This window comes from Nonomuraea sp. MG754425, assembly GCF_021699195.1.
In the GTDB taxonomy this organism is placed as follows: Bacteria; Actinomycetota; Actinomycetes; order Streptosporangiales; family Streptosporangiaceae; genus Nonomuraea.
The window spans coordinates 1-47673 of the sequence record NZ_SSXE01000057.1; the positions used below are offsets into that span (position 1 = coordinate 1).

Consider the following 47673-nt stretch of genomic DNA (forward strand, 5'->3'; position numbering starts at 1 on the left):
GGCGGCGTGGAAGGGCGAGCCACCCGGGCAGGCCGGCGACGACGCGGGACCGCCACTTGGGCAGGCTGGTGACGACGCGGGACCGCCGCTCGGACAGGCCGGTGACGATGCGGGGCCGCCGCCCGAGATTCACCCGCCGCGCATCGCCGAGATCGGCGCCCTGGGTGAGACGGCCGTGCACGATGTCACGGTGCCGCGCGACCCCAACGCGACGGCCCAGGCGCTGGCCGACGGCCTCACGGGCGTCACCGGGCGGGAACGGTCCGCGATCCGCGACTGGCTCGCCCAGGTGCTCGCCGACGCCGACCGCGAGGCCTGGACCGGCCACCTCCGCGCGGGCGTGACGCTCGACGTCGGAGGCAAGGCGCTCTACCTCAAGCTGACGCCGGAGGACTTCCGGCACGTGGAGCAGCCGAGCCTCGCGCCCGAGAAGCCGGTCGCCTTCGGCGGGGACGGCGTGGAGGGCAAGTCCTCGCAGTCGACCTCCAAGGAGGCGACCGCGGGGCTGATCCGCGAGCTGAACCAGTCGCCGGACGCGGCCGAGGAGTCGAGCGCCCTGCCGCGCACGGGCGTCGTCAACAGCTCGCGGACGACGGCCACGAACGCCGTCGAGCTCATGAGCGGCCACAAGCCGGTCTCCCCGGCGCACGACTACTTCACCGCGGACGTCTCCGTCGAGGTCTACCGCGACGGGGAGCGGGTCACCCGGACCAGCGGGGTGCCCGAGCTGTCGGTCACCGTGCCCTTCCCCAAGCAGTTCACCCGCGAGGGGCCGCTGCTGGCCGCCGACCACCCGCCGGCGCTGCCGCGCCACGAGGTGCCGTCGGGGGCCGGGCACAAGTTCCGCGACCACGGGGCCTCGGTCACCGGGGTGGACCTCACGCCGCTGGTGCTGGAGGTGCAGCGCCGGGCGCTGGCGCAGGGCGTCCCGGCCCGCGAGGTGGCCAAGATCGTCGATCACCTCACCTCCACCGTGCTCAACGAGCAGGGGCTGAAGAACCGCACCCAGGCGCTGCTGTCGGGCGGGGCCTCCTCCGAGGCGGTCCGCTACCGGGGCTCCGCGCTGCGCTCGGCGGAGGAGACCTTCCGGATCACCGGGGAGGTCACGCGGATCGAGGCCGTGGACGGCAGCGCCCGGCCGCCGGTCGAGACCATGATCAGGGACGACATGGGCCGGCGCACGGCCGAGGGCGTGTCGTACCGGCAGGGCGGAGACGTCAACGTGCACGTCGGCGGCAAGATCGGCGTGCACCTCGGCAACCGGGCGGAGGTCGTCGGACGGGCCATCGGCGGGTTCGGCTTCGGCTCCGACCACGCCACGACGACCAACCGGGCGCACGGCAACCACACCGTGCTGAACACGCGCGGCGACGTCACCACGTACGACGCCCACCTGCGGCTGCGCGTCGAGACGGAGCGGATGGGCGTCTTCACGGTGGACGTGCCGGCCGAACTGGCCGTGCCGACCCGCGACGCGGCCCCCATGGAGCGGGACGTCTTCGGCCACGACCTGCGGCCGGTCGGGGAGTTCAACCGCATCCAGTCGGAGCTGGCCGGCCTGCACCGGGAGATGGACCTCGTACGGGCGGAGTTCGCGTCGAGCGAGCCGGTCGGCGCCTTCCCGAGCCGCGACCCCGGCGCGAACCGGGGCTACGAGCCGCACGTCCTGGAGCCGGTGACCCTCGCGGCCGGCCGCGGGACGGGGCTGGGCAGCGGCGTGCGCGTGCACGCGGACGGCCGGCTCGGCGCGGAACTGCGCCAGGCCCTCGACGAGGCGCTGCCCGACCTCCCGCCGGACATCAGGCGGCAGGTGATCAGGGACATCGACCACCACTTCGGCGGCGGCGCCCTGGAGGCCGACCTGACGTACGCCCTGCACGGGATCAGGTACGAGAAGACGATCGGCGGCTACACCGTCGAGATCCTGGCCCAGGGCGCCCTGGGCCGCCGGCACGAGGTCGGCTGGACCGAGATGACCGTGAACGAGCGCCGGATCACGTCCTGGAGCGGCACGAGCCAGCGCGAGACGTCCGCCGGAGGCCGCGCCGAGGTGGCCGCCGTCGCGCGCTTCGACACCGGCGGCGCGCTCAAGGTCGACCTGCCGAACATCGCCGTCACCGGCAGCGGCTCGAAGGCGCACACCGACGCCTTCACCAGCGCCCACACGAGGTACGACCGCACGGAGACCAGCGGCGACGCCTTCACCTTCACCCGGGATCTCACCTTCGACGTCGAGATGCGCACCTCGCACCGCGGCGACGCGGCGACGAGCAGGTCGTGGCAGGTGGAGGGCAGCAGGGCGGAGATCGTCGTGCCGAACCCGCACCTGCCGCGGCAGCCGCTGCTCGCCGGTGACCTCGTGCGGGTGGGCGCCATCGAGACGACGTCCGAGCGGCCCGGTGACGTGTGGTCGCACGCGGACCGGCTGCACGCCATCGTCCGCCTGGGCGGCATGCCCGAGTTGTCGCAGACGGTGTCCAGGGCCTTCTCCGAGTGGGCGGAGACGCCCCAGGCCGCCGGGCGGCTCGACGTGCCGATGCCGATCGAGAACGCCACCGACGTGATCAGGCTGGAGACCATGATCACCTCGCATCCCGACGGCATGTTCCACACCGTGACCAGCCAAGGGGGCTGGTCGTACGAGGTGCACCTGAAGGCGGACGTCGCCGGGCTGACGTACGCCAAGTCGGAGACCGGGGTGGAGTACGAGGCATACTCCAACAGCAATTCGAGAATGGCGGACGGCGAGCGCGGTGCCCGGAGCCTGGGCGGGCACGCGCGGGCCGGGGTGCGCGCCACGATCGGCGGCGACGGCGAGGCCGGTGCTCATCAGCAGGGTGCTCATCAGCAGGGCGGGCACGAGGCGGGCGGTCCCCGGCGGGAGGGCGGCAAGTCCAGGACCGAGCACAAGATCATGGCTCGGGCCGGGGTGCACGCCGCCTCGAAGCAGATGTCCCTGGAGAGCGTCTACCACGGCGGCAGCGACGTCTCCCGGGTGACCTACGGCGACCACGGCACCTCGCACTGGTACCGCGGGGACCTCGTCGTGGAGGTCACCCCGAGCCGGACCGACGGGAAGGTGGTCGAGCGCGGCCCGACCACGTACGTCCGGGTGTCGGAGATCGTGGACCTCGTCCTTCCCGACGAGGTGGCGGGCCGGCACGGGCTGGAGGGCCCGCAGGCCGCCGAGACCGCCGCGCCGGCGGGCGACACGACCCGCGCCTACACCGCGCCGGAGGCGGCCCTGAGCACCGCGTTCGTGCACCACTTCGACGGCCGGGACGTCCTGCCGCAGATCTTCGGCAAGCTCCGCGAGGAGGGGCTGCTGTTCCCGAACCAGGAGTGGACCAACCATCCGGTGGCCGAGCACCTGCGCGGCCAGTACAGCCAGGACGCGCTCGCCACCAAACTGGGGGAGTTGCGCGGGAACGGAGTGCCCTCCTGGCTGTTCGTCACCGACGAGAACGGCCGGATCACCGAACGGGTGGGCATCCGGGTCACGGCCGACATCGGCGACGGCGTACACGTCCGCGAGCGGCCCGACACCGGTCTCATGCTGCGCAACGAGCGGCTCAGCGGCGAACTGAGCCTCCAGGAGCGGGGGACCGACCGCGGGGTGGAGGCGCTCACCCGCTACAGCGCGTCCGCCGACGGCCGGCTCGGCGGGGCGGAGGCCGGGTTCTCGACCGCCCGCGACTCCCACCGCGTGGACGCGCACGGGACGAACGTGAAGGAGATCAACCGCTACCAGACGCGCGAGACCCCGCAGGAGTTCAAGCATCCCGTCACGTACGAGATCACGGTCGAGCGCGCCAAGGTGCGGCCCGTCCTGGAGCCCGTGCGTGACGGGGCGCGCGGCGCGCTGCTCAAGGTGGGCGGGCTGACCGGGTTCGACGGGCCCATGAGGTTGTTCGACCGGCACGTCGGCACCACCACGACGACCCGCGCGGTCGCGCACGGCGAGGTCGGCGTCGTGGTGCCCGGACACCTCACCACGGAGGTCCCGCAGGGCACGCCGGTCGTGGCGCGGACGCCGGTCGTCGCGGCGGACCCGCGCTGGGCGGAGCCGGGCGGGCCCGGCGCGGTGGCCGCCACGCTCGGGAACGGCATTCCCAAGGGTGACGTCAACCAGGTCGCCTTCCCCGCCGCCTCCCTGGTGGAGGAGTGGGCGCCGCTGGCCGCCGTGCCGCCGCGGCTGCGCGAGGGCACGCCCTCCCTGGACGACCGTCCCGGCGGCTTCGGGCTCACCCGTCCCGACGGCATGACCCTGGCCGAGGCCACCAAGGAACGGACCATGCGCGCGCACCTGGACCAGTTGCTCGCGCACCAGTACGAGATCCCGGGGATCGGCAAGGTGGGGATCGACGTCCAGGGGGCGCGCGAGGTCACCAGCGCCGAGGTCAAGCAGCGCGTCTACACGCAGACCATGAACGTCACCGGGCACGGCCAGGGGCTGGGACGGGGCCGGGCCGCCAGGGGCGGCGTGTCGGGCGGGGTGTCCGAGGACCCGACGCTGGGCTACGGCGGCGTCGGCGGCGGCTCGAAGACCAGGCAGGAGGCCGGTTCCCGGAACGCCGACATCCTCGAACGCAACTTCCTGGAGAAGCAGCACGAGAACACCTACCTCGAATGTGACATCTCCGTCGTGGTCTACGGCAGGGACAAGCCGCTCGTGATGGACGTGGACGGGGGGTTGTTCCTGAGGCTCACGCCCGAGGGACTCGCCGACTTCGCCGCCGCGCACCCGGGGCTCATCACCTGACGGCCCCCGGGCCTCGCCGTGGCGGAGGCGGGCGGGGTTCGCGAGCGATCCGTCGCCGTACCGCTTGCGGACGCCGTGAGCTGGGCATCTACCGGGCATGCGCTCGTCATCCCCGCCCCGCGGACGGCCCGTTCCGGCCCGCGTGGCCGTACCGATCGCCTGTCTCCTCGCCCTGTTCGCCGCCTCGTGCGGCACCGTCCAGCAGACGGCGCTGCCCGCGCAGAGCCCCGGCAGCACCGAGTCCAGCCCGGGAACCAGCTCGGATACCAGCCCCGATCCACGTGCCGGGTCCGCTTCGCCCGGCACCCCGACCGGAACCGCCGAGGTGGACGTCGACCGGTCCGGGATGGACCCGGCGATCGTGACGGGCGTGCGGTACGCCGCGCACGACACCTTCGACCGGCTGGTCGTCGATCTCAAGGGCGGCATCCCCGGCTACAACGTGAAGTGGGTGGACGAACTCGTCCAGGACGGCTCCGGACGCCCCATCGACGTGCCCGGCCGCGCGTACCTGCAGCTCACGCTCTTCTCCGCGCACGCCCACGACGAGGAGGGCACGCCCACGTGGGGCGGCGGCCCCGTCTACACCGCGCGCCTGGGCAACGTCACCGACGTCGTCAGGACCGGCGACTTCGAGGGACGCGTCGGCATCGGCCTGGTGCTCGACCGGCAGGCCGCCTTCCAGCTCAGTGAGCAGGGCTCACCCGACCGGCTGATCCTGGACGTGGCACACTGACGTCGTGGTGAGAAAGATCGAGGGAGCGGCTCGCATCCCCGTACCCGGCGGAAAGATCATCGACGAGCACGTGGGGCGCGTCAGCAGTGGCGACGAAGCGCTCTCCATCGCTCATATGACCGCGCCGCCCGGGTGGGAGGAGCCGCCGCAGACGCCGGCGTTCACCGAGTACACCGTGGTCCTGCGCGGCACGGTGATCGTGGAGCACGCGGAGGGCACGACCCGGGTCGAGGCCGGGCAGTCGGTGGTGACGTCGCCGGGGGAGAAGGTCCGCTACCGCGTGGGGCCCGAGGGGGCCGAGTACGTCGCGGTGTGCCTGCCCGCGTTCTCGCCCGAGGCGGCGGGCCGCGACTGAGCCGTGGTCACATCGGCCAACGGTGCTCATATCATGGCCAGATGAGACCCACGCCTGACGAGATCCGGCGGGCTCCCAAGGTGTTGCTGCACGATCACCTCGACGGCGGGCTTCGCGCCGAGACGATCGTCGAGCTGGCCCGGGAGACCGACTACGGCCGGCTGCCCACCCACGATCCCGGCAACCTGCGCCAGTGGTTCGAGGAGGCGTCAGACTCGGGGTCGCTCGAACGTTACCTGGAGACCTTCGACCACACGGTCGCCGTCATGCAGACCCGCGAGTCGCTCGCCCGGGTGGCCGCCGAGTGCGCCGAAGACCTGGCCGACGACGGGGTCGTCTACGCCGAGGTGCGGTTCGCGCCCGAGCAGCACACCACCAGGGGGCTGAGCCTCGACCAGGTGGTGGAGGCGGTGCTGGAGGGCTTCGAGCAGGGCTCGCGCGGGCGCGGCATCCGGGTGGGCACGCTGCTGACGGCCATGCGGCACCAGGCGCGCTCCCGGGAGATCGCCGAACTGGCGGTGCGCTACCGCGACGGCGGCGTGGTGGGCTTCGACATCGCGGGAGCCGAGGCCGGCTACCCGCCCACCAGGCATCTCGACGCGTTCGAGTACCTCCAGCGGGAGAACGCCCACTTCACCATCCACGCCGGCGAGGCGTTCGGGCTGCCGTCGATCTGGCAGGCCATCCAGTGGTGCGGCGCCGACCGGCTGGGGCACGGCGTCCGCATCATCGACGACATCTCCGTGGCCGGCGACGGGAGCGCCAAGCTGGGCCGGCTGGCCGCCTACGTCCGCGACAAGCGCATCCCGCTGGAGATGTGCCCCACGTCCAACCTGCAGACCGGGGCCGCCAGCTCGATCGCCGAGCACCCGATCGGGTTGCTGCGGCGGCTGCACTTCCGGGTCACGGTCAACACCGACAACCGGCTGATGAGCTCGACGAGCGTGTCGGAGGAGTTCCACAAGCTGGTGGCGGCGTTCGACTACGGCTGGGACGACCTGCAGTGGTTCACCGTGAACGCGATGAAGTCGGCGTTCATCCCCTTCGACGAGCGGCTGGCGCTGATCAACGGCGTGATCAAGCCGGGCTTCCAGCAGATCAAGTGGCAGCCGTGAAGCAGGTCTACCGCTCCAAGACCGCGTTCGTGATGGCGTGGGTGTGGGTGGCGTTCGTCGCGTTCAACGTCTGGGACCTGATCGTCCGCTTCAACGGCAAGCCCTCGCTCGTCGCGCTGGCCGTGCTCGGGGCGCTGACGGCGCTCGTCTACGTCGTCGCGCTCCGGCCCGCCACCGTCTTCACCGAGGAGGGGCTCGTCGGGCGCAACCCGTTCCGCACCACGTTCCTGCCGTGGGCCTCGGTCGAGGACGTCACGGTCTCCCACGCCATCAACGTGCGCCACGGCGAGGAGCAGGTGCTGCGGCTGTGGACGCCGATGAGCAGCGCGCGCGAGCGGGCCAGGGCGCAGCGGCGCGGGACCGTCAAGCAGGAGCGCGGACGCGGACGCGGGCGCTTCCCGACCGAGCCGACCCTGGCGAAGGGCGAGCAGGCGGCGCTGGAGGCGTTCAGCGGCAAGACGCACGCCGACTGGGTGGGCGAGCAGATCCGCGACCGCGCCGAGTCGGCCAGGAACCGCGGGGAGGAGGCGACACCCGCCCGCGTGAGCTGGTCCTACGACTCCATCGGGATGCTGGTGCTCGCGCTCGCCCTGGTGGTCGCCGCCATCGTCGTCGCCTGACGGACGACCGGGTGACAGAGGTGCGGAGCGAGGGGAGCCCCGCGGGGCTTGCGGACGAGCTGGAGCGGCACCGCGCCGAGCTGACCGGCTACTGCTACCGCATGCTCGGCTCCGGCTTCGAGGCCGAGGACGCGGTCCAGGAGGCGTTCGTCCGGGCGTGGCGGACCTACGACCCCCAGCGCGGGCCGCTGCGCGCCTGGCTGTTCCACCTGGCCACGAACGCCTGCTTCGACCTGCTCAGAGGCCCGCAGCGGCGCGCCCGTGCCATGGACCTGGGCCCGGCCGCCGTCCCCGGCGCCGCGCTGGGCGAGCCGCTGCCCGAGAACCGCTGGGTGCAGCCCGTCCCCGACGCCCGCGTCCTCGACCCCGCCGACCTCGCCGTGACGCGCGAGACGGTGCGGCTGGCGTTCGTGGCCGCACTGCACCACCTGCCGCCGCGGCAGCGGGCCGTGCTCATCCTGCGCGACGTGCTCAGGTGGAGCGCCGCCGAGACCGCCGCCCTGCTGGCCACCACCGTCACCTCCGTCAACAGCGCGCTGCAACGCGCCAGGACCAGGCTCCCCGCCGTGGCGCCCCTCGACGCCGAGGTGGACCCGGAACTGCTCGCCCGGTACGTGACCGCCTTCGAACGCTACGACGTGGACGCCCTCGTCTCGCTGCTGCACGAGGACGCGACGTCGTCCATGCCGCCGTTCGCGTGGTGGTTGCGGGGGCGGGCCGACATCCGCGCGGTGCTGCTGGCCTCCGGCGCGCCGTGCGCCGGCTCCCGCCTGGTCCCGGTCCGGGCCAACGGCTGCCCGGCCTTCGGCCAGTACCTGGCGGGGGAGCCGTTCGCCCTGGTCGTGCTGGAGGTCTCCGGCGGGCTGATCGCAGGGCAGAGCACGTACCTGGATCCCGGGTTGTTTCCGCTCTTCGGGCTGCCGATGAGTTTCGAGGCCGCGCTCCGTACTGAGGGGTGAAAGGAGAAACACGACATGCCAGAGATCGTCGAACTTCCCGGGCGCCCCTACATCGGGGTGCGCGGCACCATCACCATGACCACCTTCGGGCTGATCGCCGACCGAATCTCGGAGATCATCGGCTGGCTCGCCGAACGCGGCGAGTCCCCGGCGGGCCCGCCGTTCCTGCGCTACGAGAGCATCGACCTGGCGGGCGACCGGCTGGTGGTCCAGGCGGGGGTGCCGGTGGCCGCGCCGCTGGAGGGCGAGCGCGACCTCTTCGCCGCCACCCTGCCCGCCGGCCGCTACGCGAGCGTCACTCACCACGGCCACCCCGACGGGCTCTTCGACGTCGTCGAGGCGCTGCTGAAGTGGGGCGAGGAGCAGGGCCTGAGCTGGGACATGACCGCGGACGGCGGCGCCGAGCAGTGGGGTTGCCGCCTCGAACTGTTCATGACGGACCCACGGGTCGAGCCCGACCTACACAAGTGGGACACCGAACTACAGTTCCGCCTGACCTGACCCACCCGGGCGCGGGGCCGCCCCCGCGCCCGACCGTCACCCCGAGCGGGTGCCGGAAGCTTGGCGCTGACCAGGCCGAGCTCAGGGCAAGACGCCACTTGAGAACGGCGAGCTCCCGCCGCCTGCGATGGTCTCAAAATTGAGACTGACCGAAGCGGTTGGTATCACGGTATGGACTTGGCGGACCCAGCGATGGCGTTGGTCTCACGGATGAGACCAACGGCAGGTGCTATCGGCCGCGCATGAACGCCAGGTCCGCGCCCCACCCGTCGAACACCTCTCCGTGCCCGGCGGCCCGCGCGGGCGGCTCCACGTCGTTCAGCAGCCCTCGCACCGCCTGTGCGGCCTGCGGGGACAACGCGGCCTCCAGCCGTGGCAGGAGTTCCTCGGGGCCCCAGATCGGCAGCCGCAGCGGATGCCGCCGCAGCTCCCACTCCACGTACTTGTGGTACGGACGCACCCGTCCATGCAACGCGAACACATACGTCAGGTAGTGCGAGGCGGCCTCGGCCCCGTCCAGCCGGGCTGCCAGCGAGTTCGCGTCGCGATCGTTCTTCAGGCACCGGTATGCGCTGTTGAGGAACGCGCCCAGCGCCGCCACCGCCACCGCCTCGGACTCCTCCGCCGCGAGCCGGCCCTTGGCCGCGACCAGGTCACCGATCCCGGCCGAGGCGTCCTTCAGCACCTTGGCGTAGGCGAAGGCGTACCGGTTCCACTCGGTGCCGGAGCCTGGCAGCGCATGCCCGCGGAACTCCTCCAGCGTCATCACCACCACGTCCAGCACGGCGTCCCGGCGCGGCGCGATCGCCGAGCGGTCGGTGACGATCACGTAGACATCGTGGTCGGAGCGTGCCGTGGCGGCGCCCTCGCGGGCACGGGAGCCGCTCAGCACCACCCCCAGCACCCGTGGGTCCTGGCGGGCCTGGGCGAGGAAGGTGCCGAAGGGGTCCGTCACAGGTTGAGGCGGGTGGTCAGGTCGGACTTCAGGGTGGTGAGGTGGGTGGCGGCGCGGGCTCGGGCCTCTGCGGGGGTGCCCGTGACCGGGACGACGACCTCCAGGTAGCACTTCAGCTTCGGTTCCGTCCCCGACGGGCGGACGATCACGCGGGCGTCACCCGACAGGCGGTAGCGCAGGCCGTCGGTGGGCGGCAGGCCGCCGTCGCCGCGTGACAGGTCGTCCAGGCGTTCCACGGTGCGGCCCCCCAGCGTGGGAGTGCGGTCGGCGCGCAGGCGGGTCATGGCGGCGGCGATCAGGGAGAGGTCGGCCACGCGGAACGACAGTTGCGCCGTCGCGTGCAGCCCGTAGCGGCGGGCCTGGTCGTCGAGGAGGTCCAGCAGGGTGCGGCCGTCGCGCTTGGCCGCCGCCGCGATGGCCGCCGTCGTCAGGGCCGCGCCGATGCCGTCCTTGTCCCTGACGGGCAGGCCCGCGTCCGAGCCGAGGCTGTAGCCGAGGGCCTCCTCGTAGCCGAAGACCAGGCCGGGGCCGGCCTTGATGATCCACTTGAAGCCGGTGAGCGTCTCGCCGTACCGGACGCCGTGCGCCTGGGCGATCTTGCCGAGGAGGGAGGAGGAGACGATGGTGGTGGCGACCATGCGATCGCCGGTCGTGTGCGTGATCACGTGCTCGGCCAGCAGGCCGCCGACCTCGTCGCCGGTCAGCATGCGCACGCCGCCCCCCGGCAGCGGCACGCCCACCGCGCACCGGTCGGCGTCGGGGTCGTTGGCCAGCACCAGGTCGGCCTCCAGCGTGGCGGCCAGGGCGACGGCGAGGTCCATCGCGCCCGGTTCCTCCGGGTTGGGGAAGGCGACCGTCGGGAAGTCGGGGTCGGGGTCGCGCTGCTCCTCGACCGCCATCGGGCTCTCGAAGCCGGCGGTCAGGAAGGCGTCGGTGAGGGTGGCCGCGCCGACCCCGTGCAGCGGGGTGTAGGCCACGCGCAGGTCGCGGGCGTCCCCGAGGGGCAGCGAGGTCACGGCGGCGACGTAGTCGGCGACGATGCCCTCGCCCAGTTCGGTGAGCGTGCCGGGGCCGTTCAGGGGCAGTTCGTCCACGCGGCCGACGGCGTCGATGGCCGCCGAGATCCGGCTGTCGATCGGCGGCGTGATCTGGGAGCCGTCGCCCCAGTAGACCTTGTAGCCGTTGTCGCGCGGCGGGTTGTGGCTGGCGGTGACCGTCACCCCGGCGTCGGCTCCGAGGTGGCGGACGGCGAAGGCGAGCACGGGCGTGGGCAGCGGCCCCGGCAACAGCGAGGCGTGCAGACCCGCGCCCGTCAGCACGGCCGCCGTGTCGCGGGCGAACACGTCCGACTTGTGCCGGGCGTCGTGGCCGATGACCACGTGCTTGCCCGGCCCGAGCACCGCGGCCAGACCGGCGGCGGCGCGCATGACGGTGACCCGGTTCATCCGGTTCGGCCCCGCGCCCAGCTCGCCGCGCAGGCCCGCGGTGCCGAACTCCAGCTTGGCGCGGAACCGGTCGTCGAGGGCGGGCAGGTCAGCGCGCTCGATCAGGGCGGACAGCTCGGCGCGGGTGTCGGGGTCGGGGTCCTGGGCCAGCCAGCGGCGGGCCTCCTCCAGGACGCCGCTCAAAGCCGGTCCACCACCTTGGCCAGCAGCACGCCCATGCGGGCGGCCGTGGCGCGGCCCACCTCCAGGACCTCCTCGTGGTTGAGCGGCTCGCCGGACAGGCCCGCGCCCGGGTTGGTGACCAGGGACAGGCCGAGCACCTCCAGGCCGGCCTCCCGGGCCGCGATGGACTCCAGGACGGTGGACATGCCGACCATGTCGCCGCCCAGCGTGCGCAGCATGCGGATCTCGGCCGGCGTCTCGTACGTGGGGCCGCGGAAGGCCACGTAGACGCCCTCGGCGAGGCCCGGCTCGATCTCGCGCACCAGCGCGCGCAGGCGGCGCGAGTAGACCTCGGTGAGGTCGATGAACGTGGTGCCGGTGATCGGGTTGGCCCCGGTCAGGTTGATGTGGTCGCTGATCAGGACCGGGTCGCCGACGTCCTGCGTCTCGGGCCGCAGGCCGCCGGCGGCGTTGGTGAGCACGAGGGTGCGCACACCGGCCGCCGCCGCCGTGCGGACGCCGTGCACGACCGCGTCCACCCCGAGCCCCTCGTACAGGTGCGTGCGCCCGAGGAAGATCAGCGCGTGCCGCCCGGACGGGGTGCGCACGACGCGGATCTTGCCGCCGTGGCCCGCGACGGCGGGTGCGCGGAAGCCGGGCAGTTCGGTGAACGCGATCTCGGCCACCGTCTCGCCGATCGCGTCGGCGGCGGGCACCCACCCCGACCCCATCACCAGTGCCACGTCGAAGGTGTCGAGGCCGGCGGCGCCGCGCAGTGCGGTGGCGGCCGTACCGGCCAGGGTGTATGCGTCTTTGGTCACCTTCAGTAGTTTAGGAGCAGCCTGTCCAGGACCCGCACCCCGAACTGGAGCGCGTCCACCGGCACCCGCTCGTCCACGCCGTGGAACATCGAGGCGAAGTCCATGTCGGCGGGCAGCCGCAGCGGCACGAACCCGAACCCGCGCACGCCCAGGTCCGCGAAGAACGTCTTGTTGTCGGTGCCGCCCGACATGCAGTACGGGATCGCCCGCGCCGCCGGGTCCTCGGCCTTCAGCGCCGCGATCATCGACTCGACCAGCGCCCCGTCGAACGAGGTCTCCAGAGCGATGTCGTGGTGCACGAACTCGCGCCGCACCTTCGGCCCGAGCAGCCCGTCCACGGTCTTGAAGAAGTCCTCTTCGAAGCCCGGCAGGAACCGCCCGTCCACCACGGCCGTGGCCTGGCCGGGGATGACGTTCGACTTGTAGCCCGCGCCGAGCTGGGTCGGGTTGGTGGTGTTGCGCAGGGTCGCGCCCACGAACCGCACCAGCGGGCCGATCCTGTCGAGGATCGGCTGCGGGTCGTCCTCGTCGAAGGGGATGCCGAAGGCATCGGCGACCTCGGTGAGGAAGCGGCGCACGGTCGGGGTGTAGGTCAGCGGCCAGTCGTGGTCGCCGATCCTGGCCACGGCCCTGGCGACCTCGGTGACGGCGTTGTCGTCGTTCAGCATCGAGCCGTGCCCGGCGGTGCCGTCGGCGACCAGCTTCATCCAGGCCAGCCCCTTCTGGGCCGTCTCGATCAGGTAGAGCCGCAGCGACGGGTCGACCTCCAGCGAGTAGCCGCCGACCTCGCTGATCGCCTCGGTCACGCCCTCGAACAGCTCGGGGTGGTGGGCCGTGAGGTACTTGGCGCCGTACACGCCGCCGGCCTCCTCATCGGCCACCCAGGCGAAGACGAGGTCACGGCGCGGCTTGCGGCCCTCGCGCTTGAGCTGGCGCAGCACGGCCAGCATCATCGCGTCCATGTCCTTCATGTCCACCGCGCCGCGGCCCCAGATGTAGCCGTCGCGCACCTCGCCGCCGAACGGGTCCACCGTCCAGTCGGCGGCGCTGGCCGGCACGACGTCGAGGTGGCCGTGGACGAGCAGGGCGGGCAGCGACGGGTCGGAGCCCTCGACGCGGGTGATCACGTTGCCGCGGCCGGGCTCGCTCTCGACGTACGTCGCCTCGATGCCGACCTCGGCCAGCCTGGACATGACGACCTCGGCCGCGGCGCGCTCGCCGGGGCCGCTGCCGTCGCCGTAGTTGCTGCTGTCGACGCGGATCAGCTCCACGCACAGGTCGGCGACTTCCTTCTCCGCAGGGGTCATGGTGTTCTCTCCATCGTGAGCAGTCCGGACTTGTGGAGGTGGCCGCGCTTGTAGGCGCGGGTGATGAGCGTGAGATCGACGTCGGTGATCTCGTCGTGCCGGCCGACGACGCCGGTCATGAAACGGTAGAGGGCCGCTTCGTGGGCCACGACGACCTGCACGATGAGTGAGTGCGTGCCCGTGGTGGCGGCGCAGTAACGCACGTCCGGGTGCGCGGCCAGCGCCTGGCCGACCAGATCGAGCCCGTGCGGACGCACCTTCAGCCACAGCATGGCCTCGACCTCCAGGCCGAGCAGCGCGGGCTCGACCTCGGCCCTGGGCAGCAGCAGCCGCCGCTCGATGAGCGAGGCGACCCGCCGGCGCGCGGTCGGCACGGAGACGTCCAGCCGCTCGGCGACGGCGGTGAAGGCGATGCGGCCGTCGGTGGTGAGCAGGGCGGCGATCTCCTGCTCCAGCGGCGACAGCCCCTCCTCGTCGGGCAGGGGGCCGGGCGGCGGGACGGGCCGCAGCTCGGCCACCTCCCGATCGGTCAGGTACGGGGCGTGCCACTCGGCCACCGTCCTGAAGGTGTGCAGCACGACCTGGGTCTGCGTCTGGGACACGCCGTCGATGTCGGAGATCTGCGCGGACAGGATGCGGTGCAGGTCCTCCCTGGAGGGGGAGACCAGCTCGCAGCCGATGTCGGCGGCCCCGGTCAGCGAGTAGACCGAGCGGGTGTCGCGCCGGTCGGCCAGCGCCTTGGCCACCTGTGCCGCCGTCCCCGGCCGTACGTGGACGTGCAGGTGCACGGGCCGTCCGTGCCCGGTGCGCAGGTCGTCGTAGATGGCCGTGACCCGGACGACGCCTTCGGCGATCAGCCGCTGCAACCGCCGGGCGACCGTGCGCTCGTGCTCGCCCACGGCCCGGCCGATCTCGCCCCACGAGGCGCGGGGGCTGACCTGCAGCGCGGCCACGAGCCGTTGGTCGAGAACGTCCACCTGCACCCGTTTCCATGTCGGGAATGTAAATATTGTGGCGAATATTTGACTGTTTCGGTCGCCCGAATGCACAGTAAGCCATTACCGCACTTGTCAGCAAAGGAGCCCACGTGGCGACCTCCCCTGTGGCGCACTCCCCACTCGGCACCCCCAAGAGCCGCGTCCGCCAGCTCATGGCGGCCAGCGCCGGCAACGTGGTCGAGTGGTACGACTGGTATGCGTACACGTTTCTCGCCGTCTACTTCTCCGAGCAGGTCTTCCCCGAGAGCTCGGCCAACAGCCTCGTCCCCCTGCTGAGCGCGTTCGCCGTCTTCGCGGTCGGCTTCTTCATGCGCCCGCTCGGCGGCCTGCTCGTCGGCGCCTTCGCCGACCGCTACGGCCGCAAGGCCGCCATGACGTTCACCATCGTGCTCATGGGCGCGGGCTCGCTGCTCGTCGGCCTGACCCCGACGTACGCGGCCGTCGGGGTGCTGGCGCCGGTCATCCTCACCCTGGCCCGGCTCATCCAGGGCCTGTCGGTGGGCGGCGAGTTCGCCGCCGCGACCACGTTCCTCGTGGAGTCGGCCCCGCCCGGCCGGCGCGGCCTGTACTCGAGCTTCCAGTACGTCAGCACCACCATCGGCCAGCTCCTCGCGTCGGGCCTGGCGGCGGTGCTGGCCACCAGCCTGGCCAAGGCCGACATGTCCTCCTACGGCTGGCGCATCCCGTTCATCGTCGGCGCGGTGCTCAGCCTGGTCGGTCTGTGGATCCGCAAGGGCGCCGACGAGACCTCGGCCGTGGCGCAGGAGATCCGGCGGGGCGAGGCGCAGCGGCCCAAGCTGTTCGAGTTCCTGCGGCACCACCCGAGGTCGGCGGCCACGATCGTGGGCATCACCATCGCCGGCACCGTCGCGTACTACACGTGGACCAGCTTCCTGCCCACGTACGCGCAGATCACCGTCGGCTTCGACAAGGCGCAGTCGCTCCAGATCGGCACCATCTCGCTGGTGTTCTTCATGATCCTGCAGCCGCTGATGGGCCTGCTGTCGGACCGGGTGGGGCGCAGGCCGCTGCTGATCGGGTTCGGGCTCGGGTTCCTCGTCCTGCCGGTGCCGCTGCTCGGGCTGCTCACCGACGCGTACGCGAGCCTGCTGGTGGTGCAGCTCGTCGGCATGGTGTTCCTCAGCGGGTTCACCTCGATCTCGGCCGCGGTGAACTCGGAGCTGTTCCCGACCCGGGTGCGGGCGGCGGGGGCCGGGTTCCCGTACTCGCTGACCGTGGCGCTCTTCGGCGGCACCGCGCCACTGATCGGCACCGCGTTGCAGGAGGCCGGCAACCCCGGGCTCTTCCCGTGGTACATGTCGGCGCTGGCGCTGATCTCGACGCTGGTCTACGTCTTCGTGCTGCGGGAGACCAAGGACCAGCCGCTGCGCTGAGCCGACGGGCGGGCGCTCAGCCGCCGAACGACGTGCAGGGACGCTGCCGCAACTCCTTGACGTAGTCGTCGGGCGCGCCCGCCCGCTCGGCCGCCTCGGCCAGGCTGCCCAGGTAGCGGGCCGAGGGCAGGCCGCCCTCGTAGCCGTCGAGCGCGTAGAACCAGGCCACGACCTCGCCGTCGAGGGTCTGCACCCGCATCCGCACCTTGTGGTAGGCCCCGCGCACCGCGCCCTCCCACTGGTCGAGCGAGGTCTCCTCCCAGTCGGGCACGTCGTAGAGCACCACGAACACGTGCTCGCCGGGGTGTTCGACGATCGTGGCGACCGCGCCCTCCCAGGCGAGGTCCATCCCCCCGAACGTCAGACGCCAGCCCGGCAGCCATCCCACACCCCGGATGGGGGAGTGCGGGGCACGCATGGCCATCTGCTCAGGGTCCATGTTGCTGCCGTAGGCGGCGTAGACAGGCACAGCAGACAACACTAGCGCCTGAGGCCCTGCCCCGTTCGTCGGCAACTCGGGGCATGCGGGAGAATGGTACACGTGACGAGGATCGTGATCATCGGTGGCGGACCAGGCGGCTACGAGGCGGCGTTGGTGGCCGCCCAGCTAGGCGCGCAAGTCACGATGGTCGAGCAGGACGGCCCCGGCGGCGCGTGCGTGCTGACCGACTGCGTGCCGTCCAAGACGCTGATCGCGACCTCCGTTCGTAAGCAGGCGCTGCTCGACGCGCCGTCCCTGGGTGTGTCGTTCTCCGGCGGCACCGACGGCGACGCCGGGGTGGTCGGGGTCGATCTGCCGCTGGTCAACAAGCGGGTCAAGGAGCTGGCGCAGGCCCAGTCGGCCGACATCGCGACGCGGGTCGAGGCCGAGGGCGTGGAGATCGTCAAGGCGCGCGGGCGGCTGGTGGATCCGCAGGTGGTCAAGGCCGGCGACCGGACGATCAGGGCCGATGTGGTGCTGGTGGCGACCGGGGCGACGCCGCGCGTGCTGCCGGGGGCCGAGCCCGACGGCGAGCGCATCCTCACCTGGCGGCAGCTCTACGACCTCGAAGAGCTGCCCGAGCACCTGATCGTGGTCGGCTCCGGGGTCACCGGGGCGGAGTTCGCCGGCGCCTACCGCTCGCTCGGGGCCGAGGTCACGCTCGTCTCCAGCCGCGACCGGATGATGCCCAACGAGGACGCCGACGGCGCCGAGGTGCTGGAGGAGGTCTACCGGCGGCGCGGCATGAACGTCATGGGGCGCTCGCGGGCCGCCTCGGTCAAGCGCACCTCCGACGGCGTGGTGGTCACGCTGGAGGACGGGCGCACGGCCGAGGGCTCGCACGCGCTGATGACCGTCGGCATGATCCCCAACACCTCCGGCATCGGGCTGGAGGAGGCCGGGGTGCAGCTCGACCGGAGCGGGTTCGTCAAGGTCGACAAGGTGTCGCGCACGGCGGCCCCCGGCGTGTACGCGGCCGGCGACTGCACGGGCGTGCTGATGCTCGCCTCCGTCGCCGCCATGCAGGGCCGGATCGCGGTGTGGCATGCGCTGGGCGAGGCGGTGCAGCCGCTGCGGCTGGCCACCGTCGCCTCCAACATCTTCACCGACCCCGAGATCGCGGCGGTCGGCGTCGCCCAGCGGGCCATCGAGGCCGGCGAGATCGAGGCGAACGTGGTCAAGCTGCCGCTGGCCACCAACGCGCGGGCCAAGATGCAGGGCTTCAACGACGGCTTCGTCAAGCTGTTCTGCCGCCCGCACACCGGGATCGTGCTGGGCGGCGTGGTCGTGTCGCCCCGGGCGTCCGAGCTGATCCTGGCCGTGTCGGTGGCGGTGCAGCAGCGGTTGACGGTCGATCAGCTCGCGCACACGTTCGCGGTCTACCCGTCGATGTCGGGGTCGATCACCGAGGCGGCGCGGCGGCTCATGCAGCCCGGGGTGTCCATCTAGCGGGCTCCTCAGTCGCGGGCGGACACGAAGCCCTTGGCGATCCGGACGAGGGACTTCCGGAGGGCGGCCGCGTCCAGGCCCGGCTCCTGGTAGCCGGGGGCGTCGCGGACGCCGCCGCCGGTGTTCGTGCCGTCGTAGGTGAGCTGGATGACGTCGTCGCCGGCCAGAACGTGGACCTGGTCGGCGACCGTGAACGCCCGGTCTCCGAGGCCGGTGAGGTGCTTGACGGGCGCGTCCTCGGCGAACCTCGCGGCCTGGTCGTCGAACGCCCGCTCAGGTCGCGCGGGGTCACTGATGTGGATGCGCAGTTCGCCGCAGCGGGGGGCCACGTTCCCCATCTGGATGACTCCCCGGCCGCAGGAGTCGCTCGTCTGCGCGGCGTCGTCCGTCTGGCCGGCTCCGTCGCGGATCTTCCAGGTGCAGGTGGTGTCCTCGGCGTCGCGGCTGCCCCGCACCTCCGTGACGGAAGGGAAGAAGGCCGCGTCGACGTCGGCGGTGGAGACGGCCCCGCACGGGCCGCCGTCCTCGGGGGCGACGGTGCCGGGCGCCTTGGTCATCTCCGCGGTGAAGACCTCGGCGACCCGGTCCGCGCCGCGGCGCAGTTCGGCCTCGGCGGGCAGTGCGCCGTCGCGCTCCTCGCCTCGGTATCTGATCGAGATCAGCCAGGGTCCCTGCCGGACGACCAGGTGGGCGTAGCGGGAGCGGCGCTCGCCGGTCTCGGTGCCCGTCAGGCTGAATGCGGCGTCACCGTGCTTCGCCGCCAGCGGAGGGGTGTAGGTCCAGCCGTCGTCGCCCGGCTCCACGGCCTGTTTCGCGGAGCTCGCCCTGCTCTGGTCGAACACCTGCCTGGTGTGGTCGGTCGCGGTCCGGGTGATGGTGCCGTACGCCTGGACGGTCACCTCCAGCGAGCGGGCGGCGCCGCGGTACCAGTCGCACTTTCCCCAGGCCCAGGTGGCGGTCGCGACGTTGTTGCTCCAGTCGATGTCGTCGCCGAACGTCTCGGCGCGGAGCAGGGACGCCCGGAGCGTCTCGGGGACGGCCGCGCAGACCTGAGCCCCGGTGATGGGACGCAGCCGGTCGGGGATGACGGGGCCGGCGGACGCGCTGACGGGCGCCGCGATGGGGGCGTCCGCCGGGGGAGCGCCGGCGCAGCCGGTCAGCGTGGCCGCGAGCAGGGGAGCCAGGGAGGCGGCCACACCGGCCACCAAGGGTCGCGACGTCACCTTCGTGCGCATTCAGGGTCTCCGCGGCGCTTGCGAGCTGTTGACCAGGCGACCCTAGGCAGGAGGGGTATGACGCGGGTATGCCACGCCGCTCAGACGTCGAGCACCGCCTGCAGGAACTCTCGGGTGCGCTGCTGCTCGGGCTCGCTGAAGATCTGGTCGGGCGGGCCCTCCTCCAAGATCCGCCCGTGGTCGAACATGAGCACCCGGTCGGAGATGTCCCTGGCGAAGTTCATCTCGTGGGTGACGCACAGCAGCGTGAGGTTGCCCTGCTGGGCGATGTCGCGCAGCAGGCACTGCACGCCGGAGACCAGTTCGGGGTCGAGCGCGGAGGTGACCTCGTCCAGCAGCAGCACCTCGGGCTCCATGGCCAGCGCCCGCGCGATGGCGACGCGCTGCTGCTGCCCGCCGGAGAGCTGCGACGGGTGCGCGAGCGCCTTGTCGGCCAGGCCGACCATCTCCAGCAACTCGCGGGCCTTGTCCTCGGCCTGGTCGCGCGGCACGCCGAGCGCCCTGACCGGGGCCTCGGTGATGTTGCGCAGCACGTTCATGTTCGGGAACAGGTTGAACTGCTGGAACACCATGCCGATGCGCTTGCGGACCCGGCGCAGGTGCCGCTCGTCGGCGGGTACCCGCCGGGTGCCGCGCCGCATGTGGGAGAGGCACTCCCCGTCGATGTGGATGGTCCCGGAGGTGACCCGTTCGAGGGTCATCAGCAGGCGCAGGATGGTCGTCTTGCCCGACCCGCTCGGGCCGATCAGCGTGACGCGCTCGCCGGGCCGGACCTGGAAGTCCAGCTCGCGCAGGACCGTCGCGTCCCCGAACGTCTTGACGACCTTGTCGAAGCGCACCATCCACTGCGGATCGGGTTCGGCGGGCGTGCCGGGCTGGCTCTCAGGTGTCAAGGCGGCGCTCCATACGACGGACGAGGATCGACGCCGGGATCGCGATGAGCAGGAAGAACAGCCCTGCGATGGTCATCGGCTCCAGGTAGCGGAAACGCTCGGAGCCGAGTTCGCGGGCGAGCCCGACGACGTCGACGACGGTGATCACGGACAGTTGCGGCGACTCCTTGAAGATCGCCACGAGGTAGTTGCCCAGCGCGGGCAGCGACCGGCGGACGGCCTGCGGCAGGATGATGCTGAACCAGCTCCACCGGCGGGGCAGGTTGAGCGCCACCGCCGCCTCCCACTGGCCCTTGGGCACGCAGTCGATGCCCGCCCGGTACACCTCGGCGGTGTAGGTGGCGTAGTGCACGCCGAGCCCGATGATCCCCGTCGTCAGGGCGGTCATCTTCACCCCGAAGTCCGGCATCACGTAGTAGAGCACGAACAACTGCACCAGCAGCGGCGTGCTGCGGATGAACTCGGCGACCGCGCCCACCGGGCGGCTGATGTACGGCCGGGGCGAGCGGCGCAGCAGCGCCAGGAACAGCCCCAGGACGAACGCGAGCAGCGCGCCGCCGATCGTCGCCTGGACGGTGACGAGCAGCCCCTGGGTGAGCAGTCCGGGCAGGATCTCCATGGCCCAGTCCCAGTCCCACGTCATCGGCCGGCTCCCGCCGTCGCGGAGCGGCGCCGCCACGGCGTCCTCCTGGGCTTGCCACGGCCGACCAGGCGGGCCGCCCGTCCTTCGACGTACCTCATCAGCAAGGTGATCAGGTACGACAGCAGGAAGTAGATCACCAGCAGCAGCGCGAACACCACGAGCTGGTCGCTGCCGGAGTTGACCAGCAGCCGGCCCTGGTAGGCCAGGTCGGTCACGGTGATGACCGACAGCAGCGAGGTCGACTTGAGCAGCTCGATGAGCAGGTTGTTCATCGGCGGGACCATCTCGACGAACGCCTGCGGCAGGATGACGCGGCGCATCCGCTGGTACGGCGACAGGTTCAGGGCGATGGCGGCCTCACGCTGACCGGCCGGGACGGCCTGCACCGCCCCGCGCACCACCTCCGAGCCGTAGGCGCCGAGGTTGAGGCCGAGCGCGAGGATGCCGGCGAAGAGGGTGTCGAGCTGGAAGCCCGTGAGGATGGGCATGGCGTAGAACAGCCAGAAGAGCTGGACCAGCACCGAGGTGCCCCGGAAGAACTCCATGTAGACGCGGGCGACGGCCCGCGCGCCACGGAACCGCGAGGTCGCCGTCAACCCCACGACCAGGGCCAGGACGAGGGCGAGCACGGAGCCGCCGGCGGCGCTCTGCAGCGTGACGACCGCTCCTTCGCACAGGAAGGGCATCGTCTCGCCGAGGGTGCCGGGCAGCTCCGCGCTGCACGGATTGACGGTGACCATGTCCGGTCAGGCGCCGGCGCAGAGCTGCTGGGCGGTCAGTTTGGCGGCCTGGTCGACCTCGGTCGCCGTGAACCCGAACCGCTCGATGACCGGCAGCACGCCGTTCGCCTCCTGGAGCTTCTTCAGCTCGGCGTTGAACGCCTCCAGGAGCCCGGTGTCGCTCTTGCGGAAGCCGAAGCCGCCGGCGCCGACCTGCTCCTTGCCGTCCACGACCGGCACGAACGACTCGGTGACCTCCAGGGGCTTGTCCGCGTACTGCTGCTGGAGCGTCCAGCGCAGGGAGACGGCGGTCAGCGCGATGGCGTCCACGCGTCCGGCGAGGATGCCCTTGAAGGCGGCGTCCTGGTTGGGGAAGACCTGGATGCGGTCGCCCGGCACGCCGCCGCTCTCCGCGTAGCCCTTCTCGACGGCGCCTTCGAGCACGCCGACCTTGGCGTCGCCCGTGGCGATGGCCTCGAAGCCGGTGATCTGCTTGGGGTTGCCCTTGGCCACCAGGAAGGCGGTGGCGGCGGCGTAGTCGGGGTTGGTGAAGGCGATCTGCGAGCAACGTTCGGGGGTGATGAACATGCCGGCGGCGATGAAGTCGTACTGGCCCGACTGCAGGCCGGGGATCAAGGAGCCGAAGGTGTCGACGATCTGCGCCTCGATCTGGTTCACGCCGAGCGCTTTGAAGATCACGCGGGCCAGTTCGGGGGCCTCGCCGGTCAGGTTCCCGTCCTTGTCGCGGTAGCCGTACGGCTGCTCGTTGGCGATGCCGACCTTGATCGTGCCCGCCTCCTTGAAGCGGGCGAGCGGGTCGGCGCCGGTCGCGGCGTCGGTGGCGCCGCCGCCGTTGTCCACGCGGCTGCAGGCGGCGAGCAGGGCGGGACCCCCTACGAGCGCCGTCGCGGTCAGTCCCGTGTTCCTGAAGAAATGCCGACGCGTCCAGCGGTCGGTCGTCACACTTTGCTCCCGTTCGTGCTGACAGTGTTGCGGTACTGCGGTGCTGCGGTGTTGGGCTGCGGTGCTGCGTCGCGGGGCCGGGCGGCTCTCAGGGCACTTGGTCGTGCCGCCGCCACTCGGCTCGGTGAGGGGGAAACCCGGGGAGTCGTGTCCGTCCGGGTCGGCGGTGCGTTCGCGCCAACATGGGTTCCGAACCTAGCCGACAGTGGAGAGTGCCCCTTTCGGACTGGTTCTGCAGGCGATGTTTGAGGGACCGATTCGAATGGGTAGGGCTGGTCGGTTGCCCGTCGTGAGCCTGTCCGGCATCGCGGGGCCGGGGCGGGAGTCGTGCCGTAATCCCTGCTGGGCGGGGGAAACGAGCACGCCGCCGAGCTGATGTCGCCGGTCGGCGGACGTCCGGAGAGTGTCACGGAACGGTCTCGGTACCTGGGTTGATTGCAGGGTTTTACGAACGTTCTTGTGATTTGTCTAACCGGACAATGATGTCAAGTCGTGACCTGGGTAAATCTGGCGACCCGCCCTCACCGTTGACGTTTGTTGGTATGGACAGCAAACTAACTCACGAGTTGGCCCAGCCGTTCAGAAGGAGCTTCCATGCCCTATCGCCCGCCGCTGGTCGCGCACGAGTACTTCGTGGCAGACCCGCCCGAGTTGCCGGTCCGTGAGCGGGGCGAGGGCGGCCTGTCGGCGCTCGTCTCCGCCGAACTCGTCGCGGCCGACGGGGCCGAGGTGATGCTGAAGGCGGTCACGTCGGCGGAGGAGACGCTGGTCGTCCAGGTCGGCGTCGCGGGCGAAGGGGTCATCAGGGTCCGGCTGGCGGAGGACGCCGCCGCCCGGCCGCGCTCGGAGGGGGCCATCGCGCTGGTGTCGCCCGGCACGTACGCGGGGGCGCGGGCCGAGGTGACACCGGGCGGACCGATCGTGATCGACGCGGGCTCGCTGCGGGCCGAGATCGGCCTCAACCCCTGGCACCTGCGCTTCACCGGAGCGACCGGCGAGACCCTCGTCGAACAGGACCGGGGCCACATCGACATCAGCGGCCGGCTGCGCACGCTGCCGTTCGGGCGCTCCAGCGCCGCCGGTACGCCCGTGGCCTATCACGAGAGCTTCACCGCCGCGCCCGACGAGGCGTTCTCCGGGTTCGGCGAGTCGTTCACCCGCCTGGACAAGCGCGGCCAGCGTCCGCTGATGTGGAACTTCGACGCCTTCGGGGCCGAGTCGCAGCGGGCGTACAAGAACGTGCCGCTCTACCTGTCCAGCAAGGGGTACGGCGTGCTCGTGGACAGCGGCGCGCCCACCGAGTTCGACGTGTGCCAGTCCACGCACAGCGTGGTGCAGATCGTGGTGCCCGACGACGTGCTCGACTACTACGTGATCGCCGGGCCCGCGCCGTCCGACGTTCTGGACCGTTACGACCTGCTGACCTGCCGCCCGGCGCTGCCGCCCAAGTGGGCGTTCGGGACGTGGATCTCCTCGGGCTTCTGCGTGGACAGCCAGGAGCGGGTGCTGGCCAGGGCCCGCACGATCAGGGAGCGCGGCATCCCCTGCGACGTGCTGCACCTCGACACCTACTGGCAGGCCGACGGGCGCTGGTCGGAGCTGAAGTGGGACCCGCAGAACTTCCCCGACCCTGACGGCATGCTGGCCGAACTGGACGCCATGGGCTTCAAGGTCTGCCTGTGGATGAACCCCTACATCTCCCACCTCAGCCCGGCCTTCCGCGAGGCCGCCGAGGCCGGCTACTTCCTGACGAACCAGTCGGGCCAGGTGTACGTCGCCGACTGCTGGCACGGCTCGTTCCCGGCCTGCGGCATCGTCGACTTCACCAACCCGGCGGCCGTCGAGTGGTTCAAGGGCCTGCTGCGCCCGCTGCTCGAACAGGGCGTGGCCGTCTTCAAGACCGACTTCGCCGAAGGCGTGCCCGGCGACGCGGTGGCCTTCAACGGCATGAGCGGGGCCGACCTGCACAACGTGTACACGCTGCTGTTCAACGACATCGTCGCCGGGGTCACCCGCGAGGTGCACGGGCACGACCTGGTCTGGGCGCGCTCGTCGTACCTGGGCGGGCAGCGCCACAGCGCGCAGTGGGGCGGCGACACCTACACCAGCTACGCCGCCATGGGCAGCACGATCAGGGGCGGGCTGGCGCACGGTCTGTCCGGGGTGCCGTTCTGGAGCCACGACGCCGGCGGCTTCACCGGCCGCCCCACCGGCGACCTGTACGTGCGCTGGACCCAGTTCGGCGCCCTGTCGCCGCTGCTGCGCCTGCACGGCACCACCACCCGCGAGCCGTGGGAGTTCCCCGAGGTCGAGGCGGAGGCGGTGGCCGCGCTCAGGCTGCGCTACCGGCTGATGCCCTACCTCTACTCGGCGGCCGTCGAGGCCGCGCGCACCGGCGCGCCGCTGATGCGGGCGTTGTGCGTGGACTACCCGGACGACCCGGTGTCCTGGCAGGCCGACCTGCAGTACCTGCTCGGCCGGGACCTGCTCGTCGCCCCCATGACCGCGCCGGAGGGCAGCCGGCAGGTGTACCTGCCGCGCGGCCTGTGGGTGGACTACTGGACGAACGAGGTGCTGGAGGGCGCCCGTTACGTCCCGGTCAGCAAGCCGCTCGACCAGATCCCGCTCTTCGTCCGGCACGGCGCGCTCATCCCCGTCCAGGAGCAGCGGGAGACCGTGGACGTGCCCGCCGAGATCGCCCTCGTCGCCTTCGGGGGTGGCGACGGCAGAGCCGAAATCCACGACGGGGACGGCGTGACGATCGCCGTCGCCACCAGGGACGGCGAGGAGTTGCGTGTCGCCGTCACCGGCCCGAAGCGTGTCACCGGGGTCGAGATCGCCCCGGTGGCCGGAGCTCCCGCGCGGGCCGTCATCTCGTAACACCCCATGGAGGGATCATGGTCAGATCAAGAGGCGTTGCGGTGCTGGCCGCAGCCGTGCTCGCCCTGTCGGCCTGCGGCTCGGGAGGAGACTCGGCGGCCCCCAGCCCGGGCGGCACCGAGCCGCGCGTGCTGAAGCTGTGGCACTACGAGTCGGCCGACAGCGCCATGGGCAAGGCGTGGGCCGAGGCGATCAAGAAGTTCGAGGCGTCGCACCCGAACGTGACCGTCAAGTTCGAGGAGAAGGGCTTCGAACAGATCCAGAAGACGGCCAGCATGGTGCTCAACTCCGGTGAGGCGCCCGACATCATGGAGTACAACAAGGGCAACGCCACGGCCGGGCTGCTGTCCAAGCAGGGCCTGCTCACCGACCTGAGCGAGCAGGCCACGCAGCGCGGCTGGGACAAGCTGCTGCCCGGCGGCCTGCAGACCACCGCGAAGTACGACGACCGCGGCGTGATGGGCTCCGGCAAGTGGTATGGCGTGCCGAACTACGGCGAGTTCGTGATGGTCTATTACAACAAGGACCTCTTCGCCAAGCACAAGGTCGAGGTGCCGGCCACGTTCGAGGAGTTCACGGCCGCGTTCGACACGTTCGTCAAGGCGGGCGTGACGCCCATCGCCAACGCCGGCGCCGAGTACCCGGCGCAGCAGATCTTCTACCAGCTCGCGCTGTCCAAGGCGCAGAAGCCGTGGCTGGAGGCGTTCCAGTCCTACAAGGGCAAGGTCGACTTCCACGGCCCCGAGTTCACCTACGGCGCCGACACCTTCGCCGACTGGGTCAAGAAGGGCTACATCCCGAAGAACTCCTCCGGGCTCAAGGCCGAGGACATGGGCGTGGCGTTCATGAACGGCAAGTTCCCCGTCATGATCAGCGGTAGCTGGTGGTACGGCCGCTTCGCCTCGGAGATCAAGGACTTCGAGTGGGGCCACTTCCTGTTCCCCGGCGCCACGATGTCCCCCGGCTCCAGCGGCAACGTCTGGGTGGTCCCGGAAAACTCCGAGAACAAGGACCTGGCCTACGACTTCATCGACATCACGATGAGCAAGGAGATCCAGAACCTGCTCGGCAACTCCGGCGGCGTGCCCGTGGCCGCCGACGCGGGCGCGATCACCGACGCCAAGAGCAAGGAGCTCATCGAGTCCTTCAACAAGCTGACCAGCGCCGACGGCCTGGCCTTCTACCCCGACTGGCCCGCGCCCGGCTACTACGACGTGCTCGTGGCCGGGATCCAGAACCTGATCAACGGCAGCAAGACCTCCGCCGAGGTGCTGGACGAGCTCGCCACGCCGTACGAGGACAACCTCGCCGACATTGGGAACTAAGTGAGAGCTCGGACGAGGGGCTACTGGCTCTACCTGCTCCCCAGCCTGCTGCTGTTCCTGGCAGTCATCGTGGTGCCGTTCCTGATGAACGTGGGCGCCAGCTTCACCCGCTGGTCGGGGGTGGGCACGCCCAGGTGGATCGGGCTCGACAACTACGCCAGGCTGCTGGAGGACGCGCGGTTCTGGGAGTCGTTCCAGCACAACGTGGGGCTGATCGTGGCGATGGCCGTCGTGCCGACCGCGATCGGCCTCGTGCTGGCCGCCGCGCTGTTCGACTACATCGGCCGGCGCTTCGGGGCGCGCACGGCCTCGGCGCTGCGCGCGATGTACTACCTGCCGCAGGTGCTGCCCGTGGCGGTGGCCGGCGTGGTGTGGGGGTGGATGCTGCACCCGTCGTACGGCGCGGTCAACCAGATCCTCGGCCTGGACCTCGACTGGCTCGGTGACCCCGACCTGGCGCTGGCCACGGTCATGGGGGTGATGGTCTGGTTCCAGCTCGGCTACCCGGTCGTGATCTTCATGGCCGGGCTGCAGCGCGTGGACCCGTCGTACTACGAGGCCGCCGAGATCGACGGGGCCTCGTGGTGGCGCAAGTTCTGGCACATCACGATCCCGCAGATCCGGCCGGAGATCTTCGTGGTGCTGCTGACGTGCACGATCGCCGCGCTGAAGGTGTTCGGGCCGATCTTCGTGCTGACCCGCGGAGGGCCGGGGAACGCGACGATGGTGCCGTCGTACTTCTCGTACCTGAACTTCTTCCAGAAGAGCAACGTCGGGTACGGGTCGGCGATCGCCACCGTGCTGGCGCTGCTCATCATCGTGGTGACCTTCCTGTTCCTGCGGGTCCAGGAGCGTGACGCGTGAGGGGCCCGGGGCGGTGGGCCGTGCTGTTCGCGCTGGTCGTGCTGGCCGTCGTGATGATCTTCCCGTTCCTGGTCGTGGCGGTGAACGCGGTCAAGTCGCCGGCCGAGTACAGCTCGCAGGGGCCGCTGAGCCTGCCCGACGGGCTCTACCTCCAGGGGATCGTGGACTTCTGGAACCGGGTGCAGTTCGGCACCAAGCTCTGGAACAGCTTCCTCATCAGCGCGTCGGTGTCGGTGCTGGCGGTCGTGTTGTCGGTGCTCAACGCGTACGCGCTGGGCATCGGCCGGGTGCGGGGGAGGTTGTGGATCCTCGTGCTGTTCCTGGTGGCGAACACGCTGCCGCAGGAGGCGCTCGCCTATCCGCTGTACTACCTGGCCAAGGCCGTCGATCTGTACGACACCCAGCTCGCGGTGATCATCGTGATGACCGCGATCCAGGCGGCGTTCGGCACGTACCTGCTGAGCGCGGTGCTGGGCCAGTTCCCGAAGGAGATCCTGGAGGCGGCGGCGATCGACGGGGCGGGGCGGCTGCGTTCGTTGCTGCGGATCGTGGTGCCGATCAGCCGGCCGACGCTCAGCGTGCTGCTGATCTTCTTCTTCATCTGGACCTGGAACGAGTTCTTCCTCCCGTTGATCTTCCTGATCTCGAACGACACGCAGACGGTGCCCGTCGCGCTCGGCGTGCTGCAGGGCGAGAGGTACATGGACGCCACCATGTCCAGCGCCTCGGCCCTGCTCGGCATCGTGCCGGCGATCGCCTTCTTCCTGATCTTCCAGCGCACGCTGACCCGAGGTGTGACGGTCGGCGCCATCAAATGATGGAGAACCCCCCAAGATGCGAAAAATACCGCTATTAGCCACCCTTGCTGTCCTGACCACCTCGCTGGTCACCGCGCCCTCGGCGCAGGCCGCCGAGACCCACCCGTTCCAGAACCCGGCCCTGCCCCTGGAACAGCGGGTGACCGACCTGCTCGGCCGGCTCACACTGGACGAGAAACTGAGCCTGCTGCACCAGTCGCAGCCCGCGATCCCGCGCCTCGGCATCGCCTACCACAAGAACGGCACCGAGGCGCTGCACGGCGTCGCCTGGTCCAACCACCTCAACGACAACTGGAACCAGAAGTTTGCCAGCGGCACCGTGTTCCCGCAGGCCGTCGGGCTGGCCAGCACCTGGGACCCCGAGCTGATCAAGAGAGTCGGCTCGGCCGTCGGCGACGAGGCCCGCGGCTACAACGCGGTGGACCCCGTGCTGTGGGGCCTTCAGGTCTGGGCGCCGGTGGTGGACCTGCTGCGCGACCCGCGGGCGGGCCGCAACGAGGAGGGCTACTCCGAGGACCCGCTGCTGACCGGGGCCATCTCGACGGCCTACGGCAAGGGCCTGCAGGGCGACGACCCCGACCACCTGAAGACCGCGCCCGTGCTCAAGCACTACCTGGCCTACAACAACGAGAACAACCGCAGCCTCAGCTCCTCCAACCTGACGCCCAAGCTGAAGCACGAGTACTACGAGCCCGCGTTCAAGGCGGCGATCTCGGCCGACGCCGCGACCGGGGTGATGGCGTCGTACAACCTGGTCAACGGGCGGCCCAACCACGTCAACCCCGACCTGGACGCCGCGGTGCGCTCCTGGACCGGCCGGACCCTCTACAACCCCAGCGACGCGTGGGGGCCGCACGCGCTCACCGACCTGGAGCGCTACTACGACGACAAGCCCGAGGCGTTCGCCGCGGTGCTCAAGGCCGGGCTCGACAGCTTCACGATCGACAACAGCGACATCGGGCCCATGGTCACCAACCTCAAGGCCGCGCTCGACCAGGGCCGCCTGACGGTGGCGGACGTGGACGACTCGGTGCGCAGCGTGCTGAGCATCAGGACGCGGCTGGGGCACTTCGACCCGGACGGCGGGCCGTACAAGAAGATCACCGCCGACGTGATCAACAGCGCCGGGCACCAGCGGCTCAACCGCGAGACCGCCGGGAAGGCGGCGGTGCTGCTGAAGAACTCCGGGGTGCTGCCGCTGGCCAGGCCGAAGTCCGCGGCCGTGGTCGGCCCGCTGTCGGACCGGCTCTACCGCGACTGGTACTCGGGGCAGTTCCCGTACCAGGTGACGCCGCTGGACGGGATCAAGGAGCGGGTGCCGGACGTCACCACCGGCGAGGGGCTGGAGCGGATCGCGCTCAAGCACCTGGACTCCGGCAGGTACGTCACCGCCACCGGCACCGGCCCCGACGACAACGCGGTACTCACCGACACCGCGCCCACCGCGGCCTCGCAGTGGGACCTCACCGACTGGACCGGCGGCGTGTCCACGCTGCGCAACGCGGGCAACGGCCGGCTGCTCGGCGGCGACTGGCGCTCGCTCGACACCGACGACGCCGAGCCCGACGGCTGGTACGTCTCCCAGCAGTTCGCCCTGGACAAGCAGTCCGACGGCAGCTACCTGATCAGGTACGCGGGCTACGAGAGCGTCGAAGGCTGGTTCGCCCTGCCCGACCCGTACGTGGGCGTCACCGCCGACGGCGCGCTCGGCCTGGTGCCGAAGGCGCAGGCGGCCAGGTTCGCCAAGGAGGTCGTCTCCGACGGTGTCGCCGAGGCCGCGGCGCGGGCCGCCAAGGCCGAGGTCGCGGTCGTCGTGGTGGGCAGCCACCCGTTCGTGGCCGGGCGCGAGTTCCACGACCGGGACGACCTGCGGCTCGGCGCGGGCCAGCGGCGGCTGATCGAGGCCGTGCGCAAGGCCAACCCGCGCACCGTGGTGGTCCTGGAGACCAGCTACCCGGTCATCGTGGACGCGCCGACGCTGCTGTGGACCACGCACGCGGGCGCCGAGACCGGGCACGCCGTCGCCGACGTGCTCTTCGGCGACGTCAACCCGGCCGGCCGGCTCACCCAGACCTGGCCGGCGACCGACGATCTGCCCGGCATCCTCGACTACGACCTGACCAAGACCGGCATGACCTACCTGTACGGCGAGGATCGGCCGCTCTACGCCTTCGGGCACGGCCTGAGCTACACCTCCTTCGCCTACCAGGGCCTGAAGGCGCAGGGCGAGCAGGTGAGCGTCAAGGTCACCAACACCGGCAAGGTCAGGGGCGACGAGGTCGTCCAGCTCTACACCCACCAGCGCGACTCCCGTTTCGAGCAGCCGGTCAAGCAGTTGCGCGGCTTCCAGCGGGTCACGCTGAACCCGGGCGAGTCGCGCACGGTCGGCTTCACCCTGAAGAAGCAGGACCTGGCCGTCTGGGACCACACCCGCAACAAGTGGACGGTCGAGACCGCCACGCACGACGTCCTCGTCGGCTCCGCCTCCGACCGGATCCGCCAGTCCACGACGCTGCGGGTGTCCGGCGAGACCGTCCCGGTGCGCGACCTGGCCAGGACGACCCGGGCGATGGACTTCGACGACTACTCGGGCGTCGCCTTCGCCGACGAGAGCAAGGTGCGCGGCGAGGTCGTCGAGGGTTCGGCGGGCGACTGGCTGGCGTTCACCGGCGCGTCCTGGGGCGCGCGCCTCACGGCGGCGGTGTCGTCGGCGAGTGGCGGCTCGTTCGAGGTCCGGCGCGGCTCGCCGACCGGCGCGCTGCTCGCGACCGTGCGGGTGCCCGCCACCGGCGGGATCTATCAGTACGGCAACGTGCACGCGACGGCGAAGGCCGGTACGGGCAGCGTGTACCTGGTGTTCAAGGGCGACCTGCGGATCAGGGACTTCGCGTTCGCCAGATAGTGGCGGCGGCGTCGCGGCGGCCGGGAGCCTCGCTCCGGCCGCCGCGGTCGTTCCGGGCTTGCCATTTGTTGGATAGTAGTGTTATCTAATAGTTCGGTAGTGATGCTATCCAATGGGGGAAGCGATGATTCTGATCGTTCTGCTGGTCGCCACCGCGGTGTTCCGGCTGCTCGGGCTGCTCGGCGTGCGCCGGTTCGGCACGTGGCGGGTGAGCGCCGCGCACGGGCTCGCCGTCATGCTGGTCATGACCGCGAGCGCGCACTTCGTGCCGGGCAGCGTGACGTTCATGCCGAACTACGACGACATGGTGGCCATGGTGCCGTCGTTCGTGCCGGCGCCGGGCTTCATGGTGTACCTGACCGGGGTGCTGGAGCTGGCCGGGGCCGCGGGGCTGGTGCTGGAGCGCACCCGCGGGGCCGCGGGGATCTGCCTCGCGCTGCTGTTCGTCGTCCTGCTCCCGGCGAACGTGTACGCCGCCACGGCCGGGCTGGAGAACGTCGGGTCGCCGCTGTGGCAGCGCATCCCCGAGCAGATCCTCTACATCTCGATCGCTCTGTGGGGGGCCGGGGTGCTGCGCCGTGTCCGTGACCGGGGCGGTCGCCAGGTTGCCGGCGTTAGATAATTGGTTGTACGTCCAAACTATTGACCAGTATGACGCGCTGTGTGAGCCTTCTTGGTGAAGCTCATGCGCGAAGGCGCGGCGACGGTCAGGGTCGGTGCACTCTGCTCGTGCATGGCGGTCATCCGACGCTTTTGGGGCGCCCTTCGGCGTGCCTGGAAAGGAAGAGCCGCGCATGCGAAAGAGATTGTTCGTCATGCTCACGACCGTCGCGATCCTGCTCGTGGCGGCCGTGGTGCGGATGTCGCCGGTCTCGGCGGTCGCCGCCGACCCGTACGCGTACAAGAACGTGCGCATCGACGGCGGCGGCTTCGTACCCGGGATCATCTTCAACCAGACGGAGCGCAACCTCATCTACGCGCGCACCGACATCGGCGGCGCGTACCGGTGGAACCAGTCCACCAAGTCCTGGACCCCCCTGCTCGACTGGGCCGGCTGGGACAAGTGGGGCTACAACGGCGTGATCAGCCTGGCCACCGACCCCGTCCAGACCAACCGGGTGTACGCCGCCGTCGGCATGTACACCAACACCTGGGACCCGAACAACGGCGCCATCCTGCGCTCGACCGACAAGGGCGACACCTGGCAGGCCACGGCGCTGCCGTTCAAGCTGGGCGGCAACATGCCGGGCCGCGGCATGGGCGAGGCGCTGTCGGTGGACCCGAACGACAACCGCGTCCTCTACTTCGGCACACCCAACGGCAACGGCCTGTGGCGCAGCACCGACTACGGCGCCACCTGGGCGAAGGTGACCAGCTTCCCCAACGCCGGCAACTACGCCCAGGACCCCAGCGACCCCAACGGCTACCTCAGCCACCGCCCCGGCGTGGTCTGGGTGACCTACGACAAGCGCTCGTCCACCACCGGCAGCGCCACCAAGACCATCTACGTGGGCGTCGCCGACAAGGACAACACCGTCTACCGCACCACCGACGGCGGCGCCACCTGGTCGCGGCTGGCCGGGCAGCCCACCGGATACCTCGCGCACAAGGGCGTGCTGGACACCGTCAACGGCTACCTCTACCTCGCCACCAGCGACACCGGCGGCCCGTACGACGGGGCCAAGGGCGACGTGTGGCGCTACGCCACCGCGACCGGCACGTGGACCCAGATCAGCCCCGTCCCGTCCTCCAGCGCCGACGACTACTTCGGCTACAGCGGGCTGACCATCGACCGGCAGCACCCGTCCACGATCATGGTGGCCACCCAGATCTCGTGGTGGCCCGACGTGATCTTCTTCCGCTCCACCGACTCCGGCGCGACGTGGACCCGCGTGTGGGACTGGACCTCCTACCCCAACCGCTCGTTCCGCTACACGATGAACATCACCGAGAACCCGTGGCTGACCTTCGGCACCAACCCGCAGCCGCCCGAGGTCACGCCCAAGCTCGGCTGGATGACCGAGTCCCTGGAGATCGACCCGTTCGACTCCAACAGGATGATGTACGGCACCGGCGCCACCGTCTACGGCACCGAGAACCTCACCCAGTGGGACGCCGGGTCGCAGTTCACCATCCGGCCCATGGCCAAGGGCCTGGAGGAGACGGCCGTCCTCGACCTGATCAGCCCGCCCAGCGGCGCGCCCCTGATCAGCGGCCTCGGCGACATCGCCGGCTTCCGTCACACGAACCTGGACGCCGTGCCGTCGATGATGTTCACCGCCCCGACCTTCACCTCCACCACCAGCCTCGACTACGCCGAGAAGTCGCCCTCGATCATGGTCAGGGCGGGCAACTTCACCGACGCCGACCGTCCGAACGACAGCCACGTCGCCTTCTCCACCGACGGCGGCGCGAACTGGTTCCAGGGCACCGAGCCCGGCGGCATCGACGAGGGCGGCACGGTCGCGGCGGCGGCCGACGGCTCCCGCTTCGTCTGGGCGCCCAAGGGCGTGACCCCCGTGTACTCGGTCGGGTACGGCAACTCCTGGCAGACCGCCTCCGGCCTGCCCACCGGCGCGATCGTCGAGTCGGACCGGGTCAACGCGGCCAAGTTCTACGGCCTCAGCGGCGGACGCCTGTACCTCAGCACGAACGGCGGCGCCACCTTCACCGCCACCGCCGCGACCGGCCTGCCCGCCAACGGCAAGTTCAAGGCCGTGCCCGGCGTCGAAGGCGACCTCTGGGTCGCCGGCGAGGGCGGCATCTGGCACTCGACGAACAGCGGCGCCTCGTTCACGAAGCTGTCGGGCATCACGAACGCGGTCAACGTCGGCTTCGGCAAGGCCGCGCCCGGCGGGACGTACCTGGCGGTCTACGCGGTCGCCACGATCGACGGGACCACCGGCCTCTACCGTTCCGACGACGGCGGGGCGACCTGGGTGCGCATCAACGACGACAAGCACCAGTGGGGCAACATGGGCGAGGCGCTGACCGGCGACCCGCGCGTGTACGGCCGCGTCTACCTGGGCACCAACGGTCGCGGCATCATCTACGGCGACCGCACGGGCCCGCCGGTCACCGTCACGCCCACGGTGACCCCGACCGTGACCCCGACCGTGACCCCGACCGTCACCCCCACGGTCACTCCAACCGTCACTCCCACCACCGGGACGGGCTGCACGGCCACCTACAAGACGGGCAACTCGTGGCCGGGCGGCTTCCAGGCCGAGGTCGCGGTCCAGAACACCGGCGCGTCCGCGATCACCGGCTGGAAGGTGACGTGGACCTGGCCGGGCGACCAGAAGATCACCCAGATCTGGAGCGCCACCCAGACCCAGAGCGGCGCGAACGTGACCGCCGTGAACGTCGGCTACAACGGCAGCCTGGCGGCCGGCGCATCGACGTCGTTCGGCTTCAACGGCAGCAACACCGGCACCTATACCGCCCCCACCACCCTCACCTGCGCCCCGGCGTAGCACCAGCGGGGGAGGCGCCGCGCGCGACGCCTCCCCCGCCTTCCTGTCGTTAGCGTGACCCCATGAACGACACCACGGACGGCCGGCAGCCGGGAAACCCGGCGGCACCGCTCCGGGCCCGCTCCGCACCGAGCTGATCGAGGGCCCGCCGGGCAGCCCATGGGACCCGGGGCCGGGCCCGCGCTGCGACCACCTCGGTTACTGGGCGCAGGACCTCGACGCCGCCGTGCTGAGTCTGGACGAGCGGGGTTGCCCCCTGGACTTCGACGCCCGCCCGTACGGCCGCCCGTTCACCTACCACCGCATGCCCGCACTCGGCCTGCGGGTGGAACTCGTGGACGTCTCGGTCCGGCCGCAGTTTCTGAGCAGGTGGGGGGCTGGGGAGTGAGCCCACGGGTAGCACGTTCCCCATGCACACACTCGTCAGGAGCCTGATCGCGGGTGCGGCGGGCACCAGCGCGCTCAACGTCGCCTCGTACCTCGACATGGCGATCCGGGCCCGCGGCGCGAGCAGCACCCCGCAGCAGGCCGTGGCGAAGCTGACCGGCCTGGCGGACCTGAGCCTCGGCGACGGCGACGAGGCCGGGCACCGCAAGGAGGCGCTGGGCGCGCTGCTCGGCTATGCCACGGGCGCGGGCGCCGCCCTCTGCTACGGCCTGCTCTGCTCCGGCCGCCGCCTGCCGTGGCCGGCGGGGGTGGTGACGATGACGGCGCTCGCCATGACCGGCTCGAACGGCCCGCTCATCGCGCTCGGGATCACGGACCCGCGCGACTGGTCGGCCGCGGCGTGGATCTCGGACATCGTCCCGCACCTGGCGTACGGGATCGCCGCGTACGCGGCCTACGACGGGCTGCGTCCCTGACGGCGGGAGGGCGCGGGGGAGCGCGCCCTCCCGGCTCAGCCCTTGACGGCCCCCACGATCACGCCCTTCGTGAAGTGGCGTTGCACCAGGGGATACATGACCAGCGCGGGAATCACCGCGATCACCACGATGGCCATCTTGATCGCCAGCGTCGGGGGCGCGTCCCCGGTCACGCCCGCGGTGGCCGCCGGGAGCGGGTTGGAGTCGACCACGTACTGCCGGAGGATGAGCGCCAGCGGCCACCTGCGCGTGTCGTCCATGTACAACATGGCGTTGAACCACGCGTTCCAGTAGCCCACGGCGTAGAACATGGCCACCACGGCGGTGACCGCCTTCGACATGGGCAGGACGATGCGGAACAGGATCCGGAACTCGCCGGCCCCGTCGATGCGGGCGCTGTCCAGGATCTCGCCGGGGATGTTCATGAAGAACGAGCGCAGCACCACCACGTTGAACGCCGACACGGCGGTCGGCAGGATCAGCGACCAGTAGCTGTCCTTCAGCCCCAGCCCGCTGACCATCAGGTATACGGGGATGATGCCGGGGAAGAAGACGAACATCAGCAGCACGCTGAACAGCAGCGGCCGGTGCAGGAACGAGCCCGGCCGCGACAGCGAGTACGCCCCCAGGACGCTCACCCCGGCGCTGATCAGCGTCCCGACGACGGTGACGCCGGTGCTCACCAGGATGGCCCGGCTGACGACCGTGTCGGAGAAGATCTGCCGGTAGGCCTCGAGCGTGATCCCGTCGGGCACCAGCACGAGCCCGCCCGCCCGGGTCACGGTGGCGGAGGAACTCAGGCTGGTCAGGACGATCGTGTAGAGCGGGCCGAGCACGACCACGAGGATGACCACGATGAGCGTGCCCTTGCCGAACCGGCCGACCGGTGACGGGCGCTCCTCCCACGGGGCCAGGTGGCTCGGCCTGCGCCGGCGGCCGGTTGTCAGAGCGGTCATGATCTCGAATACACCCCTCGTTCGCCGAACGCGTGCGCCACCCGGTTGGCCGCGACGATGAGCAGCAGCCCCACCAGGCCCTTGAACAGCCCGGCCGCGGCCCCGTAGCCGAGGTCGCCGGTGCGGATGCCCGACCAGTACACGAACGTGTCGAAGACCTCGGACGCCTCGCTGCCGACCGCGCTGCGTTGCAGCATGAACTGTTCGAAGCCGACGTTCAGGGCGTCGCCCAGTCGCAGGATCAACAGCAGGACGATCACCGGGCGCAGGCCGGGCAGCGTGATGTGCCACATGCGCCGCCACCGGCGGGCCCCGTCCACGGCGGCGGCCTCGTACAGGTTGGGGTCGATGGTGCTGAGGGCGGCCAGGAAGATGATCGCGCCCCAGCCGGCGTCCTTCCAGATGGTCTGTGAGGTGATGAGCAGGATGAACGTGTCGGAGTTCGTCATCCAGTCGACGCCCTCGTGGCCGTTCTCCCGCAGGATCTGCGCCAGCAGGCCCGCCCCGCCGAACATCTGCTGGAAGATGGCCACGACCAGCACCCAGGAGAAGAAGAACGGCATGTAGACCACGCCCTGCACGAACGCCCGCAGCCTGGCCGAGACGATGCTGTTGAGCAGCAGCGCCAGCAGGATCGGCACGGGGAAGTAGAAGACGAGCTGGAAGGCGGTGATCGACAGGGTGTTGGCGATGGCGCGGATGAACTGCGGGTCCTGGAAGAGCAGCGCGAAGTTGGTGAACCCGATGATCGGGCTTTCGACGATGCCGCCGGTGTAGGGGTTGTAGTCCTGGAAGGCGATCACGTTGCCGAGCGCCGGGACCCACCAGAAGCCCACGACGACCAGCAGCATCGGCAGGTTCATCACCAGCAGCGGCCAGTCCCGGCGGAGCTTGGCCCGCCAGGTCAGGTCGTCCGGCTTGGCGTGTCGCCCGGGGGCGGGGGGTGTGGCCGGCCCGGAGGAGCGCCGGGTGGTCAGGACGCCCACGGCGGGCCCTTCACCTCGCGGCAGGCCCAGGACAGCCCCTTCACAGCCGGCCGTTCTCGCGCGCGACCTTCATGTAGAACTCGCGCGCCTCGTTCCCGCCCTGCTCCTGCCAGTCCTTGAGGATCTTGGGCCACTCGGAGACGGGCCGCTTGCCGCGGAAGATCTCCTGCATCTTGTCCTCGGTGGGGGTGACCAGGCCGGCCATCTTGGAGGGCGTCTCCACGCGGATGCCGACGAACGGGTCGGCCTCCAGGATCTTCGACGCCTTGGTCTGCCAGTCCCACTGCGCCTGGACGAGGCCCTCGTACTGGCTCATCGCGTTGGCGTTGGGGCGGCCGGACAGGAACATGTACGTCGGCGCGACCTCCTTGCGCCCGAGGGCGGTCTGCTTGACCTTGCCGTCCTCGACCTTGTAGTGGGTGCCCTCGACCCCGTTGGTGACCAGTTCGTACTCCTGGGTGCCGAACGGTCCTGAGGTCCAGTTGGACAGCGCGAGCAGTTCGCGGGTGCGTGCGTCGCCGAGGCCCTTCTTGATGAAGACGAACATGCTGGCCGGCTCGTTGCGCCACATGATGGGCGTGCCGCCCGCGTGCGCCGGGTACGGATCGACGATCTGCATGTCGAACTTCGGGTTGTCGGGCTGGAAGCGGCCCAGGCTCTCGTGCCAGGCGCCGAGGCCGTCGCGGTAGACGATCATCTGGCCGCTGCCGAAGATGCCCTTGTTGTCGGCGTCCTTGTTGGCCACGACGTCGGGGTGCACGTACCCGGCCTCGAAGATCTTGGTCATCGCCTCGATCGCGGCGGCCCACTCCTCGGTCTCGTACTTGTAGACGAGCGTGCCGTCGCCCTTCTTGCGCCATTCGCGCGGCGCGCCGAAGGCCCGCTGGAGTTCCTGCTCCATGCCGCCGCCGTAGGCCCAGCGCTTCTTCTTGGCGTCGGTGATCGCCTTGCCGAGCGCGAGCAGGTCGTCGGCGCTCTTGGGGTGTTCCAGGCCGAGTTCGGCAAGGATGTCCTGGCGGACGAAGGTGGCGAACGGGTACGGGTCGTTCTGCCAGGGGATGCCCTGCAGGATCCCGCCGAAGACGCCGTACTGCCAGGCGGCGGTGTCGTAGTTGGCCAGGAGGGGGAACTCCTTGGCCTTGTCGCCGGCCAGGAAGGGGGACAGGTCGGCGAAGAGCTTGTTGGCCGCCTCGGTGAAGTGGCCGATCTTGATCAGCTCCCACTGCGGGACCATCACCATCTCGGGCACGTCGCCGCTGGCCAGGACGGTGCTGAGCTTCTGCCCGTAGGTGTTGCCGTCGGAGATGTTGAAGCGGACGGTGCCCCCGAGCCGCTTGTTGACCTCCTCGTAGTAGGAGTTGCTGCCCAGACCGGGCGGCACGGTTCCCCACAGCGGCGTCATCGCGGTCACCTCCTTGCCGCTGGTGAGCGGCGGGGTGGTGACGGCCTGCACCATCTGCGCGGGGCGGGCCAGGAAGCCCGGCTGGACGAACTCGGCGCCGGCCAGGTCCGGCTTGAGCCCGGGGATCTCGAACGGGATCCTGGTGGGCACCAGGCCCTTGAGCTTGTCGGCCGCGACGGCGGTGCCCTTGGGCGCCTGTCTCTTCTCGGCGCAGCCCGCCACCAGAACGCTCGCGCCGACCAGGCCGAGGAACCCGCGGCGAGTCGTGGAGTTCGGCATGGCTCGCTCCCTTCTCCGAGTGGGGATTGGCCTCTTTGGACGCAGACCCCGCTGTCGGTGGACCGCTGGACGGCGCCCACCTAAAATTAGTTGGTATTGCGACCAAACAAATTAGTAGACTGTGGCGGCGCCCACAAGTGAGCGCGGTGGTCACAGGTTGGTGAAGGGAGCCCGCGATGCGGCATGCTGGGATCACTTCTTGGCGGGAACGGGGCTGATATTGATCACTTCAACGACCGGCCCTCAGCCGGCCGACTTCGCCGACGTGCGGGCCACCAACCTCGCGGTCGTCCTGCGGTTCGTCCGCGAGCACGCGCCGTGCTCGCGGGCCGACATCGCGGCCTCCACCGGGCTGAACAAGGCGACGGTCTCCAGCCTGGTCGCCGACCTCATCGACCGGCGGCTGGTCCGCGAGACCGGGCTCACCGAGAACCGCGTCGGCAGGCCGGCCACGATGCTCGTCCTCGACGGCTCCCCGTACGCGGCCATCGGCGTCGAGATCAACGTCGACACCGTGTCGGCGGTGGCCACCGACCTGGCGGGGGAGCGGCTGCTCACGTGGCGGCGCTCGTTCTCGGGGGGCGAGTCGGTCAACCAGGGCGTGGCGGGCGTCGGGGCGATCATCCGGCGGGTGGTCACCCGGATGGCCAGGGAGGAGCGCCAGGTGCTCGGCCTGGCCGTGGCCGTGCCGGGGCTGATCGACGTGCAGGGCACCGTACGCATCGCGCCCAACCTCGGCTGGCACGACGCCGACATCGGCGGCGACCTCGCCAAGGCGCTGCGCGACCCGGGCTTTCCCATCCAGGTCGACAACGACGCCAACCTCGCGGCCCTGGCCGAGCAGCGCTTCGGCGCCCACGCGGGCGCCTCCGACCTGGTCTATCTCACCGGCGAGCTGGGCGTGGGCGCCGGCATCATCCTCGACGGACGGCTGCGCCGGGGCGGGCGCGGCTACAGCGGCGAGATCGGCCACGTGCAACTCGACCCCGACGGCCCCGTCTGCCGCTGCGGCCGGCGCGGCTGCCTGGAGGCCATGGCGGGCATCGGCGCGGTGCTGCGCAGAGAGCCGTCCCCGGCGGAGATCCAGATCGAGATCGAAGAGGTCGTCCGCCTGGCGCGGGCCGGCGATCCCGGCACCCTCGGCACGCTCGAAGGGGTGGGCCGGAGCCTGGGCAAGGGCGTGTCGATCCTGGCGAACCTGCTCAACCCCGAGGTGGTCATCCTCGGCGGCTACTTCGTGCCGCTGGCTCCGTGGCTGCTGCCGGCCGTCCACGAGGAGCTGGGCTCGCGCGTGATCGCCTCGGAGGCCGGCGGGTGCCAGGTCGTGGCCTCGACGCTGGGCCACGACGCCGCCGCGCTCGGCGGTGCCGCGAGGGTGCTCGACTCCGTCGATTCGGGAAGATTGCCCGGAGGATTGTCGCGAATCTCTTGACCTTGGTCACGCGGACGTGCACCCTTCAGTCAATCCACCGAAATGTCCGCGTAACTTCCCCCAGGCCGGTCGTCGAAGCGCTTCGACACTCTCAGAGGGATGACCATGCAACAACCCCCCTTCCGCGACCCATCGGCCCCGCTTCGCGACCGGATCGACGACCTGATGGGCCGGCTCACCCTTGAGGAGAAGGTGGGCCTGCTGCACCAGTACCAGGCCCCGGTCGAGCGGCTGGGGCTCGGCACGTTCCGCACCGGCACCGAGGCGCTGCACGGCCTGGCCTGGCTCGGCCCGGCCACCGTCTTCCCGCAGGCCGTCGGGCTGGCCTCGACCTGGGACCGCGACCTCGTCCGCAGGGTCGGCGAGGCGACCGGTGACGAGGTGCTGGCCTTCCACCACAAGGATCCCGCCGGGGCGGGGCTCAACGTGTGGGCGCCCGTGGTCAACCCGCTGCGCGACCCCCGGTGGGGACGCAACGAGGAAGGCTACTCCGAAGACCCGTGGCTGACCTCGGTCATGGCCACGGCCTATGCCCGTGGGCTTCGTGGGAGCGCTCCCGAAATCCTGAAGACCGCCCCGACGCTCAAGCACTTCCTCGCCTACAACAACGAGACCGACCGGTGCACGACCTCCAGCAACCTGCCGCCCAGGGTGCTGCACGAGTACGAGCTGCCGGCCTACCGCGGGCCCATCGAGTCGGGCGTGGCGGTGGCCGTCATGCCGTCGTACAACCTGGTCAACGGCCGTCCGGCGCATCTCAGCCCGCTGATCGAGCAGGTGCTGCGCGCCTGGGCGCCGGACGATCTGCTCGTCGTCAGCGACGCGTACGCGCCGGGCAACCTCACCGCGCTGCAGGGCTACCACGACTCGCCCCCGGAGGCGTACGCGCACGCGGTCCAGGCGGGGCTGGACAGCTTCACCCAGGACGACGACCGCTCCGAGGCCACCCTCGGCCACCTGCGCGACGCCCTCGCGCGGGGGCTGCTGAGCGAGCCGGACGTGGACCGGGCCGTGCGGCACGCCTTGTCGATCCGGTTCCGGCTGGGCGAGTTCGACCCGGCGACGCCGTACGACGACATCAACGACAACGTGGTCAACTGCCCCGAGCACCAGGCGCTGGCCAGGGAGGCGGCGCGGCGCTCGTTCGTGCTGCTGGAGAACGACGGCCTGCTGCCGCTGCGCGACGTGACCAGGATCGCGGTGATCGGGCAGCTCGGCGACACGCTGATGGAGGACTGGTACAGCGGCACCCTGCCGTACGCCGTCACCGCCCGCGCCGGGCTGGCCGAGCGGTGCGAGACCGTGTTCTGCGAGGCCGTGGACCGCGTGACGCTGACCGCCGAGGCGGGCCCCGTCACCGCCGACCCCGCGGGCGGGCCGCTGAGCGCGGGGGCCGCGGAGCCGGGGCTGTTCGACCTGTTCGACTGGGGCGGCGGCGCGTACGCGCTGCGCGCGGTGCGGACCGGCCGCTTCGTGTCGGTGGACGGCGTCACCCTCGTGAACGACCAGCCCGGCCCGAACGGGTGGGAGGTGCGCCAGACGTTCCGCATGGAGGAGCGCCCGCGCGGCACGCTCGCCCTGCGCCACATCTCGACCGGCTGCTACGTCGGCGTCGCCGAGGACGGCGTGCTGCGCCTGGTGGACGACGCCGACCAGGCCGCCTGGCTGGCCATGGACGTGCTCACCGCCGGCGCCGACGAGGCCGCCCGCCTGGCCGCCACCGCCGACGTGGCGGTCGTGGTGGTCGGCGACCACCCCCTGGTCAACGGCCGCGAGACCGAGGACCGCATGACGCTGGCCCTGGCCCCCGCCCAGGACGCCGTGGTACGGGCCGTGCGCAAGGCGAACCCGCGTACCGTGATGGTCATCACCAGCGGCTACCCGATCACCTGGACCGAGGGCGAGCTGCCCGCGGTGCTCTGGTCGGCGCACGGCGGCCAGGAGTACGGCCACGCGCTGGCCGAGGTGCTGTTCGGCGACGCCGACCCCGAGGGCCGCCTCACCCAGACGTGGTACCGCTCCGAGCAGGAGCTGCCCGACCTGCTCGACTACGACATCATCGCCTCCGACGCCACCTACCAGTACTTCCGCGGCAGCCCCCTGCACCCCTTCGGCCACGGCCTCAGCTACACCGCCTTCGAGTACGCCGATCTGCGCGTGCGGCGGGCCGGCGACGTGGTGGAGATCGAGGCCACCGTCACGAACGCGGGCCCGCGGCCCGGCGTCGAGGTCGTGCAGTTCTACACCCACCAGCAGCGCTCGCGCGTCAAGCAGCCGCTGCGCCGGCTGCGCGGCTTCGAGAAGGTGCGGCTGGAGCCGGGCGAGAGCCGGCCGGTCCGGCTCCGTCTGCCGGTCGCCGACCTGGCCTTCTGGGACGTCACCAGGGGCAGGTTCGTCGTGGAGAGCGCGCCGCATCAGGTCATGGTCGGCCGCAGCGCCACCGACCTGCGGCTGAGCGCCGGCCTGGAGATCGAGGGCGAGGTCATCCCGCCCCAGTCGGGGGTGCTGCGCGCGGCCTGCCACGACGAGTACGACGCGATCACGTTCGTGGACGAGAGCAGACGGGACGGCGACGCCGTGCGCTCCGACGTCGAGGGCGCCTGGATCCTGTTCCGCCAGGTGGACCTGACCGGCGTGACGACCTGCGTGGCCACGGCGGGCAGCACCGAAGGCGGCATGATCACCATCCGGCTCGGCGACCCGCTCTACGGCCGGGCGGTGGCCGTGTTCCCCGTGCCCAGGACCGCCCGCTACGACCACCACTCCATCACGGCCTCGCTCTCGGGCGGCGACGGGGTGCACGATCTCTACGTGGTGTTCGAGAACGAGGGCGTGACGCTGGCCGGGGTCGACTTCGGAGCCGGGGCTTGAGCGGGCGCACGGTCACGATCGCCCAGGTCGCCAAGCACGCGGGGGTGGCGGTCAGCACGGTCTCGTACGTGCTCAGCGGCAAGCGGACGATCTCGGCCGACACCAGGCGGCGGGTGCTCGACAGCATCAGCGCGCTCGGTTACCACCCCAACGCCGGCGCCCGCGCCCTGGCCAGCAAGCGTTCCAACGTGATCGCGCTGGTGCTGCCGCTGCGTGCGGGCATGCACGTGCCGGTGCTGATGCGCTTCGCCAGCGCGGTCGTCACGGCCGCCCGCCGCTTCGACCACGACGTGCTGCTGCTGACCGCCGACGAGGGCACCGACGGCATCCACCGGGTGGCCGCGAGCGCGCTGGTGGACGCGCTCGTGCTGATGGACGTGGAGCTGGACGACCGCAGGGTGCCCCTGTTGCGCGAGTTGCCCGAGCCGAGCGTGCTCATCGGCTTCCCCGCCGAGCCGGCCGGGCTGACCTGCGTGGACCTCGACTTCGCGGCGGCGGGCGCGCGGTGCGTGCAGCACCTGGCCGAGCGCGGGCACGACGAGATCGCGCTGCTCGGGGCCCCCTCGGTGGTCTACGACCGGGGCACCGGCTTCGCCACCCGCACCCGGGAGGGCTTCGTGGCGGCGGTGGACGACCACGGGCTCAAGGGCGTCACCCTGCCGTGCGAGGACACGTTCGACGAGGTGTACGAGACCGTGCGCGACCTGCTCCTCGACCGCCCCGGCCTGTCCGGCCTGGTGGTGCACAACGAGGCCGCCGTGGGGCACGTGCTGGCCGCGCTGCGCCAGCTCGGCCGCCGGGTGCCGCACGACATGGCCGTGGTGGCGATCTGCCCCGACGACGTGGCCGAGCGGGCCGGCCCGCCGCTGACGTCCGTGCTGATCCCGGCCGAGGAGGTGGGCAGGGAGGCGGTCCGCCTGGTCATGGACAAGCTGGAGGGCCGCGCGGTGCCCGATTCCACGCTCCTGACGCCCCTTCTGGCCGTCCGCGCCAGCACCTGAGCCAAACCCCGCGGCCGCCCAAGATTGCGGATCGTCATCATCGGCAATCCTCCCGCACGTCAAACCTGTCGGATTTTCATCCGTATGGCGTTCCCTGTCCTTTTCTCGTGGGCAGGCTCGCGAGTGCGAGGGAACCGGCGGGCGGGAGGAGTGAGCAGCATGGGACGCTCTGCCAAGGTCTCGGCCGCCTCCGTGCCCGAGCAGGCCACCCGCCGTGGCCGGACCCGGGGCTCCTTCGTCTACGGCATCGTGCCCGCCGGCACCGCACCGCCCCCGGACGCGCGCGGACTCGGCGACCCGCCCGGCGCCGTCGGGCTCGTCGAGCGGGGTGAGATCGCGGCCCTCGTCAGCGACGTCAACCTGGAGCGGCCCCTGGGCGGGCCGGGGGACATCCTCGCCTACGAGGAACTGCTCGACGCCGTCGCCGCCGGCGGGCCCGTGCTGCCGTTCCGGTTCGGCGCGGTGCTGCCCAGCCTGGACGCGGTCACCGACGAACTGCTCGCTCCCCACCACGACGACTACCTGGCGGCCCTGGAACAACTCGACGGCCAGGCCGAGTTCGTCGTCACGGGCCGCTACGACGAGCGGGCCGTGACGACCGAGATCCTCGCCGAGAGCCCCGCGGCCCGGAACCTGTGGGAGCAGCTCGAGAGCAGGCCGGAGGACGCCACCCGCGACGAGCGGAGCCGCCTCGGCGAGATCATCACGGCCTCCGTCGAGGCCAAGCGGGACATGGACACCCGCCTGCTCCTCGACGGGCTCACCGGCCACTACCGGCGGGCGTGCCTGCGGGAACCGGCGCACGAGTGGGACGCCGTCCACGTGGCGCTGCTCGCCGCGCCCGGCGACGGGGCGGGCCTGGAACGGGCGCTGACGGAGTTCGGCGAGCGCTGGTTCGGCCGCGTGGACCTGCGGCTGCTCGGCCCGATGGCGCCGTACGACTTCGTCGTCGCCGAGGCGTAGGAGGACGTCCATGGGCCCGGTGAGCCGCCGCCGGTCCGTTGTCGAAGAGCTGGAGGAAGCCGGTGGCTGAGCTGACCTACCTGTACGCGGTGGCCCACGACCGGCTGCCCTCCTGCCCGCCGGGCGTGGCGGACGCCCCCGTGCGCACCGTCGCCGGGTCCGGGCTGGTGGCGTACGTGAGCACGGTGCCGGTCGAGCAGTTCGGCGCGGAGCCGCTGCGGCACTCGCTCGAGGACCTGGACTGGCTGTCGGAGACCGCCCGCGCGCACCACCGCGTCGTGGACGCCGTGGCGGCGGCCACGACCACCGCCCCGGTCCGGCTCGCCACCGTGTACGCGGACGACACCCAGGTGGCCGCCCTGCTCGAACGTCGCGGGGGCGCGTTCGAGCTCGTCCTCGCGAAGGTCAGCGGACGTCAGGAGTGGGGCGTCAAGGCGTACGCCGCCCAGCCCGGCGACCCCGACGGACAGCCCGCCCCCCGGACGGACACCCCCACGGACATGGGCGCGAGCGGGAGCGGCGGCGTGAAGCGGGCTGGGCGGGTGTGCGGCGGTGCAGGTCGGCGGTGCCCCGCCGCACCGCCGCAGAACGGGGCTGAGCGGCCGGGAACAGGCCCGCAGGCAGGCGTTGCAGCGCGCCGACCACATCCACCGCGCGCTGACCGCGCTCGCCGCCGCCGGACGCCGCCACCACGCCCAGGCCGCCCGCCTGTCCGGCCGCCACCAGTGGATGCTGCTCAACGGCGCCTACCTGGTGGACGAGTCCCGGGCCGAGGAGTTCACCGAACTGGCCGGCCGGCTCGGCGGTGACGGCGTGCGGATCAGGCTGACCGGCCCCTGGGCGCCGTACTCGTTCACGATCATGGCATGAGACGCGACGGCGGGCAGCCGCCACCCGGACGACCGAGGGGCAGGTGCCAGGGCAGGACGACCGGCGCGGCCGGGACGTCACCGCCGGCCAGCCGCGCCACCAGCGGCCCCAGCCCCACCGGCACCACCGGCTCGGCACAGGTGGCGAGCTCGGCCGCCGCCCACCACCGGAAGCGGTCGGTCGACTCCCGCTCCTCCTCGTCCATCCCGCGCGTGTCCACCTCCAGCCCCGCCCGCACCCGCAGCACGAAGAAGAAGTCGCGGCAGAAGAACCGCCGCCCGCCCACCGACCAGCCGCCCTCACTCGTCGCCACCACCGGCCCGAGCGCCTCGGGAGCCACCACGTGGCCCAGCTCCTCCCGCAGCTCCCTGGCGGCGGCCTGGCGCGGGCTCTCACCCGGATCGAGGCCGCCTCCCGGCGTGAACCACGCGTACGGCGGCTCGTCCACCTGCAGGAACCGCCCCCGGTAGAGCAGGATCCGGCCGCCCGGGTCGATCAGCAGCACCCGGGCCGTCGCCCGCGAGACCATCTCGCTCATGCGGTCGTCATCTCGACGGTGATGGCCCACCGCTCGTGGTCCCGCCAGGCGCCGTCGATGAACTGGAACTTCGGCGAGAACCCCTCGCGCTGGAAGCCGACCCGCTCGATCAGCCTCAGGGAGGCGATGTTGGACGGCTGGATGTTGGCCTCCAGCCGGTGCAGGCCCATCTCGTTGAAGGCGTGCCCGACCAGCAGCCCGAGGCCCTCCGTCAGGTATCCGTGCCCGGTGGTGCCGGTGTAGGCCGAGTACCCGATGGTCGCGCTCTGGTGGGTGCCCCGGACGATGTTGTTGACGTTGACCCGGCCCACGATCGCACCGGTGTCGCGCAGGCAGATCAGGAACCCTTCGTTCAGGGGCCCGTCGAACCTGGCCAGGTAGGCTTCGAACTCCTGGTACGTGATGATGGGCGGGCCCGGCATCCACCGCGCGAGCAGTTCCTTGCTCCGCTCGTGCAGGGCCGAGAGCTCCTCGAAGTCCTGCAACGAGAGGTAGCGGACGGCCACCCGTGGCCCTTCGGCGAGATAGATCACACCAGACATTCTCGCGGCCACTCGCCGCAGTGCCACGAACGTCCGTCCCACTCGACGGTGAACGGCGTCGCGAACGGCAGCGGCGTCCTCCACACCCGCCCGCCCAGCCCGGCGCACAACGCGCTCAGCCCGGCGGTCAGGCTGCCCACGTGCCCGGCCACGGCGACCGTCTGCCCGGGGTGTGCGGCGGCGATCGAGGAC

Annotated in this window: 41 protein-coding genes and 1 pseudogene; 24 read left to right on the forward strand and 18 right to left on the reverse strand. The window is 71.2% G+C overall.

Annotated features, from left to right (window positions below):
• On the reverse strand, positions 1-181 hold a 181-nt coding region (locus tag FAF44_RS20750), incomplete at its 3' end, for a hypothetical protein (RefSeq protein WP_237104870.1).
• Here FAF44_RS20750 and FAF44_RS20755 point away from each other — a divergent pair.
• The 7 genes from FAF44_RS20755 to FAF44_RS20785 all read left to right on the forward strand — a co-directional run bounded on the left by FAF44_RS20755 (position 176) and on the right by FAF44_RS20785 (position 9048).
• Positions 176-4762 (forward strand): hypothetical protein, encoded by a 4587-nt coding sequence (locus FAF44_RS20755; RefSeq protein WP_237104871.1) that lies wholly within the window; start codon positions 176-178, stop codon positions 4760-4762. The genes FAF44_RS20750 and FAF44_RS20755 overlap by 6 nt on opposite strands.
• A 97-nt stretch (positions 4763-4859) precedes the next feature.
• A complete protein-coding gene (locus tag FAF44_RS20760) occupies positions 4860-5498 on the forward strand; it encodes a hypothetical protein (RefSeq protein ID WP_237104872.1) in 639 nt (212 codons plus the stop codon).
• Positions 5499-5502: 4 nt separating this feature from the next.
• Positions 5503-5853 (forward strand): cupin domain-containing protein, encoded by a 351-nt coding sequence (locus tag FAF44_RS20765; RefSeq protein ID WP_237104873.1) that lies wholly within the window; start codon positions 5503-5505, stop codon positions 5851-5853.
• Positions 5854-5894: 41 nt separating this feature from the next.
• Positions 5895-6968 carry an adenosine deaminase gene (locus FAF44_RS20770; protein WP_237104874.1) on the forward strand — a complete coding sequence of 358 codons (1074 nt, stop codon included), beginning with the start codon at positions 5895-5897 and terminating at the stop codon, positions 6966-6968.
• Positions 6956-7588 carry a PH domain-containing protein gene (locus FAF44_RS20775; RefSeq protein ID WP_237104875.1) on the forward strand — a complete coding sequence of 211 codons (633 nt, stop codon included), beginning with the start codon at positions 6956-6958 and terminating at the stop codon, positions 7586-7588. The genes FAF44_RS20770 and FAF44_RS20775 overlap by 13 nt, the downstream gene beginning before the upstream one ends.
• A gap of 11 nt (positions 7589-7599) precedes the next feature.
• Entirely contained in the window at positions 7600-8547 is a 948-nt protein-coding gene (locus FAF44_RS20780) for an RNA polymerase subunit sigma-70 (protein ID WP_237104876.1), read from the forward strand.
• 15 nt (positions 8548-8562) lie between these two features.
• Positions 8563-9048 (forward strand): GyrI-like domain-containing protein, encoded by a 486-nt coding sequence (locus tag FAF44_RS20785; RefSeq protein WP_237104877.1) that lies wholly within the window; start codon positions 8563-8565, stop codon positions 9046-9048.
• Positions 9049-9277: 229 nt separating this feature from the next.
• Here FAF44_RS20785 and FAF44_RS20790 read toward each other — a convergent pair whose 3' ends face one another.
• The 5 genes from FAF44_RS20790 to FAF44_RS55855 are packed head-to-tail and all read right to left on the reverse strand — an operon-like array spanning position 9278 to position 14715.
• Positions 9278-10003 carry an aminoglycoside 6-adenylyltransferase gene (locus FAF44_RS20790; RefSeq protein ID WP_237104878.1) on the reverse strand — a complete coding sequence of 242 codons (726 nt, stop codon included), beginning with the start codon at positions 10001-10003 and terminating at the stop codon, positions 9278-9280.
• A complete protein-coding gene (locus FAF44_RS20795) occupies positions 10000-11631 on the reverse strand; it encodes a phospho-sugar mutase (RefSeq protein ID WP_237104879.1) in 1632 nt (543 codons plus the stop codon). The genes FAF44_RS20790 and FAF44_RS20795 overlap by 4 nt, the downstream gene beginning before the upstream one ends.
• Entirely contained in the window at positions 11628-12431 is an 804-nt protein-coding gene (locus FAF44_RS20800; protein ID WP_237104880.1) for a purine-nucleoside phosphorylase, read from the reverse strand. Before FAF44_RS20800 ends, FAF44_RS20795 begins: the two co-directional genes overlap by 4 nt.
• Before the next feature lie 2 nt (positions 12432-12433).
• On the reverse strand, positions 12434-13738 hold the full coding sequence (locus FAF44_RS20805) for a M20/M25/M40 family metallo-hydrolase (protein WP_237104881.1): 1305 nt from the start codon (positions 13736-13738) through the stop codon (positions 12434-12436).
• Positions 13735-14715, reverse strand: a complete 981-nt coding sequence (locus FAF44_RS55855; RefSeq protein WP_237104882.1) for an Lrp/AsnC family transcriptional regulator — start codon at positions 14713-14715, stop codon at positions 13735-13737. Before FAF44_RS55855 ends, FAF44_RS20805 begins: the two co-directional genes overlap by 4 nt.
• Positions 14716-14825: 110 nt before the next feature.
• On the opposite strand from FAF44_RS55855, the gene FAF44_RS20815 reads away from it, so the two are divergent.
• Positions 14826-16130 carry an MFS transporter gene (locus FAF44_RS20815; RefSeq protein ID WP_237104883.1) on the forward strand — a complete coding sequence of 435 codons (1305 nt, stop codon included), beginning with the start codon at positions 14826-14828 and terminating at the stop codon, positions 16128-16130.
• A 16-nt stretch (positions 16131-16146) separates the two neighbouring features.
• On the opposite strand, the gene FAF44_RS20820 is transcribed toward FAF44_RS20815, so the two are convergent.
• On the reverse strand, positions 16147-16599 hold the full coding sequence (locus FAF44_RS20820; protein WP_237104884.1) for a gamma-glutamylcyclotransferase: 453 nt from the start codon (positions 16597-16599) through the stop codon (positions 16147-16149).
• Between the two features lie 72 nt (positions 16600-16671).
• Between FAF44_RS20820 and FAF44_RS20825 the strand changes: the two genes are divergently transcribed.
• The gene (locus tag FAF44_RS20825; RefSeq protein ID WP_237104885.1) at positions 16672-18060 is read left to right on the forward strand and encodes an NAD(P)H-quinone dehydrogenase; all 1389 of its coding nucleotides are present in this window, start codon (positions 16672-16674) and stop codon (positions 18058-18060) included.
• 8 nt (positions 18061-18068) lie between these two features.
• Here FAF44_RS20825 and FAF44_RS20830 read toward each other — a convergent pair whose 3' ends face one another.
• From FAF44_RS20830 to ehuB, 5 genes are all read right to left on the reverse strand, one after another.
• Positions 18069-19295 carry a hypothetical protein gene (locus FAF44_RS20830; protein ID WP_237104886.1) on the reverse strand — a complete coding sequence of 409 codons (1227 nt, stop codon included), beginning with the start codon at positions 19293-19295 and terminating at the stop codon, positions 18069-18071.
• 80 nt (positions 19296-19375) lie between these two features.
• A complete protein-coding gene (gene ehuA, locus FAF44_RS20835; RefSeq protein WP_237104908.1) occupies positions 19376-20137 on the reverse strand; it encodes an ectoine/hydroxyectoine ABC transporter ATP-binding protein EhuA in 762 nt (253 codons plus the stop codon).
• Positions 20138-20177: 40 nt separating this feature from the next.
• Positions 20178-20831, reverse strand: a complete 654-nt coding sequence (gene ehuD, locus FAF44_RS20840; RefSeq protein ID WP_237104887.1) for an ectoine/hydroxyectoine ABC transporter permease subunit EhuD — start codon at positions 20829-20831, stop codon at positions 20178-20180.
• Complete coding sequence (gene ehuC / locus FAF44_RS20845; protein ID WP_237104888.1) at positions 20828-21571, reverse strand: ectoine/hydroxyectoine ABC transporter permease subunit EhuC; 744 nt, start codon at positions 21569-21571, stop codon at positions 20828-20830. Before ehuC ends, ehuD begins: the two co-directional genes overlap by 4 nt.
• A gap of 6 nt (positions 21572-21577) precedes the next feature.
• Positions 21578-22513 (reverse strand): ectoine/hydroxyectoine ABC transporter substrate-binding protein EhuB, encoded by a 936-nt coding sequence (gene ehuB, locus FAF44_RS20850; protein WP_237104889.1) that lies wholly within the window; start codon positions 22511-22513, stop codon positions 21578-21580.
• 594 nt (positions 22514-23107) lie between these two features.
• Between ehuB and FAF44_RS20855 the strand changes: the two genes are divergently transcribed.
• From FAF44_RS20855 to FAF44_RS20895, 9 genes are all read left to right on the forward strand, one after another.
• Positions 23108-25393, forward strand: a complete 2286-nt coding sequence (locus tag FAF44_RS20855; RefSeq protein ID WP_237104890.1) for a TIM-barrel domain-containing protein — start codon at positions 23108-23110, stop codon at positions 25391-25393.
• A gap of 17 nt (positions 25394-25410) precedes the next feature.
• Complete coding sequence (locus FAF44_RS20860; protein ID WP_237104891.1) at positions 25411-26718, forward strand: extracellular solute-binding protein; 1308 nt, start codon at positions 25411-25413, stop codon at positions 26716-26718.
• Positions 26719-27582, forward strand: coding sequence for a carbohydrate ABC transporter permease (locus tag FAF44_RS20865; protein WP_237104892.1), 864 nt, complete (start codon positions 26719-26721; stop codon positions 27580-27582).
• Positions 27579-28400 (forward strand): carbohydrate ABC transporter permease, encoded by an 822-nt coding sequence (locus FAF44_RS20870; protein ID WP_237104893.1) that lies wholly within the window; start codon positions 27579-27581, stop codon positions 28398-28400. Before FAF44_RS20865 ends, FAF44_RS20870 begins: the two co-directional genes overlap by 4 nt.
• Positions 28401-28416: 16 nt before the next feature.
• The gene (locus FAF44_RS20875) at positions 28417-31302 is read left to right on the forward strand and encodes a glycoside hydrolase family 3 protein (RefSeq protein ID WP_237104894.1); all 2886 of its coding nucleotides are present in this window, start codon (positions 28417-28419) and stop codon (positions 31300-31302) included.
• Positions 31303-31426: 124 nt separating this feature from the next.
• Positions 31427-31924, forward strand: a complete 498-nt coding sequence (locus FAF44_RS20880) for a hypothetical protein (protein WP_237104895.1) — start codon at positions 31427-31429, stop codon at positions 31922-31924.
• A gap of 172 nt (positions 31925-32096) precedes the next feature.
• A complete protein-coding gene (locus FAF44_RS20885; protein ID WP_272894792.1) occupies positions 32097-34778 on the forward strand; it encodes a cellulose binding domain-containing protein in 2682 nt (893 codons plus the stop codon).
• A gap of 226 nt (positions 34779-35004) precedes the next feature.
• On the forward strand, positions 35005-35166 hold the full coding sequence (locus FAF44_RS20890) for a hypothetical protein (RefSeq protein ID WP_237104896.1): 162 nt from the start codon (positions 35005-35007) through the stop codon (positions 35164-35166).
• Between the two features lie 22 nt (positions 35167-35188).
• On the forward strand, positions 35189-35641 hold the full coding sequence (locus FAF44_RS20895; protein WP_237104897.1) for a hypothetical protein: 453 nt from the start codon (positions 35189-35191) through the stop codon (positions 35639-35641).
• 35 nt (positions 35642-35676) lie between these two features.
• Here the strand turns inward: FAF44_RS20895 and FAF44_RS20900 are convergent, their stop codons facing one another.
• The 3 genes from FAF44_RS20900 to FAF44_RS20910 are packed head-to-tail and all read right to left on the reverse strand — an operon-like array spanning position 35677 to position 39264.
• Complete coding sequence (locus FAF44_RS20900) at positions 35677-36597, reverse strand: carbohydrate ABC transporter permease (protein WP_237104898.1); 921 nt, start codon at positions 36595-36597, stop codon at positions 35677-35679.
• The gene (locus FAF44_RS20905) at positions 36594-37583 is read right to left on the reverse strand and encodes a sugar ABC transporter permease (RefSeq protein WP_237104899.1); all 990 of its coding nucleotides are present in this window, start codon (positions 37581-37583) and stop codon (positions 36594-36596) included. The genes FAF44_RS20900 and FAF44_RS20905 overlap by 4 nt, the downstream gene beginning before the upstream one ends.
• A gap of 40 nt (positions 37584-37623) precedes the next feature.
• Positions 37624-39264, reverse strand: coding sequence for an extracellular solute-binding protein (locus tag FAF44_RS20910; RefSeq protein WP_237104900.1), 1641 nt, complete (start codon positions 39262-39264; stop codon positions 37624-37626).
• Between the two features lie 220 nt (positions 39265-39484).
• Between FAF44_RS20910 and FAF44_RS20915 the strand changes: the two genes are divergently transcribed.
• The 6 genes and pseudogenes from FAF44_RS20915 (at position 39485) to FAF44_RS54815 (ending at position 46401) form a co-directional block, all read left to right on the forward strand.
• Positions 39485-40696, forward strand: coding sequence for an ROK family transcriptional regulator (locus FAF44_RS20915; RefSeq protein ID WP_237104901.1), 1212 nt, complete (start codon positions 39485-39487; stop codon positions 40694-40696).
• 99 nt (positions 40697-40795) lie between these two features.
• Positions 40796-43567: a glycoside hydrolase family 3 protein gene (locus FAF44_RS20920; protein WP_237104902.1), complete on the forward strand. Its 2772-nt coding sequence runs from the start codon at positions 40796-40798 to the stop codon at positions 43565-43567.
• On the forward strand, positions 43564-44568 hold the full coding sequence (locus FAF44_RS20925) for a LacI family DNA-binding transcriptional regulator (protein WP_237104903.1): 1005 nt from the start codon (positions 43564-43566) through the stop codon (positions 44566-44568). Before FAF44_RS20920 ends, FAF44_RS20925 begins: the two co-directional genes overlap by 4 nt.
• A gap of 159 nt (positions 44569-44727) precedes the next feature.
• Positions 44728-45531 carry a GvpL/GvpF family gas vesicle protein gene (locus tag FAF44_RS20930; RefSeq protein ID WP_237104904.1) on the forward strand — a complete coding sequence of 268 codons (804 nt, stop codon included), beginning with the start codon at positions 44728-44730 and terminating at the stop codon, positions 45529-45531.
• A 125-nt stretch (positions 45532-45656) separates the two neighbouring features.
• Positions 45657-45920 (forward strand): annotated as a pseudogene (locus tag FAF44_RS54810) (GvpL/GvpF family gas vesicle protein); the annotation flags it as partial.
• Positions 45921-46083: 163 nt separating this feature from the next.
• Entirely contained in the window at positions 46084-46401 is a 318-nt protein-coding gene (locus FAF44_RS54815) for a GvpL/GvpF family gas vesicle protein (RefSeq protein WP_308193349.1), read from the forward strand.
• Here FAF44_RS54815 and FAF44_RS20940 read toward each other — a convergent pair.
• From FAF44_RS20940 to FAF44_RS20950, 3 genes are all read right to left on the reverse strand, one after another.
• Positions 46391-46939 (reverse strand): NUDIX hydrolase, encoded by a 549-nt coding sequence (locus FAF44_RS20940; protein ID WP_237104905.1) that lies wholly within the window; start codon positions 46937-46939, stop codon positions 46391-46393. The two genes, FAF44_RS54815 and FAF44_RS20940, sit on opposite strands and share 11 nt — an antisense overlap.
• Complete coding sequence (locus FAF44_RS20945) at positions 46936-47472, reverse strand: GNAT family N-acetyltransferase (protein WP_237104906.1); 537 nt, start codon at positions 47470-47472, stop codon at positions 46936-46938. Before FAF44_RS20945 ends, FAF44_RS20940 begins: the two co-directional genes overlap by 4 nt.
• Positions 47469-47673, reverse strand: a 205-nt coding sequence (locus tag FAF44_RS20950; protein WP_237104907.1) for a hypothetical protein, incomplete at its 5' end; no start/stop codon positions are given. The genes FAF44_RS20945 and FAF44_RS20950, both read right to left, overlap by 4 nt.

Excerpts from the sequence above, each read along its gene's own strand:
- FAF44_RS20760 (WP_237104872.1), top strand. The coding sequence starts at position 4,860 with ATGCGCTCGTCATCCCCGCCCCGCGGACGGCCCGTTCCGGCCCGCGTG.
- FAF44_RS20770 (WP_237104874.1), top strand. The coding sequence starts at position 5,895 with ATGAGACCCACGCCTGACGAGATCCGGCGGGCTCCCAAGGTGTTGCTG.
- FAF44_RS20785 (WP_237104877.1), top strand. The coding sequence starts at position 8,563 with ATGCCAGAGATCGTCGAACTTCCCGGGCGCCCCTACATCGGGGTGCGC.
- FAF44_RS20805 (WP_237104881.1), bottom strand. The coding sequence starts at position 13,738 with ATGACCCCTGCGGAGAAGGAAGTCGCCGACCTGTGCGTGGAGCTGATC.
- FAF44_RS20830 (WP_237104886.1), bottom strand. The coding sequence starts at position 19,295 with ATGCGCACGAAGGTGACGTCGCGACCCTTGGTGGCCGGTGTGGCCGCC.
- ehuA (WP_237104908.1), bottom strand. The coding sequence starts at position 20,137 with ATGGTGCGCTTCGACAAGGTCGTCAAGACGTTCGGGGACGCGACGGTC.
- ehuD (WP_237104887.1), bottom strand. The coding sequence starts at position 20,831 with ATGACGTGGGACTGGGACTGGGCCATGGAGATCCTGCCCGGACTGCTC.
- ehuC (WP_237104888.1), bottom strand. The coding sequence starts at position 21,571 with ATGGTCACCGTCAATCCGTGCAGCGCGGAGCTGCCCGGCACCCTCGGC.
- FAF44_RS20855 (WP_237104890.1), top strand. The coding sequence starts at position 23,108 with ATGCCCTATCGCCCGCCGCTGGTCGCGCACGAGTACTTCGTGGCAGAC.
- FAF44_RS20860 (WP_237104891.1), top strand. The coding sequence starts at position 25,411 with ATGGTCAGATCAAGAGGCGTTGCGGTGCTGGCCGCAGCCGTGCTCGCC.
- FAF44_RS20875 (WP_237104894.1), top strand. The coding sequence starts at position 28,417 with ATGCGAAAAATACCGCTATTAGCCACCCTTGCTGTCCTGACCACCTCG.
- FAF44_RS20880 (WP_237104895.1), top strand. The coding sequence starts at position 31,427 with ATGATTCTGATCGTTCTGCTGGTCGCCACCGCGGTGTTCCGGCTGCTC.
- FAF44_RS20885 (WP_272894792.1), top strand. The coding sequence starts at position 32,097 with ATGCGAAAGAGATTGTTCGTCATGCTCACGACCGTCGCGATCCTGCTC.
- FAF44_RS20895 (WP_237104897.1), top strand. The coding sequence starts at position 35,189 with ATGCACACACTCGTCAGGAGCCTGATCGCGGGTGCGGCGGGCACCAGC.
- FAF44_RS20900 (WP_237104898.1), bottom strand. The coding sequence starts at position 36,597 with ATGACCGCTCTGACAACCGGCCGCCGGCGCAGGCCGAGCCACCTGGCC.
- FAF44_RS20910 (WP_237104900.1), bottom strand. The coding sequence starts at position 39,264 with ATGCCGAACTCCACGACTCGCCGCGGGTTCCTCGGCCTGGTCGGCGCG.
- FAF44_RS20920 (WP_237104902.1), top strand. The coding sequence starts at position 40,796 with ATGACCATGCAACAACCCCCCTTCCGCGACCCATCGGCCCCGCTTCGC.
- FAF44_RS20930 (WP_237104904.1), top strand. The coding sequence starts at position 44,728 with ATGGGACGCTCTGCCAAGGTCTCGGCCGCCTCCGTGCCCGAGCAGGCC.
- FAF44_RS20940 (WP_237104905.1), bottom strand. The coding sequence starts at position 46,939 with ATGAGCGAGATGGTCTCGCGGGCGACGGCCCGGGTGCTGCTGATCGAC.